Genomic DNA, 42,642 nt, shown 5'->3' with positions numbered 1-42,642 from the left:
GAGAAGAATTAAATGATAATAAGATTTTCCAGAGCATGTCCCGTAAGGGAAATTGTCTCGATAACAGTCCAATGGAAAACTTCTTTAGTATCTTGAAACAAGAAATGTATCACGGACGTATTTATAAAAGTTATGAGGAATTAGAAAAAGCAATAGGCAACTATATTTATTATTACAACAACTATCGAATGAAAGAAAAACTTAATTGGTTAAGTCCGATTGAATACCGTTTATCACCACCTTATTTAAAACAAAGCGCATAAAAAAACAGAGTAGGATTATCTACTCTGTTAAAAAGTCTAACTTTTTGGGGTCACTATAAATCCCAGCCTCCTTTTTTGAATTACTTTTTATGTGTTCCCAAAGTAAACGGGCTGTCCACTTCACAAATAACACGCGGCTCTTCACTGATTAACTAACATTTACGTGTTATCGCGTTACAAACCTAAATGTTTTTTGTCCCACATTTTTCATTTTATCGTTAAATTAACTTGTGAAATTATCAAAGTATCCCTGAATATGAATGATAGGAGTCCCTTTGTCACCACTACCGGAAGTTAAATCGGATAAGGACCCAATCAAATCAGTTAGGCGTCGTGGCGTCGTTCCTTGTGCTTCCATCTCACCTTTAAGGTCTGTCTGCTTGTTGCTAATATGATTGCTTATAGCATCGTGCAATTCAGAACCGCTTAAATCGGCAAAGTTATTATCTGCTAAATATTTTAATTTCACTTCATTTGGAGTTCCTTCAAGCCCTTTTGTATATGCAGGAGAAACAACGGGGTCAGCAAGTTCCCATATTTGTCCAGCAGGGTCTTTGAAAGCACCGTCACCGTATATCATAACTTCAACTGTTTTTCCTGTTTCTTTTTTCATACGTTCTTTTATAGCCTCAACTAAAGGCTGGCCGTTATCTGGAAAGAGCTTAACAGTATCTTCGGTTGCTTTATTTGAGCCAAGTAAGCCATAATCTGAATTAGATCCACTGCTGTTGATAGGTTCGCTTAGAACGTCATCTAAGCCATAAACTTTTTCAGCGCCAGCGGCTTTAACTAAGCGTTTTGTACGGAAGCGACTATGAATATCACAAGCTAAAACATTTTTTGTGTAGTCAACAATCGTTTTGGCATCGTTAGAAAAAACGACTTCAAAATTTGCGCCTTCTTCTTCAACAAGAGATTTATAATATTCAATATAATCAACACCGGTAAAGGGATGCTTTTTGAAGCCAAAATGCTTACGAAAATCATCTTCTGAAAGAACATCTGACCAAGGGTTGATTCCTGCTTCATCTAATTCATCTAGTGATACGAGATGATTCCCAACTTCATCAGAAGGGTAACTTAAAAGAAGAACAACTTTACCTGCACCACGAGCAATGCCTTTCAAAATGTTAGAGAATCGATTACGACTTAAAATAGGAAATACGACACCAACTGTTTCGCCGTGATATTTATGCCCGATATCAGTAGCTATATCATCTAAGGTTGCATAATTACCTTGTGCTCGCGCAACAATAGACTCAGTCATTGTAATAATATCCTGGTCCTTGATGGGATAACCCTCTTTTTGAGCTGCACTCAATACGGTGTCTACGACAATATCTTCCATATTGTCACCTTTTTTGATGATGGGACTACGTAAACCGCGCACAACTGTACCTAAAGATCTTTCCAAAACAATCTCTCCCGTAGTTAATATTTTTTTAAGGTTAGTCTTTCTAAAACCCTTATACAGTATACACCTTAGTACCTAAAAAGAAAATAAAAATTTAACATTTATAGACCATTTGAAGTACAATAGAAGGGATAGAAGGAACCGAAGTAAAGTTTATCGTGGGAGTGAGTCGAATGTATCGTGTCATTCATCAACTGAAAGAACGAAATTTTGACAGGGAAGTAACAAGGAGCGAAAAGTCAGTCTTGGATTATTTGGAAGAACATTTTCAAATGATACCAAATGAAACAGTGGTTAAAATAGCTCAACAAAGTTATACCTCACAAGCAACCATTAATAGAGCAAGTAAATTGCTGGGGGTTGATGGTTTTAGCGATTTGAAATATGCCATTAAAGAAGATATAGAAAACATGAAATCAACATCCACTAAACATATTCTTAATACAGATTATATTTTAAGTAAAATTAATTTCCAGAGTTCGGATGATTTAGTAAAATATATATATAGTAAAAGGCATCATCTTTTACTGTTTGGACTAGGTGCTTCGCATATATCTGCGCAGTATATGGCAAGGCAACTCCTATATTTAGGAATACCTGCAATCGTCATATCAGAATCACAAATGCTTAAAAAATTTAAAGACTATAGCCTGGTTCTTTTATCTAGTTCAGGAGAGACACAGCGTTGTTTACAGGTTGCGCACGATGCAAAAAAAACAAATATACCTGTACTTTCTATTACAAAAAAAGACTCATCAATTATGAAAGAAAGCTTAATCACCTTCCATCATGATGTAGCAGTAGATAAAATGGAAGGCATCTCAAGAGAACAACAAATTCATATGATACTGATGGTTAATGAAGTAATAAATCAGCTGAAAAAAATAATGTGAAAAATAAATAATCGTCTGTCTTCGTTATTCTTTACTAACGAAGACAGACGATTATTTATTGGATAATTATCCCTGTTCTTGGAGTACACACTTTGATGTAAGCGTTATACTTTATTTAAGCTAAATAATTATTGAGGAGAATTCCATGAATAGAGAAATTAGAATATTAATGCACACACATTGGGACAGAGAGTGGTATTTTACAAAAGATGAAACAAAAGTATTATTAAGAAATCATATGCAAGAAGTGATGGAGTTTCTAGAAGAAAATCCGGAAACAATCTATATATTAGATGGACAAAGTGTAATGATTGATGATTATCTCGAATTAGAACCCGAAGCCGAATCAAGAATGAGAAGCTTAATAGAAAAGGGGAACTTAAGAGTTGGACCTTGGTATACGCAAACAGACTTACTCCTTGTTCACGGCGAGTCTATTTTTAGGAATTTATATTATGGAATCAAGCGTGCTGAAGAATTTGGGGAACCGATGCTTGTTGGTTATGCACCTGATACATTCGGACATGCAAGCCAAATGCCGCAAATCTATAAACAATTTGGTATAGATTCTACATTCTTCTGGAGAGGATTCAGTGAGTTGAAAGCTGAAAAATCTGACTTCTTATGGAAGGGTGTCGATGGTTCAGAAGTTGTAGGTGTTAACTTAGCTACAGGTTACCAAGGAGCAAAGTATCTTGAGTTAGAACCTGATGAGTTAGAAAAACGTATGAATAAAATCATGCCTGTTTTAGATAATTACTCAGCATCTAATGCAAGACTTATCATGAACGGACATGATCAGATGCCTATTCAAAAGAATATCTATCAAGTAATGGAAAATATGAAACGGATTTATCCCAAAGATCAAGTTATGCTCAGTGATTTTGAGTCTTATGTTGCTGCATTGGACAAGGATAAATTAGAGGTCGTTACTGGTGAATTGATTGACAGTAAGCATGCACGTATCCACCGAACAATTGGTTCGACGCGTATGGATATTAAATTATTGAATACAGATATTGAAAACAATCTATATAACGTCTTGGAACCTTTAGCAGTGATTGGTGAACAAGCAGGTATTCCATACCCACATGGCGTTGTTGAAAAAGTATCAAAAATATTATTTGGAACACATGCACATGACAGTATCGGCGGGTGTAACTCAGATAAAGTAAACCAAGATATCAAACAACGTCTCTTGAATGCAAAAGAAATGGTGGATACACAAATCGAACTTCACCTGAGACTAATGTGTTTAGGAAATCAAGAAAGTTCCGAAACCATTGTTTTAGTCAATCCGCTTCCTGAGAAACGTGTCAATCAAATGGTTGATTTAGAAATACTAACGCGAACAAAAGGCTTCCGTATCTTTGATGAAAATAAGCAAGCGTTAGACTACTCAGTAGTATCTCAAGAGAAGGAAGACGCTGGACTAATCGATCGTCAAGTCGCTGCTCGATTACAAGATATAAAGGTTTATAGAACAACGATTGTTCTTCCAATTGGTGAAATTGAAGGTTTAACTGCCCGCTATCTAACCTTTGAAGAAGTGGATGAAGAGCAAAAAGAAGCAGCTGTACCGACTAAAAAGCGTATCTCCAATGACTATGGGGAATTGTTCGTGGAATCCAATGTATTATGCTATAAAGATAAAAAGACTCAGGATGTTTACACAAATATTCTTTCAATTGAAAATAGTGGAGATGCTGGAGACAGCTATGACTATTCACCTCCGTATAATGACTGGATTTTGAATAGTGAAGAGTGTGGAGACATGACAGTTAATGTTGTGGAAGAAAAACACTATAAAGAAATGACGATAGACTGGCAATTAACTGTACCTGAGAACCAGGCACAAAGAGAAGAGAAAAAAGCTGAACGTGATGTAAACTTTAACGTTACTCTAAAATTATACCCGGGTGATCCGAAAGTATATGTAACAATGCATCATGAAAATAGAACAGAACACAATAGATATAGAGCCGTTTTTAATACTGGCATTCAAGCAGAAGAAGTAAAAGTTGATGGCTATATGAGTACTCAAATGAAGCCGGTATACAATGAAGAACCGTTAAGTATCTGGGAAAAAGATGGTTGGGTTGAAAAACCAGTCAGCGTTGAAACAGCACAAAGCTTTGTTTCTCTTAAAAATACGGACGCTGCATTTACTGTGTATACAAAGGGCTTGAAAGAATATGAGGTTCTAGATGAGGCAATCCACTTAACCTTGTTCCGAACATTCTCTCATTTGGGACAAAGAGAACTTATAAACCGTCCAGGTAGACCTTCTGGTATAGAAATTGAAACCCCAGATAACCAGTTGATTAATGAGCCATTCACTTTCGAATTTGCATTTGAAGTCGCTCATTCTCATGAAGAAGAAAGTCATGTAGCTAAAGATTATCTGACACCACTTGTTGGCTATCAACTAAAAGAGTTTAACCGTTTCAATATTAATCCAAGAAATACAGTGGAAAAAACAGATACGCACTTGTCGCTTGATTTGAACGGATTAGTGGTTTCATCAACGAGACTTACGGATAAAAACGAGCGTTTCATTCGTTTATTTAATCCACACGCTGAAGAAATAACAGTATCACTTTCTGAAACAGCTTATACAGCAACAGCGATGGAAGAAAGACTAGAAGCAATTAAGACACTCACACTTGCACCTCAAGAAATTGGAAATATTATTATTACACACTAATGAGAAGAGGTTTTAAAATGACAAACTTTAAAAAGAACTTTCAGAGTTTCGGAAAATCACTACTTTTCCCAATCAGTTTACTCTCATTCATGGCTATATTCCTTGGACTAGCAGCAGCCTTGCAAAATCCGGCCATCATTGAAGTTGTCCCGTTTCTAGGCAATGAAACGCTTCAATTAATCTTTGGCTTTATACGTAAGTTATCTGCTTTACCATTTGGGTATTTACCACTATTGTTCGCGATGTCAATCCCACTGGGAATGGTCAAAAGAGACAAGGAAGTAGCGGTATACGCAGGAGCAGTAGGATATATTGCGATGTTACTAGGTATGACTTATGTACTACAGGCTCAAGGATTTACGGCTGAAACGACGGCAATTGCTCATTTAATGGATGTTGAAGGTTTGAGTCAAGTCGATGCAACCTTGCAGAACTCACTGTTCACTAGCACGCTTGGGATCTTTGTTTACAATACAAATGTTATCGGAGGAATTATTGCCGGTTTAATGGGCGTATTCCTTCATAATAAATTCAGAGAAACAGAACTACACCCAGCACTAACGTTTTACAGTGGCAAACGATTCGTACCGATTGTAGCAGCCATTGTTTTAGCTGTTATGGGTATGGCTCTTGCGTTTGTATGGCCACTAATTAATCAGGCTATTATTGCGGTTGGAGGACTTATTAGTGAAAGTGGTTCATTCGGTGTCTTCCTATACGGCTTCACTGAAAAAATAATTAATCCAACAGGGCTCCATCACATACTCAATCAAACATTTAGATTTACAGCCTTAGGTGGAATTGAAAATATTGATGGAGAATCATTAGTTGGTGCGTTACAAATTTATTTATACCAACTTGATAACAACCTACAATTCTCAACAAATGCCACAGCATTCTTGGCTCAAGGTAAAATTTTACACATGGTCTTTGGTATGCCGGCAGCAGTTCTTGCCATGTACAAAATGGCTAGACCTGAAAAAAGAGATCGTGTACTAAAATTCTTCTTGGCAGGTGTGACTGCTGTCATTCTTACAGGAATCACTGAACCAATTGAATTTACCTTTATCTTTATCTCACCTATTTTGTGGGTAATGAATGCGATTTTTGCTGGACTTTCATTCTTGATTCCGGCATTGCTAAATGTTGCCATTGGTAACGTACAGGGTGGAATTATTGACTGGATCGTCTTCGGTATGCTTCAAGGGTTAGAAACAAAATGGTACATCTATTTAGTAGCTGGACCGATATTCTTTGCCATGTATTATTTCTCATACACCTTCGTTATTTCAAAATTCAATGTCATGACAATTGGTAGAAATGAATCAGATTTTGAAGATGAAGTAGAAGTGGATGAAAATGTTAGCATGGAAGAATTAGACAGAGAAACAGCTGAAAATATTATTAATGGATCGGGCGGTATGGATAATATAACGGATGTTGACAATTGTATCAGCCGGTTAAGGGGGGAAGTCAAAGAGGGAAAGCTAGTCGATGAAAGCTTACTGAAGAAAACACAGCCTAACGGGATTGTAAGGCCTGACGACAATACGGTTCACGTTGTTTACGGTGGACGAGTCTCAAAAATGAGAAACATTGTTGATAATTACATGTACGAACAAAAAAACTCATAATGGCTAAAAAGGAGAGTATCATGAAAAAAAATAATATCGTTCTTGTAGGCGGGGGATCGACTTGGACGCCAGGTATTTTAAAAGCAATGACTACGCACTTGGATGCATTTGCACTTAATCGTATCGTTCTATATGATGTTGATGAAAAAAGGCAAGAAGTTATTGGTGAATTCGCAAAGATACTCTTCAAAGAAGAAGCGCCTGAAGTCGAACTCATTTATACAACTGACAAAGAAGTTGCTTATAAAGATGTTGATTTTGTTTTTTGTCAAATGCGTACAGGCGGCTTCGCCATGCGAGAAAAAGATGAGAAAATCCCTCTGAGTTTAGGTGTGATTGGCCAGGAAACGTGTGGTCCAGGTGGCTTTGCCTATGGGCTACGGTCAATTCGTGATATGGAAGAAATGGTCAAAGATGTTCGTCGGTTAAGTCCGGATGCCTGGATATTAAACTACACAAATCCAGCTGCAATTGTGGCCTTGGCTCTGGATAAACTTTTTCCAGAAGAAAACAGAATACTCAACATTTGTGATCAGCCCGTTAATCTATTACGTTCATTTGCTAGTCTTATTGATGAAGACGTTAATAATCTTGAATCCGTTTATTTTGGGCTTAACCACTTTGGCTGGTTTACTGAAATCTATGATGAAACTGGGAAAGATAGAGCACCTGAAATCAAAGAGATTGTGTTGAATGGTGGTTTCCGTCCGGTGGATGCGGAGCAAAGAGATCAGTCTTGGCTTGAAACCTATGCAATGGTTGAGGATATGCTTGTCGACTTCCCTGAATATTTGCCAAATACGTACTTACAGTATTATCTTTATCCGGAATACAAGTTATCTAAACTTGATCCAGAATGGACACGAACAGATGAAGTGCATATAGGAAGAGAGCAGAAGGTGTTCCAGGAATGTCGACGTATCGTTGAAAATGGGACAGCAAAAGATTCTAAAGTTGTTCATAACGATGCACATGGGGACATGATGGTGGAAGTGGCAGCATCAATCGCAAATAACCTGCGTAAAACATTCGTAGTCATGGTTAGGAATAACGGTATCGTAGCGAATTTGCCGGCTGATAGCATGGTAGAAGTTGCTGCTTCTTTAGGAAAGAATGGTCCTGCACCTTATGCAGTAGGTAATATCGGCACTTTTTACAAAGGACTGATTGAGAATCAATATGCCTTTGAACGATTAACTGTTGAAGCTTATATGGAAGGGTCGTACACTAAAGCATTGCAGGCTTTAACACTCAATCGTACGGTTGTTGATGCGAAAAAAGCACGAAAAGTTTTGGATGCATTAATTGAAGCCAACAAAGAATATTGGCCTGAATTAAAATAGTACACACAAAAGACGCGGCGCGTATCGCTGCGTCTTTTGTTTAGATTATTTATAAAAATCATACGGTTCTATAGATAACAACCTGTGATATACTGAGAAAAAGACTGAAAGGAGCTAAAAAAGAAATGAAAATACTTGCAGCTATTGATTCATTTAAAGGATCAATGACAAGTGAAAAAGCTAATCAAAGCGTTAAAGACGCCTTGCCGCAACATGACGTCATAACTTTCCCAATCGCTGATGGTGGTGAGGGAACTGTGGATGCTTTTGTAGGCGTTATGAACGGTGAAGTTAAAAAAGCAACTATAACAGGTGTCAATGGTGACGCTTATATTGGGCAATGGGGATGGGTGGAACAGGAAAAGACTGCTGTTATCGAGGTGGCTGAAGGAGCGGGGTTAATTCAAGCCAATAAAGAGACCTTGCACCCAAAAAACCATACCAGCTACGGTGTAGGCGAACAAATTACACAAGCTCTTAATCAGGGGGCAAGTACCATTATATTAGGACTAGGCGGTAGTGCAACGACCGATGGAGGACTAGGACTATTACAAGCATTGGGTGTTGTTTTCAAGGATGCTCAAAACAAGGAACTTAAAAAGCTACCTGTGAAACTAGGTCAGGTTCATTCCATCGACGCAAGTGGATTAGATGAGCGTGTGAAAAAGGTGAACTGGTTGCTTGCTTCAGACGTATCCAATCCTTTGCTTGGAGAAAAAGGCGCTGTTCATGTGTTTGGAGAACAGAAAGGATTAAGTAAAGATGAACTCTCTACTTATGATAAAAACATGTCCGAATTTTCTAACCTTGTTATCAAAGAGACTGGAAAAGATCAGAGATTTACAGAAGGAGCAGGTGCCGCAGGTGGAATCGGATATGCAGCCTTATCCTTTTTCCCATGTGAATTTCAAAGTGGACTCTCTCTTTTAGCAGAGAAGGGTAATCTTGAGCAGTTTATCCAGGATGTAGACCTCGTCATTACAGGTGAGGGGAAATTTGACGACCAATCCTTAGGCGGGAAAGTTCCTATTGGGATCAGTCGCTTAGCAAAAAAACACTCTGTCCCAGCACTTTTATTCGCAGGAAAAATTGATAGCGATAGAACCGCTATTGAAGAAGAAAATCTCCATGCGCTGATTCCTATCGTCGATGCACCAATGACTTTGAGTGAAGCCATGGAAAATGGACAGCCGCTGCTATTAAAAGCCGTTAAACGTAGCATGCACTTGATTGATTTGATTGGAAAAATTAAAGGAATGAAGGCTTAACAATCTACTTAAGTTCTTTGAACTGTTATGATTAAAGGAGACAATCCCAAGATTATAACTTAAGAAGGAGCCTAAAATATGAGAGAGTGGATCAAACATTTTATAGAAGCCAATCCGTTGATTACCAGTATTATTATTTTCGTTTTGATGGTTATTTTGATTTTAATTATTAGACGTTTTATAATGAATCGACTCTATAAAAAATTCAAAGCCTCAGAAAATTGGTATGTTACACAAAAAATCGCCAGATGGGGAAGTAATATATTATTTGGCTTTCTGTTCATTTATATTTTCGGTAGCGATTTAACAGGATTTACAACAGCCATAGGTTTAGCTGGTGCTGGGGTAACGTATGCTTTACGCGAAGTAATTGTTAGTTTTGCAGGCTGGTTTGCTATTATGTTTGGAGACTTTTTCAAAACAGGTGACCGTGTACTCTTAGGAGGATCTAAGGGGGATGTTGTAGATATAGGTGTTTTGCGAACAACACTTATGGAATTAGGTGAATGGGTCGAAGGAGACCAATATACTGGACGGATTGTCCGCGTTGCAAATAGTTATATTTTTACCTCCCCAGTATATAATTACAATGCAGATTTTAAATTTCTATGGGATGAGTTACATATTCCTCTTCACTTTGATAGTGATATTCCTTTAGCTAAAGAGATCGTCCTTCAAATAGCACAAGAAATCATTGGTGATTATAACGAGCCAGCAGAAGTCGAATGGCAAAGAATGAAGCGACGGTACCGTATTGAACATGCTTCGCTCAAATCACAAGTTTTTGTTGCTTTTGATGATAATTTTGTTACCCTCAGCTTAAGATATATCGTTGATACACATGAGCGACGTGGAGTGAAAGATCGTATATCTATTGCTATTTTAAAAAGATTCGATGAAGTAGGTGAGAGAATCGAACTGGCCTCAGAATCCTTTGAGATTGTACATGAAGAACGTCACAGAAAAAGAAAGAAGAATTAAAAAGGAAAAAGTAGTATCGTTACATTTCACTTCCTTATCTCTAATCTGTTTGTGATACAATATACAATGAGTGTTGAAGTTCAAGATAAGGAGAGGGAAAAATTGAAAGTAAATGATATTTTGAAAATCTTAAAGGACGATATCAAAGTCGGCATCTTCGCAAGTGTGGATGCAGAAAATAAACCACATGCACGTCATATTCACATAGGTGTCGCTAATGAAAAAGGCATATTTTTCATGACTGACCCGGGGACTGACTTTTATCAACAAATCAAGCAGAACCCACATGTTGCTATTACAGCTAAAACAGAAGAAACATATCTCATACAAGTCATTCGTATTGAAGGCAAAGTACGAGAAGTCGGACGCGAACGCTTGGAAGAGATGCTCGCAGGTAATCCTTATGTCCAACATGTGTACCCAGATAAAGAAGATCAACAGGGCGCACGTGTCTTTCAACTTTATGAGGGAGAAGGCTTTTATCACAGCATGACTCAAGGACATCGTTATACATTTAAAATAAACGCTGATGATGTTGTTTAGTAAATAATAAAATAAAAGATCAGTGTCCTGTATACATTGGTCTTTTTATATAGTAAAAAATAAAAAAATAGCAAGAATCGGTTGACTTATTTAGTTATTCGCGGTAAGATATTAGACGGTATTGTTTGCCGCCACTACGAGCCTCGGAAACTTGTTATTGGAACAAACAACGAAGACTTTCTGCTAGACTTTTTTTTAACGGTACTAAAAAAGATAGGGAAAGCAACTATTAATGAAATTCAAACTTGAAAATAAAATTTGGAGGTAAAGATCGTGCGTACAACATTTATGGCTAACGAAAGCAATATTGAACGTAAATGGTATGTCGTCGACGCTGCAGATGTTCCTTTAGGACGTCTATCAACAGTCGTTGCATCTATTTTACGCGGTAAAAACAAACCTACGTATACACCACACGTTGACACGGGTGACCATGTGATCGTAGTAAACGCATCTAAAGTTAAATTAACAGGTAAAAAAGCAAGTGACAAGATTTATTCTCGTCACTCAGGACACCCAGGTGGATTGAAACAAGTATCTGCTGGAACAATGCGCGCTCAAAAACCTGAACGTTTGATTGAAACATCAATTAAAGGAATGCTTCCTCATAACGTATTAGGACGCAAACAAGTTAAAAAATTACACGTATTTGCTGGAGCTGAGCACAACAACCAAGCTCAACAACCAGAAAAACTAGACATTACAAACTTAATTTAAGGAGGGACATTCATTGGCTCAAGTACAATATTTCGGAACTGGTCGTCGTAAGAACTCGACTGCTCGTGTTATCATGACTCCAGGTTCTGGTAAAATCACATTCAACGGTAAAGATATTACTGAATATTTAAACTTTGACAACTTGCATTTAATTGTAAGACAACCTCTTGCTGTAACAGATACAGTAGACAGCTATGACATTAGAGTTAACGTTCATGGTGGAGGATTTGCTGGACAAGCAGGTGCTGCTCGTCACGGAATCGCTCGTGCATTGCTACAAGTTGATCCAGATTTCCGCAGCGCACTTAAAGCTGCTGGTTTACTAACACGTGACCCTCGTATGAAGGAACGTATGAAACCAGGATTCAAAAAAGCGCGTAAATCTCCACAATTCTCAAAACGTTAAGCTTACATTTTGCGGATATCAAAAAGAGCTCCTTTTCGAAGGAGTTCTTTTTTTTCTGGTCATGAGTCAACATGATTTTTCTGATCATCGAATGTAAAGCATGTCGCGTCAGTAGTTAAAAGGTGGTGTGAAAAAATGAATGCAAAAGAAAAAATGTTAGAAGTCATCAAAAAGAAACGACAAAGTGGTGGCGGAAGAGATATCCAAAGTGATACACCAAAAAACGATCGAAAATTCATGCGAAAAGCTCCAATCATCTTCAACAAGTAAGCATTTATACAGTAATTCAAGACACTTTCCTATATTGGAAGGTGTTTTTTTTGTGCGTAGAGAAACTTCGGACAGTTTAAAATGAATTGATGAATGGAATGACCGAAGTTAACAATGTTCGACATGTTGAAATCAAATAAAAAGCGGGACTGTCCGAAGATGAGCAGAGTTCGGACAAAGGATAAAGATAAATGGCTTAAAAGCGTCGAAGATAGAGAAGTTCGACAGTTTCACAACTTGAATTACAAGGAAGTGTCCGAAGATAGCGATATTCGACATGTTGAGATCAAATAAAAAGTGGGAATGACCGAAGATAGCAGAATACGAACAAACTTAAACAAAAGTCCAATCCTTTTGTACTTTCAAATTGCTATTAAAGAAGGATCGTCGAAATAGCTAATTTTTGAAATGTTTCTCACAATGGGGTTAAAATGGATGTGTATTAATAGAATAAACTCGAATATTGACAGATGATAGGATTCGTTTACAAGTGTAAACGATAAAAATTATTTATATTCTTTATAGTAATTTATAACTTACCTACCCATACTAGTAGAGTTAAAGAGAACAGCGTAGCAACAAAAGGAAAGTGATTGGGACGTATATGAATGGTTGTTGATGGATTTGACATGTATAAATATCCGAAAGACGGCCAAAATTAGGCAGAGACTTGTAGAAAAATGAATAACATACTGAACATTTTAACTTACTACCATGTTAAGGATTAAGTAGATGAGGAAGAATATATAAAATAAAAGGAAACATTAAATCATCGAGGAGTGATTAAATGCACGGTGATTGGGGGAATGGATTCAATAATATGATGAATTTTGGTTACGAAAATAGTTGGTGGTTTATGCTATATGATGGATTAAAATTTTTGATTATCATTGGTGCAGTCATTTTTATCGCAAGAATGCTAATGAATCATTCAAATTATGATGCTGTTGATATTTTAAAAGAAAGATATGCTAGAGGAGAAATATTAGAGGAAGAGTACTATTATAAATTAGATAAATTAAATGAATAATCAGAATTAACTCAAGGAGGAGAAAATAATGAATATCGTATACGAAAAAAAGACAAACAAGAATTTGGATGAGGCCATTAATTCGTTAACTGAGAAATTAAAAGAAAATGATTTCGGCGTATTGTGGCAGGTTAACTTCAAAGATAAGCTCAATGAAAAAGGATTAGACTTTGAAGATAATTACGTTGTACTAGAAGTATGTAATCCTAAAAAAGCAAAACAAGTACTGGAGAAAAATATCCATGTAGGCTATGTCCTGCCATGTAAAATGGTGGTCAGAGAAGAAAATGACCAGACATATGTAGGTATGACTCGTCCAGAAGCCTTGATTAGTTTATTCGGCGAATCTGATTTAAATACTATGGCTAAAGAAGTTGAAGAGACACTAAAAAAATCAATAGAAGCGGTTCTTTAAATCGTATAAAAGACCATCTTAAAAATAAGATGGTCTTTTAATTAATAAAATGAAGAACTATTTAGTTAGTGGAAAGTGTGACAAAGGGAGTGAAATGTTGCCTAAACGTGAAAACAATAATAAAATAAAGAACAGATACAATAGAATATCCAAAGTGTATGATCTTATAGAAAAACCAATGGAAGCGATGATGATGGATAATTGGAGAAAAGAATTATTTAAAGAAATCGAGGGAAAAAAGATATTGGAAGTCGGTGTAGGAACAGGCAAGAACCTTCAATATTATTCATCTGATAAAGAAGTTACTGGAATTGACTTTAGTGAAAAGATGCTTTCAAAGGCTAAGTATAGAAGCGAACATAAAGAAAACATCACATTGATGGAGATGAATGCAGAAAATATGTCTTTTGAAGACAACGCATTCGACACCGTTGTTACTTCCTGTGTCTTCTGTTCAGTACCTGAACCTGTAAAAGGGTTGAAAGAAATACGCAGAGTGTGTAAAAATGGCGGGAAAGTAATTATGTTGGAACACATGCGAAGCGATAAGCCCGCAGTTGGTAAGTTTATGGATATGGTCAATTTCATTCCCGTGCATATATGGGGAGCGAATATTAATCGGAGAACCCTTGAGAACTTGGAAAAAGCAGGGTTCAATAAAGAGAGTATTCGCTATAAAAATATGTGGTATGATATCGTAAAAATAATAGAAATTGATAATGAAAAATAAGGATATCATCGATGTTTATTATTTGAATAATGAAAAAATGATACTAAGTTAACAAAGAAAGTTACTCTTGAAAGGAGTAGGGAAATGAAGAAAAATTATTTTAAATTTTTAGGTATGCTTATTGTGGCGGGCATATTCATGTACGGGGTTATGTACCTTAACACATACGCATGGGATCACATATTTTTCAGTGAAATGCGTCTTTACATGACGATATTGTCTACGAGTGTCATGGCTGTGATTATGTTAATGTTTATGCTTCATATGCTTAAGAATAAAAAAATCAACGCCGGCATTATTATCGTTAGTGTCCTAACGTTTGGCGTGTCATTCTTTTTAATGAGAAATCAGACGACGATTGACCAGGTCGATTATATGGAAGGAATGATCCCTCACCACTCCATCGCTATTCTAACAAGTAAAAGAGCAGAAATAGAAGATCCAAGAGTGAGAAAATTGGCTGATGATATTATAAAAGCACAGGAAAAAGAGATTGCTGAAATGAAGAAACTTATAGAAGAATTAGACTAGATTGAATAGATTATAAAAAAGAGAGAGGGTGGAAAAAATTCCCCCCTCTCTCTTTTGTTATCTATTCAACATTTCATTCTCTATTCCATAAATTGTAAGCCGAAATCAATCAGGGCACGATCAGTATTTTTTGCACTCATCAAAGTGACCCCTAGAGGAATCTCTTCTTGTTCGAGTAAGGGGAGTGTCAGCTGAGGAATCTCTGCTAATGGTGAAATACAGAGCAGGTTGGATGACTGGGTTCTTAAACGGTCGATTTCTTCCAGAGAAGCAGACTTTAGTGGTGCAATGGATGAAGCAGTAGGTGTGATCATTATCGCTCCATCTGAAAGAAGGCTCTCAACGCGTTTACGAAATTCTTCTTTCTTTTTCTTCGCTTTTAAATATCTTTCTCTGGAAATCGTCGCTGCTTTTTCTAAACGATCCTTTGGTCCGGGAGATAAGCGTGGACGATATTTATTGATAAAACCACCGTAACTTTCCCAGATCTCATAGCCTTGAACGATTTGGAAGACTTCTTTGACCCAGTAGTCCAAACCTTCATCAGCTAAGGTGATGTGTTCAACATTGCCTAATTTGTCACTCATTTCGTCGATGATACCATCAAAGGGCTCTTTGACCTCTTTATCGACAGCAGCAAAAGCATCATCCACAATATACAATTTTTTGAATTTAGTTTCTTCAGGATCTTTATCCAGTAAAACACTAGCAACATCTTGAAAGACCTTTTTTTCTGAAGCAACGAAACCAAGAACATCCATGCTTTCACAATAAGGTGCTTCACCATCATTTTTGATGCGCTCATAACTGGGTCTCAATCCGATAATACCGTTGTAAGACGCCGGAACCCGAACAGAACCCAGACAATCACTTCCTATGGCAAAATCTACCAGACCGCCTGCAGTCGCAGCACACGAGCCACTAGAAGACCCACCAGTCAAACGGCGTGTATCATTGGGATTCAGTGGACTACCATAATGCCAGTTTTCGCCACTGATGGAATAACACAGCTCATCACAAATCGTCTTTCCCACAAGGTCAGAGCCTTGATCCAGTAATTTAGTGATCGCGCTGGCTGTGAATTCATCCGGTTCACTAAAACGTAACCAATCAGGATGGCCATTTCCCCAAGTGCTTCCTTTCACTTTGAACACATCTTTCGCAGCAAAGACGTAATCCGAAAGCTGACCGCTCTTTAAGCCTTTCATCGCTATATGATTGTCTCTGACAAATGCCTGTAAAGGATCATATGGCGCTACAGTTGAAACAGATAGTTTTTCTAAATTTTTCATTGCGTATTTAGACATGCACTCGTCTCCTAATGGTTTTTATTTTGTTTTGCATCCTGATAGGACATGCCAGACTCCAAATTATTTATAAATGAATCATCTGTAGTTTTTAATCTTTTGGCTTCATTCAAAACTGACTCTATATGGTCATAAGGAATAACCATTACACCTGATTCATCTCCAAAGACGAGATCATCCGGATCAATGCGCACCCCATCTATTTGGATAGGGACGTTGGTCGCATCCACCGAAACTAAATTTTTGCCACTTCGGCTGCAAGCGCCCTTTGCAAATACAGGGAAACCCAGTTTGTCGATAGGCCCCACGTCACGGTACACACCATTCAGTACAGCACCAGCAACACCTTTTTTCTGAGCAAAAAGGGCCATGGTATCGCCCCAGACGCTACCGTCGACACGACCATCGTTATCGACTACAGCGACTCTGTCTTCTGGAATATCATCTAGGAACGTTCCGAAATTACTTTCGTTTTCCTGCTTTGGTAAATATCTTACAGTAAAGGCTTGTCCGCAGATTGTTGTATTTTTAACCCTTTGCTTCGGAAGGATATAGCCACCCTGATTTATCTCAAGTTTATCAAATGCATCTGATAGCGTACATGAATCCAATTTTTTATAGGCTTTAATAATATCCGTATTTATTGTATTGATTCTAATAACCTCCACGAATGTTTTTCATTTTTTAATTAAAAAATAGAAAAGAAAGAGCTTTCCAGCTTTTCAAAGTGGAAAGCTCATCTGTATCAATTTTAATTATTTGTTATCAAGATTTTTTGAGGCAACTAGCCCACTAGCTAAATTATCCATATCTGGTTTATCAGCTGTAAGGATTAGCTTGTCATTCACAAAAGCCATCAATCCGATACGACTCATTTCACGGCCATAACCTGAACGTTTAACTCCGCCAAAGGGTAATTCGGGTAGTGAGTAACGGAAATTATTAACGTAAACCATACCTGTTTCAATCTTAGTAGCTATTTCAGCACCACGCTGGCTATCCCCAGTAAAGACGATGGCGCCTAAACCATAGGGGTTGTCATTTGCAAGTGCAATAGCTTCTTCCTCTGATGATACCTTATAGACCACCGCAACGGGACCAAACATTTCAGTTTTATGAGCAGGGTTATCTTTGTCTACGTGTGTTAAAATCGTAGGCATAAAGAACTGTCCAGGTAGATCGATCGGTTCATTTCCATAAACAACCTGAGCACCTGCATTGATTGCTTCATCTAATTGGTCCTGTAATTCCTCTTTAGCTTTTTTAGTGTTCATTGGAGCAAGTGTTGTATCATCTTTTAGAGGATCGCCTGGTTTCAACTTACTGAAATTATTCTTCAAACGTTCGACGAAATCATCATAGACGTCTTCCATAACAATGAAGCGTTTAGACGACGTACATTCTTGTCCGGCGTTATAAATACGCGAACGCCAAGCAATTTCTGCAACGTCATCCATGTCTGCATCGTCCATAACGATAAATGGATCCATTCCGCCAAGTTCCAATGTACTCTGCTTCAAGTTCTCACCAGCTGTTTTCGCAACTGTGGCGCCCCCTCGTTCAGAACCAGTTAAGGCGACACCTTGCACACGTGAATCAGCTATCGTTTCTGATACTTGGTCGTAATTCATGAATAAATTTGTAATAGATCCTTTTGGTGCACCGGCTTCTTCAATCACATCGGCCATCAACTGAGCAGAAGAAGGGGTATTGGATGCGTGTTTTAAAATCATTGGGTTTCCTACCATAAAGTTTGGTGCGAATACACGGATCATTTGATAATAAGGGAAGTTCCACGGTTCTACCATCATAATAACGCCGGTAGACTGATGGTGTATTTCTGCCTTACCGTTTGCGCTTGTTTCAACTTTTTCCGGTTTTAACATCTCTTCTGCATGGTCTGCAAAGTAGTCTGCGATAACTGCGCATAGTTCAACTTCGCCTTTTGCTTCCACGAGTAATTTACCCATTTCAATCGTACATGTGCGGGCTAACTCATCTGAGCGCTCACGTATTTTATCAGCAACTCTGTGCAGCATTTTACTTCTTTCTTTGATATCTTGTGTTTTAAATGTTTTGTACAAGTCATGTGCTCTTTCTAAAGTATCTTGTAATTCTTGATCGGTGGTGTCGTCGTATTCTTTTACTAGTTCGTTGTTATAAGGATTAATTGTTTTATAAGCCATTTCTGTAAAACCTCCTATTGGTTTGTGCTTCAATTAATAGATAAAATAGAGAACAATGAGCCATTGATTACGGTTACAAATCTATATGAGAACGTGTCTCAGATTCGCTGCTTACACGACGACTTTTCTGACTGTTATTTTGCTTTGAAAATGATCAGTCACACACCACCTTTTCATATTTCCTATACACTCATTGTAGCATTAACGAATAAACTCTTGAAACTATACGTTTATATTATGCTAAAGTTGGAGAGAGTATTAGATATCTATCATTCAAAGCATTCTACTAACGGGATATATTCATTTGGGATTATCTATTTAAATGAGATAGCGCGTCGTCGTTTGCTGTCAATAACATAATCATATACTCTCTCTTTTTATCGGTTAAGAATACAAACTAACGTAGCTGAAAAATATCAGATACAGAACTCTAGAATAAGTTTGCTGTAAAAAATAAAGGTTCTATATTTTTTTATTCATCCATGTAGTAATTTAGCATAATAAAGAATAGCCTTTACAGCACTACGCCATCCGTTTAATTTTTGTTGTCTTTCTGTATCAGTCATATGTGGGTCGAATTGCTCGTTTTCAGTTACTAAAGCAATTAATTCATCTTGGTCTCTCCAATAATCAACGGCTAATCCAGCAAGATAGGCAGCGCCCAAACCAGTTGTTTCTAAACGTTCAATTCTTCTAACTGTTTTTCCTAGGATATCTGCCTGAAATTGAATTAATAAATTATTTTGAGCAGCTCCGCCATCAACGTGAAGAAGATCGACTATTATGCCAGTGTCTAGTTCCATTAATTCAATAATATCGCTAACTTGATAGGCAAGTGATTCTAGAGTAGCACGAACTAATTCTTTACGGCTGGTGGATTCATCGATTCCTAGGACAGCTCCACGTGCTGATGAATCCCAATAAGGTGCTCCAATGCCTCGAAAAGTTGGAACCACATAAACGCTAGAATTAATCTTTGCTTCGTGCGCCAATAATTCTGAATCATCCATCGAATCGAATAAATTTAATCCATCTTTTAACCATTCCATTGCACTACCTGAAATAAGGGCTGAACCCTCAAGTGCGTAAGTTACCTTAGAATCAATGGAGTACCCGATTGTCGTAAGTAATTTATGTTTGGAAAATTTTGGTTTGGATCCTGTATTCATAACAATAAAAGTTCCTTGGCCATAAGTACTTTTTACTTGGCCTGGTTGAAAGGCTAACTGACCAAATAAAGCAGCCTGTTGATTTCCAGCCACGCCAGAAATGGGGATATTTGCTTCGCTAAATAAATCTGTGTTCGTTAAGCCATATACATAAGAACTGGGATAAACTTTTGGCAACATACTTTTAGGGATACGAAACAGATTTAGTAAATGTTCGTCCCATTTTAAAGTATGGATATCAAATAGCATCGTTCTAGAAGCATTTGTATGATCAGTTGAATGGATTTTACCATTCGTTAGATTCCAAATAAGCCAACTATCAACTGTACCAAAAGCCAGCTCCCCATTTTCTGCTCGTTTCTGTGAGCCTGGATGATGATCAAGGATCCATCTTATCTTACTAGCAGAAAAATAAGGGCTTAGAACTAACCCTGTTTTTTCATGGATGTATTCTTCAGTTTTTTCTTCTTTGAGTTGATTCACAATTGCTAAAGACTGATTGGAACTCCAAACAATGGCATTGTGTATCGGCTGTCCCGTTTTACGATCCCATACAATAGTCGTTTCACGTTGGTTGGTTATGCCAAGTCCTTTAATCTGATTGAAGGATATTCCTGAATGATCCATAACTTCATGGATAACTTTATAAACAGATTGCCAAATTACGATGGGGTCTTGTTCTACCCAGCCAGGTTCTGGTCTGTGCTGTTCAAATTTTTGAGATGCAATATTGATGTAATTTCCTTGACGATCAATAATAATTGCACGTGTTGTCGTTGTTCCTTGATCAATAGATAGAATATATTCTGACATCTGCAACCAGCTCCTTAAATACATTACATAGAAAATTATCTTAAATTTAATCTTCTTTTAAATTAAAACTGAGTAGGAATCGCTTGAGTAAGTAATTTATGGAAATTATTTGTTTGAGGAACACAGTCCTTAAGCACCCAACGGTAGAGCAGCTCAGCCAAACCATACGCATAAAATTCAGTAGTAATCTCCATAGCACTTTGGTTATATTCTGAATGAATATGTTTTTTATAATAGTCTTTCATAATTGTTTGAACCTCTTTTTTGATGTAATAAATAAAGTAATCTTTAAAAGAATCTAACTTCATATTTAAAAAGATTTTTTTATAATAGGTTTTGTTTTCTTCAAGGTAAGTTAATAAATAGAATAGTATATCTTCTCGTTTTTCCCAAATAGAAATCAGTTCATTTAATTCAGAAACTTCATAGGAGAAAATCCAAGTAATTAAATCATATTTGTCATCAAAATGATCGTAAAAAGTTTGGCGACGGTAATCAGTTTGATCCATTATATTCGTGATCGATATCTTATCAATAGTCTTCTCGCAAGCTAATTTTTTGAAAGAATAAGAAATGATTTCCTTCGTTGTATTCTTTTGGGTCATAAATCTTGGCTCCTTTGGCTACGGATTAAAGCTACTATTCTCTTAGGATTAATTATACGCCATACTAAAAAATAAATGAAGCGGACAAAGAGAATCTTTTGTCTGTTGAGTTGGTAGCGTTTACTTAGTAAGCTAGATTCATAGATAAATAAAGCGCTTTAATTCTCTGTTAGCAGATTAATTAAGGGATTTTAAAGATACTTTATTTTAAAAATAGGAGGAATAGAAATGAGAAAAGCATTTATTAGCCCATCAAAATATGTTCAAGGTGAAAACGAGTTATTAAATTTAGGCTTCTATATTAAGTCATTAGGTGAGTCAGCACTAGTTATTGGAAATCCGGATGATATCAATCGTGTTCAAGATAAGTTAGACCAAACATCTAAACATTTCGGAATAACTTTACACTTAGCTGATTTTGGTGGAGAAGCAACACGAGAAGAAGTTAAGCGTCTTAAAAAGCTAGCAAAAGAAAAAGGGGCAGATGTCATCGTTGGTTTAGGCGGAGGAAAGGCAATTGATACATCTAAAACAGTTGCTAACGGTCACAACTTAATTGTATGTCCAACTATTGCAGCTACAGATGCACCCACTAGTCATTCAGCTGTGTTGTATACAGAAGATCACCATTTTGATGATTATGCTTATTTCATTCAAAATCCAAGTGTAGTACTAATGGATACTACTGTGATTGCGCAAGCTCCAACGCGATTCTTAATTTCTGGTATGGGAGATGCTTTAGCTACTTACTATGAAGCACGTGCAACCCGTCGTTCAAATTCAAATGTAAATGCTGGATTACCAAATGGTTTTCATTCAGGAGATACGGAGCCAGCGAAAGGAACAATAGCTTCTATTACGCTAGCTAGAGTTTGTTATGAAACGGTATTAGAGAGCGGGTACAATGCTAAAATGGCGTGTGATAATAATGTTGTTACACCAGCATTAGAAAATATTGTTGAAGCGAATACCCTATTGTCTGGACTTGGTTTCGAATCAGGAGGACTTGCTGCAGCGCATGCGATCTACAATGGTTTAACTGTTTTGAATGGCCCTCACAATTATTTCCATGGAGAGCAAGTGGCCTTTACAACATTTGTTCAACTTATTCTTGAAGATGCTACAACAGAAGAAATTGAAGAATTATTAGATTTTAGTTTATCGGTTGGGTTACCTGTATCACTAGCAGACTTAGATGTAGAAGAAGTAAATTATGAAGAAATTTTTGAAGTAGCACAAAAAGCTTGTATACCTGAGGAATCTATTCATGCTATGCCTTTCAAAGTAACGCCTGAAAGTGTTGCTCAGGCAATCATTGCGGCTGATGCCCTTGGACGAGATTACAAAAAACGTAAGACAATAAAATAATAAATAAATTAAAATAAAATATAAAGGACGGAAATAGATGAAAAAAATCATGAATGACCCGAATGAAATTGTTGATGAAATGATTGAAGGTATGATTGTCGCACACTCTCAATTAATACAAAGAGTACCTGAAACAGGTATTATTCAACGAAGGGCAGAAAAAACTGGTAAGGTGGGAATTGTTTCTGGTGGGGGAAGCGGTCATGAACCGGCTCACGCTGGATTTGTTGGAGAAGGTATGTTATCTGCAGCTGTTTGTGGCGCAGTCTTTACTTCGCCAACTCCGGATCAAATCCTCGAAGCTATCAAAGTGGCGGATGAGGGTGCTGGTGTCTTCTTAATTATAAAAAACTATTCTGGGGATATTATGAATTTCGAGATGGCTCAAGAACTTGCTGAAATGGAAGATATAGAAGTAGAAAGTATTGTTGTAGATGATGATGTAGCTGTTGAGGACAGCATATTTACCCAAGGAAAACGTGGAGTAGCGGGGACGATTTTTGTTCATAAAATACTCGGTTATGCTGCTCAACAGGGGAAATCTATCAAAGAAATAAAAAAATTAGCTGAAGAATTAGTACCTAATATTAAATCAATTGGACTCGCACTTACCGGAGTAACAACACCAGGAGCCAGTCAAGCAAGTTTTACTCTAGGTGAAAATGAGATAGAGTATGGAGTTGGTATTCATGGAGAACCTGGATATCGCAGGGAGAAATTACAGCCTTCTTACGATCTTGCAGAAGAATTACTAACAAAGTTAGCTGAAGAATTCGATGTAACAAGACGATTTGCTGTGATAATTAATGGTCTCGGTGGGACACCTTTAATGGAGCAATATGTTTTTACAAATGATGTTAAAAAACTAATGGATAAAGATGAATGGTCAATAGATTTTTATAAAGTAGGAAACTTTATGACTTCACTTGAAATGCAGGGGCTATCATTAACGCTACTTTGTCTTGAAGATGATTTCTATATGGAAGCATTAAGTGCACCAGTTGAAACAATTAGCTGGTAATAAAAAACTAAATGATAAGTGAGAGGACTTCAAATGAATATGGATTTACAAACAGGTATACGTTGGATGGAATTATTCAATGAAGATATTCAACAAAACAAAGACTATTTAACTCAGCTTGATACACCTATTGGGGACAGTGATCATGGCAACAATATGTCACGGGGTATGGATCAGGTTATTCAAGCAATTGAAGCAGAGTCTCCTGATTCGCTAGAGGCACTCTTGAAACTAGTTACATCAACTTTACTAAGCAAAGTTGGTGGGGCTTCAGGACCTTTATACGGCTCGGCATTTATGGGGATGTTGAAAATTCTTAAAGGAGATAATACGTCATCATGGGATAAAGTACTCCGCGGTGGGTTAGATAGCATTCAAAAACGAGGCAAAGCCGAAGTTGGCGATAAAACGATGGTTGATGTGTGGGCTCCAGTTGTTAAATCACTAGAAAATAAGCAATTAACTCATGTAGTCATCGAAGAGGCGGTAGAAGCAACAAAACCACTAAAAGCTAAAAAAGGTCGTGCTTCTTATGTAGGAGATCGTTCTATTGGGCATATTGATCCTGGAGCATATTCATCTGCATTATTATTTCAAGCGATGCTAAAATCGGAGGAGAAATAATGGATAAACCAGGAATAATTATTATCTCTCATGTATATGAAATTGCTAAAGGCATTGAACGATTGCTACAAGAGGTCGCTAGAGATGTTCCCATTCAAGTAATTGGCGGAGTAGATAAAACAAATATTGGAACTAGTTTTGACACGATTTTTGAAATGGTCAGTGAGTCTCCATCTACTAATATATTAGCTTTTTATGATTTAGGCAGTGCTAAGATGAACTTAGAGATGGTACAAGATTTAAGTGACAAAAATATTACTATTTATAATGTTCCAGTCGTTGAAGGTGCCTACACTGCAGCAGCCCTCTTACAAGCTGGCGTGACTAAAGAAGATGTTGAAGAGCAACTAAAAGAAATACAAATGGATAAGTGATCAATACATGTTATATTATTGTGATTTGATAGATTTATCGCATTTAATAAAAATTTTGGCAAAACTTAAAAACAATAGCAAAACGATTGATGTGGATAAGACTTTCTAAAACATTAAATTTTTAGTTCAGACTATCCATCAAGTGGTGTTGGTGTATAATTTTAGACAACTTTATTAATAGGTTACACAGTCAGTAATAACTGGTTGTGTAACCTATTTTTATTGTGGCGTTATTGACACTTTGCCTTGTTTATTAATAAACTATCCATGACATTAAACCAAAATATGTTCATATAGATTTTATTGAATGCTAACTTATGACTACGAATGGTTTTGTATTTCATATTTAAGCATCCTGATATTAGTATTAGATATCTATCATTCAAAGCATTCTACTAACGGGATATATTCATTTTAGAGTATAATTGTTAATGATATTCTGTATATGAAAAGTTAAGATTGAAAAAATTAAATTATTAGGAGAGATTTATTTTGGATAAAAGAAGAATCATTATATATCCGATACTACTTGTGGTAGCGTTGGCAATAGCAACGGAAGGATTTAATAGGATCAGTACCGATAGTTTACTTATTCCAATGGCTTTTACGTTTTTATATTTCACAATAATATTCCTTATAGCAACAGCAATAAAAGATAATTCTATTGTCGATATTGGCTGGGGAGCGGGTTTTGTCGTTGGGAGTTGGTTATCCCTCATTGTGACAGATGAACCGACATTTCTATCTTATAGCATCGTCGCCTTTGTCACTTTTTGGGGATTGCGACTTTCATTAAGATTATTGAAACGAAACTGGGGTAAGCCCGAAGATTTTCGTTATGCTCAGTGGCGTAAAGAATGGGGGGACCATGTTATAATTATGGCCTTTTTAAGAGTGTTTATGGTTCAAGGCATTTTGAACTTCGTTATCGGTTCTGCGGCTTATGCAGTTATTCGCTATAATACTTTTGACTTTCAAGGATGGTCACAGTTCATTTTTTATGCAGGACTCCTCGTTGCATTTGTAGGACTCTTCTTTGAAGTTGTGGGCGACGAACAACTAAGAAAGCATATAAGTAAAGGCTCAGGTAAACTATTACAGTCTGGACTCTGGTCACTAACGCGCCATCCGAATTACTTTGGAGAAATATTAATATGGTTTGGTATATATATTAGCGGAATGACGATGATCTATAATGGCACAATCAATCCAGTCTATTATGGCGTGCTGGTACTTTCACCTCTCACAATAAGTACAGTGCTAATTAAGATTTCTACACCACTGCTTGAGAAGAATATGGAAAAATATGACGCATGGGATGACTATACTCAACGCGTACCAATGATTTTCCCTTGGGGTAAAAAGTAAAAAAGATTATATATAAAGACTATTATAATAAGCTTGTAAAACTATAACTAAAGTTAGGGGAGAAATATGGAGACGATAACCCACGATGATTTATATAACGGTCTAATAAACGGTGCTAGGGAAGTAATGAACAATCGACAATTTTTAAATAATATTAATGTCTTCCCTGTAGCTGATGGTGATACAGGCAGCAATCTGTTTTCCACTATGCACAGTATCGTTTATCATTCGGAACGAAAAGAAAATACTAAAACAACACTTGAAGCAATTGCGGATTCTGCCATTATGGGTGCAAGAGGAAATTCTGGATTAATCTTTGCCCAGTATTTTCAAGGCCTCAGTGAGGGAATGACCTCAGAAACGGAGATTACAAGAGAGAACTTTGTAACAGCAATAAAAAAAGCAATGGATTATGCATATCAGGCTGTTGAGAAACCTGTTGAAGGAACAATGCTGACAACCATGTCAGTATTTTATGATGCGTTAATTAAAGAGGTAAATAGTCACGAAACATTTGAGAAAATACTTTCAAGTGCTTTTGCTAAGGTTGAAGATGCAGTTGAAAACACGACAGGACAGTTGAAAGTCTTACAGAAATCATCTGTTGTTGATTCAGGAGCAAAGGGGTTCGCATACTTTATTAAAGGCTTTCTAGCTGGCATACAAGGTCATTTACTGTCTAAAGACAGCTTGGATACAGAAGAAGAAGCAATCCCGGCTATTGACATACACGATCATGAAATCGGTGAATACCGCTACTGTACAGAGGCACTTATTGAGCGAAATGAAGCGGGAGAGAATTTAAAAACCGTTTTATCTGATATAGGTGATTCAATCGTTCAAGTCAAAGGAAAGACTAAAACGCGTGTACATGTCCATACCAATGATCCAGCAGAAATGTTTGATCGCTTATCTAAACAAGGTAAACTTATTGAACAAAAAGTCGATGATATGAATTTACAATATGAAAGAGTGCATAACAGGAAGTACAAGACCGTTATTGTGACAGATTCTATCGCAGATTTACCAAAAGAAATAATCGATGATGCCCAAGTGCACGTCATTCATATGTCTTTACTTGTTGGAGAAGAATCATATATTGATAAACTGACAGTAACCAATGAAAAACTGTTCGATCTAGCGAAGCAGAAGCAAACGCACCCCACTTCATCACAACCGACGATAAAAAATATTGAAAATACGTATCGGTATTTGCTAACTTATTACGATACTGTGATTGTATTGACTGTAGCAAAAGCGTTGAGTGGAACGTACAATGCCTTTAAAAAAGCAGCTGAAACGTTTGAAGAAAACAAACAATCGATTCATGTTTTAGAAACAAAACAAAACTCCGTAGCAGAAGGCTTAATTGTTTGGCAAGCTATAGAAAATTTAAAGGCAGGAAAGTCTGTTGAGGAGATTTTATCTGAAGCAGAACGTTCGATTAGTCAGTCCAAGATACTGGTGAAAATTAATACACTGGATAATATGATTGCTTCTGGAAGGCTGAGTGTGCGAGCAGGAGGCATTGCTAAAAAAGTAGGCTTAAAGCCAATCGTTTCCTTGGATGAAAAAGGCGACGGTGAGGTATTTAAAATTGCTTTCCAAGCAAAAACGGCACAGAAAAAAATATTAAAACATTTAAAAACATTGAATGAAAAAAAGGGAATTAAGTACTATGCCGTTACTTATGTTGATGATAAAAAGCTTGGTGAAGCCTTTGCAGAAGAGCTAAGTGGGGTATTGAATAAAGAACCTGAATTTATCACCAAAAGTTCCGGAGTCATTGCTATGGGCGCTGGAAAAGGTGCAGTAGCTGTGGCATATATAACAGAATAGGAGGAAGCAACATGAAATTTCTTATCACCTATTTAATTACTTTGGTCGTCTTTTTCGTTGTGGATATTGCATGGTTAGGATTCTTCGCTAAAGATTTTTACAAAGAGCAAATTGGATTTTTAATGAGAGAGACTACTAATTGGGTAGCAGCACTCGTCTTTTACTTTATCTTTATTTTAGGACTTGTTTTCTTTGTTATTAATCCTGCTTTAGATTCAGGAAGTATCATGGAAGCTCTGCTGAAAGGTTTATTCTTTGGGTTTATTGCCTACGCAACGTATGATTTAACGAATTTAGCAACACTTGAAAATTGGCCGATAAAAGTAACGCTAGTCGATCTTGTTTGGGGAACAACCCTTGGAGGATTAGTGTCGTTTATCAGTTATTACTTTTTAGCCATGGTTTAAAGAGATTATGCATAACAAAAGGGGGATCTGTCTATTTTAGACAGATCCCCCTTTTATTTGATATATGCTTAAAATCCTGTTTTTTGTCCTTCATAGGGAGGCTCTTCTTTGTTTTTGAATTCTGAAACGCTGGGACCTGATAACTTTCTCAAACTGCTTATGCCCAAAGCATAGGTAGCAATCAACAATACGATGTTCATAGGCCAGCCTAAAATAGAATTAACGACAAAGTACAATGAATAGTTACCCGTTAAAAATATGGGAAGCTGTATCATCAGTCGAGTCAAGAAATACAATGCCCATAGCAAGGTGACTTTTTTATAAGCAGGACGAATATCATCTCTAAAATACCAATCAATTGGCCAGCCTCTAGTTAGATGGCTAACCCAGGCAGCAAGAGGTTTTTTAACAATAAGCGAAGTAATGCATAAGATAACGATGAGCGACGTTGTAATTAAACCGGGCAGATAGTAATAGATTGCTTCTCCTGATAAAAAACTCAAACTAATCGAGAAAAGGACACCGCCCACACCAACTAAAACATAACGCTTTGTATGTTTTTTAATGATTCTATACAAGACTAATAAGGCAAGATAGAGCAGCGTTAACCCACTGGCGTAAGTTAAAGAAAGAAATTGATTTGCTATAAAAAATATAAGCGGAGGAAAAAGTGCATCAATTGTTTTTTTCTTGAATATTAGTGAAAGCTGACCTAACCATTCTTTGATTTTATCCATCGAAATGCTCCTTGTTTCTTCCGTGAAGAACGACCTTCCAGTCATCTTTTGATTCATAAAGTGCCTTCAAGAGATAGACACTCCCAGCGAAAAAACCCAGTGTTATCATTGCTATAATCCAGATTCCAATTTTCCACGCTGTTTGTTCCCGATAAGTGATCCATAAGGAAAAAAAGACGATGCCAATGTATAAGTCTATAACCGAGACGAGACCTAAGGGATTATCTAATAATTGTGTCCCATCTGCAGGGAAATTCCCATTTATAATAGCGTTTGATATACCGAATACCATAGCCGCCAGACCAATCCAGGCAAAGAGTTTAGCAGTTTTCATAAAAATGACTCCTTTAATTTCATTTACTTATATTAACAGCACGAGGTATGTACCGAATATCAAGGGTGTATTTATAGTACCATATCACAGATAGGAAAAAGGAATGATTCATCTTTTAAATTGAATGGGGGATTATGACGTTCTCCCTTATTTTATATTGTTTTATTAACTAAAAATCGCTTTTTTTTGACAGTTTTTTGTATAAGGAGTAGGATTGAATTGTAAAGATAATTCGAATGGGAGGCTATCAACATGCAACAAGTACCAGAAACAAAAATCAAGCTAACAAACGTCAAAGAGATGTTCGATAAGGGTTACAACCTCTTAGGCGAGCTCAGAAAAGAAGCGGATTCGCCAGTAGTAAAAGGTAAATTCTTAACAAAAGAATTTATAACGGTTTACGGTGAAGAAGCAGCAAGAAAGTTTTATGATCCAACCAAATTTAAACGCGAAGGGGCTATGCCTAAGCCCATTATAAAAACACTGTTTGGTGAAAAGGGTGTACAGACATTGGATGGAAAGGCGCACCAGCACCGTAAAAATTATTTCATGGATTTAATGACTCCAGAAAGAATGGATGATTACAGAAAAATTCTTGATAGAAACTTAACAGAAAAATTAGATACCATTCATGGGGAATTTGAATTGTTTGATATCGCCAATGATGTGTTGTTCAAGAGCATCACTGAATGGTCTGGAATTAATTTATCAGAATATAATGAAGAAAAAATTGAACAGTTAGCTAATGATCAAATATCTATGATCAGCGGCGCAGTCACCTCACCAAAGGATCATTTAAAAGGAATAGCCGATCGTAAAGAATCAGAAGAATGGGCACAAGAATTGATTAAAGAAGCACGTAAGAATCCAGTGCCTGGGAAAGAAAAACTCGCTCTCTACACGTTTGCCCAAGCAAAAGATTTAGATGGGGAACTGCTGCCAGTAGAAGTTGCTGCTGTTGAATTATTAAATATTATACGTCCAACGGTTGCTTTAACCGTCTGGATAGCGCTCATGGGGCACGCCTTGTTTGAAGAAAATCAATACTCAAAATTGAAAGCTGACTTTGATCGCTTACAAGATTCCTTTATAGAAGAAATGCGTCGTTACTATCCATTTTTCCCAATGCTTCCTGCGATTGCAATTGATGACGTCGAGATTGATGGGTATCATATACCAAAAGACAGTTGGGTCATTCTGGATCTATATGGAACAAACCACGATGTCAGAACGATTGATCATCCAGGATCATTTGATATTACTAGATATGAAGGTCGCACGAAAGAGATTTCCTATGAAGAAGAGTATGAAATGATTGCACAAGGTGGCGGGAAATTTAGAGAAATGCACCGTTGTGCGGGCGAGTGGATTACTCTTCACAGTCTGCGCGTCTTTTCTGAGCACTTAGTCAACAAGTATAACTTTACCGTTCCCGAGCAGGATTGGCGAATACCTATGAACCAATTCCCAACCTATCCAAATAGTAAAGGGTTATTATTTAAAGAAGACTGATCAAACAAAAGAAAAATAACACCTCCATCAAATGAAATACCCCCTATACATTTAGTTTAAATCTAAATGTGTAGGGGGCTTTGTTTAATGGTTAGTTGCTCAGTCTAGTAACAGACTGAATATATTTACCAATGAGAAGCGTTGGTCTCTTCTTTGAGGGCGTCGATCCATTTTAGGTCGTTAACTTTTAACAACGTTAATGATATGCCGTGCATATTATAGGACGTTAAATGAGAGCCAACTTTTACAAAAGACGTATCAATTTGCTCTAAATTCAACAAACGCCTTATGTCATTGGTAAAGATATATTGCTCCATCAATGTAGTGGAACCAAGACCGTTGATTAAGACGGCAAATGTATCTTCAGGAGTCCAGTCGATAAGTCTTTTAAGCTTGTTTACAAGTTCTATGGCCAACTGTTCAGAAGAATGATAAGGAACTTTCCGGTAGCCCTTTTCACCGTGTATGCCTATGCCATAATAAACTTCCCCCTCTAAAAGATCAAATGTTGCGTGTTCGTTTTCGGGGGTTCGGGCCGGACTAAGAGCAACGCCTAGTGTGTAAAGATTTGCGGAAACGTCATCTCCCAGCTTCTTTAAATCCTTCAGGGACATACCTTTTTCAGCAAAGGCACCTACAATTTTATGAACGAACAATGTGCCCGCTACTCCGCGGTGTCTCTTCTTGAAAGTGTGTGTGTCTTCGATGGAATGATCATCGGCAACACATACAATGTCAGTTTTATGACCCAGTTTAATGGCTTTTTCTTTTGCTTCTGTGAAGGAGGCCATATCGCGAGCGAAATTTTTCACAATGAGCAGGGCACCCTTACCATTGTCAGTTTTTTTGATAGCCTCCAAGATAGCTTTGGGTTCAGGAGGAATGAATAATTCACCATTAACACTTGCCGTCAACATGTTTTTCCCTACATAACCAAAATGAGCCGGCTCATGTCCGCTGCCGCCTCCACTGATAACAGAGACTTGATCTTGATTTTTTTGATATATAATTTTATTAGTTGAATCATAATCAATTCTTTCTTTATGTTCAAAGTGAAAGCCGGTCAACATAAAATCAATACTTTGATTAGGATTGTTCTGAATATGTTTCACTCTGTATCCCTCCTTGTACCACATACATCCAAAAAGTATGTGTAAACATTATGTGCCATTTTTTCAGGGGGTACCTTACACCCGGATTGAATCCAGTCTTTTATAATACCTACCATACCATGGCCTAGAAAACTGGAAATCGTAACTTTAATGTCATCAGTATATCGTTCGGAAGGAACATGTGGGTCATCTAGAATTTTCACAAAAAGTTCTCTTAAATTCACATACAGTGACGTTGAAAATCCGTTTTGTTCATAAACAGCCAAAGCATTTCGATAAAATTTCTGCTCACGATCAAAATAAACGAAAATTTGTTTTAGAATAGAATCCCAACGTTCAAAGTCAAGGAGATCACTAATATTTTCCTGACTTTCAGTGTGATAGATCCATTCTATTAATTCATATTTGTCCTGAAAATGATAATAAAAGGTTTGCCTTCTTAAATCGGCTTGCTTCATTATGTCACTGACAGATATTTTAGCAAAAGATTCCTTTTGCATCAATGTTTTAAATGAATAGGCAATGACTTTCTTTGTAATAATCGACTGTTCCATAGGCGCCTCCTTCTGTAGGTTTAGTATATAGTATGAACAAATAAATAACGAGTGGGCAGAAAATAGGTTTTGACACATTAAACGATTTGTCCGTTCAATACTAACCGCTTACATAGTAAGATGATAGTAGCGATAGATATTAGCAAGACTAATACACCTACAAAGAAAAAAATAAAAAAAAACATCTTGTTAAGTTAAAGCATAACACAAAGGGTAGGGGTATCTTCGCTGTTAAGGATAAGGTAGAACGTATGTAAAAAGAAATTAAAAAATAGATTAGGAGATGTTTTAAGTGAAGAAAATAATCAATACACCAGATACGCTAATGATGGAAATGATTAATGGCATAGTTTTGGCTCACCCGGAACTTGAACTCATAAATAAATACAAGGTAATCAAAAAGAAAAAAATGAATGATGAAAAAGTCACGCTAATCAGTGGAGGCGGCAGTGGCCATGAACCTGCGCATGCTGGTTTTATAGGTAAGGGAATGCTGGATGCAGCTGTATGTGGAGAAGTTTTTGCTTCCCCTTCACAGATACAGGTTTATCAAGCAATCAAAGAAACACAGAGCAACAAAGGAACACTACTGATCATCAAAAACTATTCCGGAGATATCATGAACTTCAAAAATGCGGCTCATCTCGCTAAAGAAGACGGAGCAGTTGTTGATTATGTAAAAGTTGAAGACGACATTGCCGTAGAGGACAGTTTATATACAGTTGGACGCCGAGGTGTTGCTGGGACGGTTTTGGTTCACAAAATAGCTGGGGCAGCCGCAGAAGAAGGACGTTCACTTTCAGATGTTAAAACAGTTGCACAAAAAGCCGCTGATAGCGTGCGTAGTATTGGTATTGCACTAACATCTGGCACAGTGCCTGCTAAAGGAACGCCAACATTCACGCTGGAAGATGACGAAATGGAATATGGAGTAGGTATTCACGGTGAACCCGGAATAAGAAGAGAAAAAATGATGTCTGCAAGCCAATTGGCTGAACGTATGGTCAAGGATCTGTTAAAAGATTTAAAAGTTTCTGACGATAATGAAGAAGAGCTTGTCGTATTGATTAATGGTTTCGGAGCAACGCCTCTTCAAGAACTGTATTTATTCAATAATGAAGTAGCCAGAGAGCTTTCTGAAAGAAATGTGAAAATTTGCCGTACCTTTGTAGGAAACTATATGACAAGTGTTGACATGGCGGGTGTTTCTGTTTCACTCATGAAGTTGGATGACGAATTGAAATCTCTCATAAATAAAGAGAGTGATACACCAGCTTTCAAAGTATCAGGACCAGTGGAACATGTAGAATTTACTAACGCTGTTGAAGAGCAGACAAATCAATCAGCATCTTTTGAAGTAGAGACAAATGAAGAATACGCCAAAATTTCTCATGATGCGCTGACGTTAAATAATATGATTTATTTAGTGGATAAAATGAGTGAAATCATTATCGAAAACGAAGGCCCATTCTGCGAATTGGATGCACATGCTGGGGATGGTGATTTCGGTATGAGTATTTCGAATGGCTTCAAGCAGTTGAAAAGAGAATGGGATTACGTGCTGGAACAGTCAAATGACATCGGAGAGTTTCTTGAAGAGTGCTCGCTAATCATTATGGAGAACTGTGGTGGGGCTTCAGGTCCGATTTGGGGTTCTGCATTTAGGGCAGCCGGTAAAAAGGCTCAAGGTAAAACAACGTTGTCTGTAAAAGAATTTTCTGAAATCATTGGCGCAGCTGTAAATGGTATTCAATCGACAGGTGAGCGATCATTTGGTAAAGGGGCACAAGTCGGTGATAAAACATTAATTGACGCTTTGGTCCCATGTCACGAAGCTTGGGATGAGAGTGCAGCAGCTGATGAGGACTTTAAGACAGCATTCAAAAACGGTGCCAGTGCAGCAGTTGAAGGAGCAAAAAACACTGAGGGTATCGTTGCACATATGGGCCGTGCTGGAACTGTTGGTGAACGTAGTATTGGCCATCCAGATGCTGGAGCCTATGCTTTAGGTGTTATTTTTACAGAAATATCCAATAGCATTAGTCAATAAAAACTGTAGGCGAAATAATAAGACCACCTTAAACAGTATAAAAGTATTAGTAAATTAGAGGGACACATTGACCATAAATTAGATCAGGCATATATGACATTAGTTTGATCTGATTTCTGATAGAATGGTCAATGTGTCTCTTTTATCGATACTACCTAGTGTATGCCCAACTATCTAAGATTCAAGTCAGCACAGCACAGGTAATATCGGAAACATTATTTTTCTTCAAGTCAATTGAAATAAGGTATAAGTACTCTATTTGACCATTTGAAAATACGTGTGAGACAATCATTTTAATTAGCAGAAAGAGGTATAAACAGTGAATAAAGAAAAGCAAGCGAATGACTTTTCAGATATCGTATTTGGACGAAAATCAATACGTTCATATGACGAAGATGTAAAAATAACTCATGAAGAAATGTTGGAAATGATCCAGAAAGCTACAACGGCGCCATCATCTGTAAACATGCAACCTTGGCGTTTTGTTATCGTAGAAAGTCCGGAAGAAAAGGAAAAATTGAGGCCTCTTATACGTTTTAACACAACTCAAAATGACACATCGTCTGCAATGATGTTAATTTTTGGAGATATGGAATGTTATGAATATGGTGAAGAAATTTATAACCAAGCCGTTTCAGAAAATAAAATGTCTGCTGAAGTAAGAGACCAACAATTAGAAGCGATTATTCCTTATTATAAGAACTTATCGCAACAAGAAATGAATGATGTAGTAAAAATAGATTCCAGTTTGTTCGCCATGCAGTTTATGCATGTCGCTCGCACGCATGGATATGATACGTGCCCAATTGGTGGTTTTGAGGCAGATCAATTAGCAGATGCCTTTGGACTAGATAAAGAACGTTATGTTCCAGTTTTAATACTATCCATTGGTAAATCAAAAGACGAAGGATATCAGTCCGTTCGTTTAAATGCAGAAAAATTAACAACGTTTAAATAAAAGGAGAAGAGAGATATGAAAATCATTAATGCTTCATTTTATATTAAGAAAGATGAAAAAGAATCTTTTCTAGCTGCTGTCAAGCCCCTAATTGAATCATCTAGAAAAGAAAAAGGTTGCTTAGCTTACAATTTGTTTGAGTCTTTTGAGGACCCGAATCACTTTGTTATGATAGAGCATTGGGAAAGCCAGGAAGCGATTAATGAGCATAACAAGAACCCACTACTAAAGGAGTTACTAGAAAACATCCCTACTTTCAGTACTAAACAACCGGTTCTGACTGTGTCCAATACAGAAATTTAATATACAGTAGCGAATTATTCGGTATAGAAGACTCATTTAAAGCACACGATGAAGGCCATTATTGAAGAGGGCCTCATCGTGTGCTTTTATTTGTAACCATTTTTATTGATACCTATTCAATGATCAGTATTTGCATTCTTAAACAGCCAAAAAATTTTGACAACGCTTTCTAAATGCATCATAATAATACTAATAATAAATAGAGTTTCAGACGAAAGGGTCCAATTGGATTAATTGTAGTGAGTATAACTTTAAAATAAAGGGGAGAATACTATGTCAAAGATTCATAAAGTGGAAGCAAACACAGAAACGGTTAAATGGGGTTATTTTGATAACAGCTGGGAGCCGATTTTGGAAGTCGAATCAGGTGATAGTGTAGATATTGAAGCTTTGAATCATCAATCAGGTGATGCCCCGGATTTATTGTTCGATGAAAAAATAAAAGAAATATATGATTACAATACAGATAGAAACATGGGAGACCACCTAATCACCGGCCCTATTTATGTGAAAGATGCGGAACCAGGTGATGTTATTGAGATAAAAATTGTTGATATGAAGCCACGAATGAATTATGGTTCACAAGTTTTAGCTAATTGGGGGAATTTATCCAATGAGTTTGATCGCGAAGAGACAATTTTCATCTATGAAGTGGATTTAGAGAAAAATATTACTTACCCACTCTTTACCTATGATTACCCTCGCCCAATCAACGCACCAGGTCTTGTAACCGAACCAGGGAGTGTTGAGAGAAAACCAATTAAAGAAAAATTAACGCTTCCTTTAAATCTACATTTTGGAACAGCTGGCGTTTTACCTTCAGAAGACGGGAAAATACATTCACTGCAACCTAAAAATTTTGGTGGAAACTTTGACAACAAGAATTTTGTTAAAGGAACATCACTCTACACAAGAGCTCAGATAAAAGGTGCAGGAATTTTTGTAGGTGATAGTCACTTTGCCCAGGGAGATGGAGAGCTTAGCGGAACGGGTGTAGAAGGAAGTGTCAATGGACGTATACAAATTAATCTTCATAAAAATAAGAAGATGTTCAAAAATATTATTTTAGACTCAGGTGAACATTGGGAGGTCCATGGATATGGTCATACGTTGGACTTGGCAATAAATGAAGCCGCTATAGAGGCAGTGGATTTTATATCCCATCGATTTAATCTATCGAAAGAACTGGTGTACTCAACACTAAGTGCCAAAGGAGATTTTCATGTTACTCAGGTAGCTAATGGAGTGAAGGGTGTACACTGCCGTATTTTGAAGAAGGCATATGAAAATCTAGAAGTTAATCCAGAGTCAATCTAATGAGAAATTCTTTTAAAAAAAGATGCAGGAGATCAACTCATTGAAAAGTGTTAAATGAAACGCATAAGAAAGCCCGATTCCACCTTTAATTAGAGGAGAAATCGGGCTTATTTAAATGTTCTATAAGTTGTGCGGTTTAATAATATAAGAGAGGACTAGGTGTTGAAATAAAATCGCTTTCATGTTAAACTATTCACAATAAGGAGGAGTGGAAAATGCCAAAAATGTTTATCAAGGCAAGTGCAGAATCAATGGGCGGACTGAAAGTGAAGGCAACAGCTAATAATCATGAAATTATTCTGGACGAACCAAGAGCAGATGGAGGAACCAATCAAGGAATGAACCCGATGGAAGCCTTATTGTCAGCTTTGGGGGGATGTAAAGTAATTGTAGCTCAGTCATACGCAAAAATGCATAAGATTAAACTTAAAAGTATTCGTATTGACTTTGAAGGTGAATTTGATCCTAATGGTTATTTAGGAAAAGATCCAAATGCTAAAATTGGCTATTCCAAAATTATTGAGCATTTCCACATTGAGGCGGATAATACTCCCGAAGAGATTCATACGTTTATCGATTTTGTATCAAATACGTGTCCGGTTAATGATACATTGACCCAGCCAGCTACGTTTGAACATGAAATACATTTGAATGAATAATTAAATAGAGTTCAAAAAAGCAGAAAAACCTTGATTATAATACAGGGTTATCTGCTTTTTTATTGTCTTTATATTAGAAAATGAAAGAAGGGTAAGACTTTAGAAAAATAATGTAATTTTCACAATTAATTTAGACGATGTGTATAAAAATGATGTTTTATGTATATAAAAAATGAAAAACGATAGTGAAAGTGCTTTAAGTCTGTTATACTAGCGAAAGCGCTCTATTAAACGTTGGAAGAATTCGATTACATTTCGTTTTTGGAAAATATATTCATCTTTTTTGTTTAGAAGTATTGGATAAATAGAGTAAAAAACTAAAGGGGACTTTTTAATATGAGTAATTATAATGCAGTATCAGCAAAAAATACAGACAAGGCACCAAAAAATATCGGCCCATATTCTCAAACGGTCGCTTTTTCACATTATAACAATCTTTCTGCGCAACTACCTATTAATCCAGAAACGGGTAAACTAGTAGAAGGTGGCATAAAAGAACAAGCTAACCAATGCTTCAAAAACATTGAAGCTGTCGTAAACAGTATCGATCATGTCATGAATGACATCGTTCGAATTACTGTTTACGTAAAAAATATCAAAGATGTGGATGCAGTAGATAGTGTTTACCGCACATTCTTCAAAACCTATCTTCCTACACGTACAACAGTAGAGGTTTCTGAGCTGCAGATGGACGCATTGGTACAAGTAGATGCTCTTGTTTCTCATGATGAAGGAACGATTCCTGATGCACCTCAGTCTGGAGATTTGATCAAGCTTACTAACAATACACAAAACGCACCAATGGATCCATTATCTACCCAAGCCGTTGCTTTTTCTCACTACAACAATCTTTCTGCTCAATTACCTATCGATCCAAAATCAGGTAGACTAGTAACTGGTGGGGTTAAAGAGCAGGCAGCACAATGTTTCAAAAATATCAAAGCAATCCTGGAAAGTCTTGATGTTCCTTTTGATGATATTGTGAAAATCAACATCCATCTCAAGAACTTTGCTGATGTTGAAGCAGTAAATGAAGTCTATTCAACAGTCTTCCCGGATTCTGCTATCGCCAGAGCTGTCGCTTACGTTCCAGCACGTACGATCATTGCGGTATCTGATTTACCTATGGGGGCACTGATTCAAGTTGAAGCAGCCGTTTCTCATGGTGACGGTACACCACCACAGGAAATCGAAGACCGTCACGGACTTATCCTGGAAGCTAATAATACAGATAAGGCTCCTAAAGATGCACTAGCAACACAAACAGTCGCTTTCTCACACTACAATCACCTGTCAGCGCAATTGCCGCTTGACCCTGAAACAGGAGAAGTGGTTGCTGGTGGAGTGAAAGAACAGACAGAACAATGTCTGAAGAATATCAAAGCGATTATCGAAAGTGTTGATCATGTAATGGAAGACGTTGTTAAAGTAAATGTCTTTGTTAAAAACATTTCTGACGTTGATTCAGTAGACGAAGGGTACAAGACTTACTTCAAGAATGGTACACCTGCACGCACTGTTGTCGGCGTTTCAGACTTACCAAACGGTGCGCTTGTTCAAATCGATGCCGTTGTCGGTAATGAAGAAGGCACACCACCACTCGTTTAATGACTATGTAGTGTGTAAAAGCTTTAAAAAATTAACTAATGGCTTATCAAATATCCAGATCTCAGCTAATATGCTGCGACTGGATATTTTTTTATATAGTAAGCAGATTATACATACGCTTTTCCTGTAATATGATATAATAACTCGCGGTTGTGATTTTATGTAAGTAAAAAAGAACTTTATTAAGGAGCCAAACGAATGTCGTATGCATTAGAGATAAAAGATTTAGAAAAAACATATAAAGGTGGAGTCAAAGCTCTACGAGGGATTGATTTAGAAGTTGAAGAAGGCGATTTTTATGCTCTCTTAGGTCCAAATGGTGCAGGTAAATCTACGACGATTGGAATTGTTACATCGCTTGTGAATAAAACCTCTGGGAGTGTTAAGGTATTTGGTTATGATATAGATAGCGATCTTACCCGAGCGAAGCAACAAATTGGTCTAGTCCCTCAAGAGTTCAACTTTAATTCCTTTGAAACCGTCCAACAGATTGTCGTCAATCAAGCAGGATATTACGGCGTTCCACGTAAAGAAGCGTTGATACGCAGTGAGAAATATCTGAAACAATCAGATCTTTGGGAAAAACGGCATGTGCGTGCACGCATGCTTTCTGGAGGGATGAAGCGACGTTTGATGATTGCCCGCGCATTGATGCATGAGCCGCGTTTACTCATATTGGATGAACCGACTGCAGGTGTAGATATTGAATTGCGACGCGAAATGTGGGAGTTTTTGAGAGAGTTGAATGCAAGTGGAACGACCATCATCCTCACCACACATTATTTGGAAGAAGCGGAAATGCTTTGCCGAAATATAGGAATCATTAGAGCGGGAGAACTCATTGAAGACACGAGCATGAAGAGTTTGTTATCTAAATTAATGTTTGAGACGTTCATTTTTGATTTAGATACTTATGAGAACAAACCGGAGATTACTGGTTACTCGAGTGAACTTGTCGATGAAACAACACTTCATGTCGAAGTGGAACGTAATCAAGGCGTCAACGATGTTTTCAAACAGCTATCTGAACAAGGGATTAAAGTGCTTTCTATGCGTAATAAATCGAATCGATTAGAAGAACTGTTCCTGAAAATTACTGAAGAGAATAAACAGGAGGAAGATAACAATGTTTAAACTTTATTATACGGCACTAAAAAGTCTGGCCGTCAAAGAAACGAATCGCTATTTACGCATATGGGTTCAGACACTGGTACCACCAGTTATCACAACCTCATTATACTTTGTTATCTTTGGTAACCTTATTGGTGGAAGAATTGGGGAAATGGAAGGCTTCTCCTATATGGAATTTATCGTACCGGGACTCATTATGATGTCAGTGATTACGAGCTCTTATTCCAACGTATCTTCATCCTTTTTCTCTCAGAAATTCCAGAAAAATATTGAAGAATTATTAATTGCGCCGGTACCGACACATGTTATCATGTGGGGCTTTGTTATTGGAGGATTAGGCAGGAGTATTTTAGTTGGGGCCTTGGTCACACTTATTTCGCTCTTCTTCGTCCCATTACAAGCTTTTTCTTGGGTCATGATTATTATGACACTTTTAATGACGTCAATTCTGTTTTCACTAGCAGGCTTATTGAATGGTATCTTTGCCCAGTCTTTTGATGATGTCTCTATCGTACCGACCTTTGTACTACAGCCGTTAACTTATTTAGGTGGTGTGTTTTATTCAATATCAATGTTACCTCCTTTCTGGCGCGCCGTTTCTCGGGTCAATCCAATTGTCTACATGATCTCAGGTTTCCGATATGGATTTCTTGGTGTTATAGATGTTCCAGTACTTTGGACACTCATTATTTTAACTTTCTTTATTGCTGTCCTTTATACAATCAATTGGTATTTGATTGAAACAGGCCGTGGACTTAGAAGTTAGGAAATCATTAAAGAATAACAGCATGTTAATAGACTAAATGATGAACCTCCTACTATAAACCTTAGTGTTTATAGTAGGAGGTTTTTTGTTTCACTAATCATTTCTTATATCTGACTAGCTGTCGTCATCCTTTCCATTGCTATGTTATTAGTGTAAGGTTTATTGTTATATCGGTTTTGCCTAGTTTCTTGTTGCTAGTATATATGCTATATTCATATGAGAAAACGCATTCTTTGAGATAGTCGAGATGAAAAAGATAAAAAATAGCATAAAAGGAATAAACGTTTAGAATATAACATTTGTTGATTTGATTAATTCAATTAAATTGAAAAGAGGAAATGAAATGTCTATAAATAACGATTTTTTAGATGTCACTTTAGGGCGTCGATCTGTTCGCGTTTATGATGATACTGTTAAAATTTCACACGAAGAAATGCTTGTAATGATTCAAAAAGCTACACGGGCACCTTCTTCGGTCAATCTTCAGCCTTGGCGTTTTGTGGTGGTTGATAGTGATGAGGGGAAAGAAAAATTAAGACCCTTAGTCCGAAGCAATACAACTCAAAATGATACATCGGCAGCAATGGTGTTGATTTTTGGGGATTTGCAGTGCTACACATATGCAGAAGAAATTTATAGCAAAGCCGTTTCAGAAGGGAAAATGTCAGAAACAGCGAAAAATAACTGGCTGGCTGATATTGTACCCCAATACAAAAGCTTTCCTAAAGAGAAAATGAAGAAAGCAGTACGGCTTGATGCTGACCTTGCAGCTATGCAGTTTATGCTGGTTGCGCGTAGTCATGGATACGATACGAATCCCATTGGTGGCTTTGAACATGGTCAACTAGCTGAGGCGTTTGGCTTAGATAAAGAGCGCTATGTTTCTGTGTTGATTTTATCTGTAGGAAAAGCATTGGAAACAGGTGAAGAGAGCGTTCGTCTGGATGCAGAAGAAATTACTTTTTTTAAATAATGTAAAAAAGTATTAAAAATATGATTGAAAGATAAAACATTTTAGAGGATGAGGGAGCCTTATGTTAAACAGGAATATTCTGATTATAAAAGTGAAAAAATAAGTTAAAATAAATCAATAAAAAAGTATATGTAAACCCTTACTATGGTATAATTTAGAAAAACACACCATAGCAAGGGGCGTCAGTGCGTGGGCTTGTTTAATAAATTAACTGGACCTGTATTTCTGAAAGAAAGCTATAATGCTGAGGTACAACTAAAGAAACTGAAGGCTTTGGAAGAGAAGTTGGATGAAAAGGGTAAAGATATAGTGAGACGAGATATAAAATACTTGGAATATGGCATCGCTGGTGAGAAGAATATTGCGTTCGAACTTAAGAATAGTCATTTGCCAATGTATGTC

General features: G+C 37.0%; 42 protein-coding genes and 1 pseudogene. 33 read left to right on the top strand and 10 right to left on the bottom strand.

What is annotated here, in order from left to right:
- A partial coding sequence (locus tag BMX83_RS05000; protein WP_143059485.1) for an IS3 family transposase occupies window positions 1–263 on the top strand: 263 nt, incomplete at its 5' end.
- A gap of 223 nt (window positions 264–486) precedes the next feature.
- Here BMX83_RS05000 and BMX83_RS04995 read toward each other — a convergent pair.
- Window positions 487–1,677, bottom strand: a complete 1,191-nt coding sequence (locus tag BMX83_RS04995; protein ID WP_091634209.1) for a coenzyme F420-0:L-glutamate ligase — start codon at window positions 1,675–1,677, stop codon at window positions 487–489.
- Between the two features lie 173 nt (window positions 1,678–1,850).
- Here BMX83_RS04995 and BMX83_RS04990 point away from each other — a divergent pair, with 173 nt between their 5' ends.
- The 14 genes from BMX83_RS04990 to BMX83_RS04930 all read left to right on the top strand — a co-directional run bounded on the left by BMX83_RS04990 (window position 1,851) and on the right by BMX83_RS04930 (window position 15,145).
- Complete coding sequence (locus BMX83_RS04990) at window positions 1,851–2,570, top strand: MurR/RpiR family transcriptional regulator (RefSeq protein ID WP_091634206.1); 720 nt, start codon at window positions 1,851–1,853, stop codon at window positions 2,568–2,570.
- A 145-nt stretch (window positions 2,571–2,715) separates the two neighbouring features.
- Entirely contained in the window at window positions 2,716–5,277 is a 2,562-nt protein-coding gene (locus BMX83_RS04985) for a glycoside hydrolase family 38 N-terminal domain-containing protein (protein WP_091634203.1), read from the top strand.
- Between the two features lie 17 nt (window positions 5,278–5,294).
- Window positions 5,295–6,911 carry a PTS transporter subunit EIIC gene (locus BMX83_RS04980; protein ID WP_091634200.1) on the top strand — a complete coding sequence of 539 codons (1,617 nt, stop codon included), beginning with the start codon at window positions 5,295–5,297 and terminating at the stop codon, window positions 6,909–6,911.
- Window positions 6,912–6,931: 20 nt separating this feature from the next.
- Window positions 6,932–8,254 (top strand): 6-phospho-alpha-glucosidase, encoded by a 1,323-nt coding sequence (locus BMX83_RS04975; protein WP_091634198.1) that lies wholly within the window; start codon window positions 6,932–6,934, stop codon window positions 8,252–8,254.
- A gap of 125 nt (window positions 8,255–8,379) precedes the next feature.
- On the top strand, window positions 8,380–9,522 hold the full coding sequence (locus tag BMX83_RS04970; protein WP_091634195.1) for a glycerate kinase family protein: 1,143 nt from the start codon (window positions 8,380–8,382) through the stop codon (window positions 9,520–9,522).
- Window positions 9,523–9,600: 78 nt separating this feature from the next.
- On the top strand, window positions 9,601–10,503 hold the full coding sequence (locus BMX83_RS04965) for a mechanosensitive ion channel family protein (RefSeq protein WP_091634193.1): 903 nt from the start codon (window positions 9,601–9,603) through the stop codon (window positions 10,501–10,503).
- Between the two features lie 102 nt (window positions 10,504–10,605).
- A complete protein-coding gene (locus BMX83_RS04960) occupies window positions 10,606–11,046 on the top strand; it encodes a pyridoxamine 5'-phosphate oxidase family protein (protein ID WP_091634190.1) in 441 nt (146 codons plus the stop codon).
- A 273-nt stretch (window positions 11,047–11,319) separates the two neighbouring features.
- On the top strand, window positions 11,320–11,763 hold the full coding sequence (rplM, locus tag BMX83_RS04955) for a 50S ribosomal protein L13 (RefSeq protein ID WP_091634189.1): 444 nt from the start codon (window positions 11,320–11,322) through the stop codon (window positions 11,761–11,763).
- Window positions 11,764–11,776: 13 nt separating this feature from the next.
- Window positions 11,777–12,169 carry a 30S ribosomal protein S9 gene (rpsI, locus tag BMX83_RS04950; protein WP_091634187.1) on the top strand — a complete coding sequence of 131 codons (393 nt, stop codon included), beginning with the start codon at window positions 11,777–11,779 and terminating at the stop codon, window positions 12,167–12,169.
- A 135-nt stretch (window positions 12,170–12,304) separates the two neighbouring features.
- A complete protein-coding gene (locus tag BMX83_RS11110) occupies window positions 12,305–12,439 on the top strand; it encodes a hypothetical protein (RefSeq protein WP_281242045.1) in 135 nt (44 codons plus the stop codon).
- 787 nt (window positions 12,440–13,226) lie between these two features.
- Window positions 13,227–13,469 carry an SHOCT domain-containing protein gene (locus BMX83_RS04945; RefSeq protein WP_091634185.1) on the top strand — a complete coding sequence of 81 codons (243 nt, stop codon included), beginning with the start codon at window positions 13,227–13,229 and terminating at the stop codon, window positions 13,467–13,469.
- A gap of 28 nt (window positions 13,470–13,497) precedes the next feature.
- On the top strand, window positions 13,498–13,884 hold the full coding sequence (locus BMX83_RS04940; protein ID WP_091634183.1) for a DUF302 domain-containing protein: 387 nt from the start codon (window positions 13,498–13,500) through the stop codon (window positions 13,882–13,884).
- A gap of 97 nt (window positions 13,885–13,981) precedes the next feature.
- The gene (locus BMX83_RS04935; protein ID WP_218141921.1) at window positions 13,982–14,614 is read left to right on the top strand and encodes a class I SAM-dependent methyltransferase; all 633 of its coding nucleotides are present in this window, start codon (window positions 13,982–13,984) and stop codon (window positions 14,612–14,614) included.
- Between the two features lie 84 nt (window positions 14,615–14,698).
- Window positions 14,699–15,145: a DUF305 domain-containing protein gene (locus tag BMX83_RS04930; RefSeq protein ID WP_091634179.1), complete on the top strand. Its 447-nt coding sequence runs from the start codon at window positions 14,699–14,701 to the stop codon at window positions 15,143–15,145.
- 80 nt (window positions 15,146–15,225) lie between these two features.
- On the opposite strand, the gene BMX83_RS04925 is transcribed toward BMX83_RS04930, so the two are convergent.
- The 5 genes from BMX83_RS04925 to BMX83_RS04905 all read right to left on the bottom strand — a co-directional run bounded on the left by BMX83_RS04925 (window position 15,226) and on the right by BMX83_RS04905 (window position 21,225).
- The gene (locus BMX83_RS04925; protein WP_091634176.1) at window positions 15,226–16,452 is read right to left on the bottom strand and encodes an amidase; all 1,227 of its coding nucleotides are present in this window, start codon (window positions 16,450–16,452) and stop codon (window positions 15,226–15,228) included.
- Window positions 16,453–16,463: 11 nt separating this feature from the next.
- The gene (locus BMX83_RS04920; RefSeq protein WP_091634173.1) at window positions 16,464–17,120 is read right to left on the bottom strand and encodes an RraA family protein; all 657 of its coding nucleotides are present in this window, start codon (window positions 17,118–17,120) and stop codon (window positions 16,464–16,466) included.
- An 87-nt stretch (window positions 17,121–17,207) separates the two neighbouring features.
- Window positions 17,208–18,638 (bottom strand): NAD-dependent succinate-semialdehyde dehydrogenase, encoded by a 1,431-nt coding sequence (locus tag BMX83_RS04915; RefSeq protein ID WP_091634170.1) that lies wholly within the window; start codon window positions 18,636–18,638, stop codon window positions 17,208–17,210.
- A gap of 476 nt (window positions 18,639–19,114) precedes the next feature.
- Window positions 19,115–20,620 carry a glycerol kinase GlpK gene (gene glpK, locus BMX83_RS04910; RefSeq protein ID WP_245746631.1) on the bottom strand — a complete coding sequence of 502 codons (1,506 nt, stop codon included), beginning with the start codon at window positions 20,618–20,620 and terminating at the stop codon, window positions 19,115–19,117.
- 62 nt (window positions 20,621–20,682) lie between these two features.
- The gene (locus BMX83_RS04905) at window positions 20,683–21,225 is read right to left on the bottom strand and encodes a TetR/AcrR family transcriptional regulator C-terminal domain-containing protein (protein WP_091634165.1); all 543 of its coding nucleotides are present in this window, start codon (window positions 21,223–21,225) and stop codon (window positions 20,683–20,685) included.
- A 228-nt stretch (window positions 21,226–21,453) separates the two neighbouring features.
- On the opposite strand from BMX83_RS04905, the gene BMX83_RS04900 reads away from it, so the two are divergent.
- The 7 genes from BMX83_RS04900 to BMX83_RS04870 all read left to right on the top strand — a co-directional run bounded on the left by BMX83_RS04900 (window position 21,454) and on the right by BMX83_RS04870 (window position 28,226).
- Window positions 21,454–22,593, top strand: a complete 1,140-nt coding sequence (locus BMX83_RS04900; protein ID WP_091634163.1) for a glycerol dehydrogenase — start codon at window positions 21,454–21,456, stop codon at window positions 22,591–22,593.
- A gap of 37 nt (window positions 22,594–22,630) precedes the next feature.
- Entirely contained in the window at window positions 22,631–23,614 is a 984-nt protein-coding gene (dhaK, locus tag BMX83_RS04895) for a dihydroxyacetone kinase subunit DhaK (protein WP_091634160.1), read from the top strand.
- Window positions 23,615–23,653: 39 nt separating this feature from the next.
- Window positions 23,654–24,238 carry a dihydroxyacetone kinase subunit DhaL gene (dhaL, locus tag BMX83_RS04890; protein ID WP_091634212.1) on the top strand — a complete coding sequence of 195 codons (585 nt, stop codon included), beginning with the start codon at window positions 23,654–23,656 and terminating at the stop codon, window positions 24,236–24,238.
- Window positions 24,238–24,612 (top strand): dihydroxyacetone kinase phosphoryl donor subunit DhaM, encoded by a 375-nt coding sequence (gene dhaM, locus BMX83_RS04885; RefSeq protein WP_091634157.1) that lies wholly within the window; start codon window positions 24,238–24,240, stop codon window positions 24,610–24,612. The genes dhaL and dhaM overlap by 1 nt, the downstream gene beginning before the upstream one ends.
- A 492-nt stretch (window positions 24,613–25,104) precedes the next feature.
- Entirely contained in the window at window positions 25,105–25,980 is an 876-nt protein-coding gene (locus BMX83_RS04880) for a DUF1295 domain-containing protein (protein ID WP_091634155.1), read from the top strand.
- 66 nt (window positions 25,981–26,046) lie between these two features.
- Window positions 26,047–27,819 carry a DegV family protein gene (locus BMX83_RS04875; protein WP_091634152.1) on the top strand — a complete coding sequence of 591 codons (1,773 nt, stop codon included), beginning with the start codon at window positions 26,047–26,049 and terminating at the stop codon, window positions 27,817–27,819.
- An 11-nt stretch (window positions 27,820–27,830) separates the two neighbouring features.
- Window positions 27,831–28,226, top strand: a complete 396-nt coding sequence (locus BMX83_RS04870; RefSeq protein WP_091634149.1) for a DUF2177 family protein — start codon at window positions 27,831–27,833, stop codon at window positions 28,224–28,226.
- Window positions 28,227–28,294: 68 nt separating this feature from the next.
- Here the strand turns inward: BMX83_RS04870 and BMX83_RS04865 are convergent, their stop codons facing one another.
- Together BMX83_RS04865 and BMX83_RS04860 are read right to left on the bottom strand one after the other, a co-directional pair.
- A complete protein-coding gene (locus tag BMX83_RS04865; RefSeq protein ID WP_177170504.1) occupies window positions 28,295–28,963 on the bottom strand; it encodes a DUF3159 domain-containing protein in 669 nt (222 codons plus the stop codon).
- Complete coding sequence (locus tag BMX83_RS04860) at window positions 28,956–29,297, bottom strand: DUF1475 family protein (RefSeq protein ID WP_091634143.1); 342 nt, start codon at window positions 29,295–29,297, stop codon at window positions 28,956–28,958. Before BMX83_RS04860 ends, BMX83_RS04865 begins: the two co-directional genes overlap by 8 nt.
- 252 nt (window positions 29,298–29,549) lie before the next feature.
- Here BMX83_RS04860 and BMX83_RS04855 point away from each other — a divergent pair, with 252 nt between their 5' ends.
- On the top strand, window positions 29,550–30,809 hold the full coding sequence (locus BMX83_RS04855) for a cytochrome P450 (RefSeq protein ID WP_091634141.1): 1,260 nt from the start codon (window positions 29,550–29,552) through the stop codon (window positions 30,807–30,809).
- Window positions 30,810–30,934: 125 nt separating this feature from the next.
- Here the strand turns inward: BMX83_RS04855 and BMX83_RS04850 are convergent, their stop codons facing one another.
- Window positions 30,935–31,921, bottom strand: a complete 987-nt coding sequence (locus BMX83_RS04850) for a dihydroxyacetone kinase subunit DhaK (RefSeq protein ID WP_218141920.1) — start codon at window positions 31,919–31,921, stop codon at window positions 30,935–30,937.
- A complete protein-coding gene (dhaS, locus tag BMX83_RS04845) occupies window positions 31,918–32,475 on the bottom strand; it encodes a dihydroxyacetone kinase transcriptional activator DhaS (protein ID WP_177170503.1) in 558 nt (185 codons plus the stop codon). The genes BMX83_RS04850 and dhaS overlap by 4 nt, the downstream gene beginning before the upstream one ends.
- Window positions 32,476–32,767: 292 nt before the next feature.
- On the opposite strand from dhaS, the gene dhaK (BMX83_RS04840) reads away from it, so the two are divergent.
- From dhaK (BMX83_RS04840) to BMX83_RS04795, 10 genes and pseudogenes are all read left to right on the top strand, one after another.
- Complete coding sequence (gene dhaK, locus BMX83_RS04840) at window positions 32,768–34,525, top strand: dihydroxyacetone kinase subunit DhaK (protein WP_091634133.1); 1,758 nt, start codon at window positions 32,768–32,770, stop codon at window positions 34,523–34,525.
- A 319-nt stretch (window positions 34,526–34,844) separates the two neighbouring features.
- On the top strand, window positions 34,845–35,483 hold the full coding sequence (locus BMX83_RS04835; protein WP_091634131.1) for a nitroreductase family protein: 639 nt from the start codon (window positions 34,845–34,847) through the stop codon (window positions 35,481–35,483).
- Window positions 35,484–35,498: 15 nt separating this feature from the next.
- Window positions 35,499–35,786 (top strand): putative quinol monooxygenase, encoded by a 288-nt coding sequence (locus tag BMX83_RS04830; protein WP_091634128.1) that lies wholly within the window; start codon window positions 35,499–35,501, stop codon window positions 35,784–35,786.
- A gap of 273 nt (window positions 35,787–36,059) precedes the next feature.
- Window positions 36,060–37,103 carry an acetamidase/formamidase family protein gene (locus BMX83_RS04825; RefSeq protein ID WP_091634125.1) on the top strand — a complete coding sequence of 348 codons (1,044 nt, stop codon included), beginning with the start codon at window positions 36,060–36,062 and terminating at the stop codon, window positions 37,101–37,103.
- 215 nt (window positions 37,104–37,318) lie between these two features.
- Window positions 37,319–37,762, top strand: coding sequence for an OsmC family protein (locus BMX83_RS04820; RefSeq protein WP_091634122.1), 444 nt, complete (start codon window positions 37,319–37,321; stop codon window positions 37,760–37,762).
- 336 nt (window positions 37,763–38,098) lie between these two features.
- The gene (locus tag BMX83_RS04815) at window positions 38,099–39,370 is read left to right on the top strand and encodes a RidA family protein (RefSeq protein WP_091634120.1); all 1,272 of its coding nucleotides are present in this window, start codon (window positions 38,099–38,101) and stop codon (window positions 39,368–39,370) included.
- Window positions 39,371–39,568: 198 nt separating this feature from the next.
- Entirely contained in the window at window positions 39,569–40,504 is a 936-nt protein-coding gene (locus BMX83_RS04810) for an ABC transporter ATP-binding protein (RefSeq protein ID WP_091634117.1), read from the top strand.
- Entirely contained in the window at window positions 40,497–41,267 is a 771-nt protein-coding gene (locus BMX83_RS04805) for an ABC transporter permease (RefSeq protein ID WP_091634114.1), read from the top strand. The genes BMX83_RS04810 and BMX83_RS04805 overlap by 8 nt, the downstream gene beginning before the upstream one ends.
- Window positions 41,268–41,610: 343 nt before the next feature.
- Entirely contained in the window at window positions 41,611–42,240 is a 630-nt protein-coding gene (locus BMX83_RS04800) for a nitroreductase family protein (protein WP_091634112.1), read from the top strand.
- Window positions 42,241–42,429: 189 nt separating this feature from the next.
- Window positions 42,430–42,642, top strand: a pseudogene (locus tag BMX83_RS04795) (helicase); the annotation flags it as partial.

The sequence above is a fragment of the Alkalibacterium gilvum genome, assembly GCF_900109085.1.
Taxonomy (GTDB): Bacteria; Bacillota; Bacilli; order Lactobacillales; family Carnobacteriaceae_A; genus Alkalibacterium; species Alkalibacterium gilvum.
This window is presented reverse-complemented; position numbering and strand designations above follow the sequence as displayed.

Bases quoted from the DNA above. Each gene is read 5' to 3' on its own strand.
- BMX83_RS04990 (WP_091634206.1), top strand. From the start codon at position 1,851: ATGTATCGTGTCATTCATCAACTGAAAGAACGAAATTTTGACAGGGAA.
- BMX83_RS04985 (WP_091634203.1), top strand. From the start codon at position 2,716: ATGAATAGAGAAATTAGAATATTAATGCACACACATTGGGACAGAGAG.
- BMX83_RS04980 (WP_091634200.1), top strand. From the start codon at position 5,295: ATGACAAACTTTAAAAAGAACTTTCAGAGTTTCGGAAAATCACTACTT.
- BMX83_RS04975 (WP_091634198.1), top strand. From the start codon at position 6,932: ATGAAAAAAAATAATATCGTTCTTGTAGGCGGGGGATCGACTTGGACG.
- BMX83_RS04970 (WP_091634195.1), top strand. From the start codon at position 8,380: ATGAAAATACTTGCAGCTATTGATTCATTTAAAGGATCAATGACAAGT.
- BMX83_RS04965 (WP_091634193.1), top strand. From the start codon at position 9,601: ATGAGAGAGTGGATCAAACATTTTATAGAAGCCAATCCGTTGATTACC.
- BMX83_RS11110 (WP_281242045.1), top strand. From the start codon at position 12,305: ATGAATGCAAAAGAAAAAATGTTAGAAGTCATCAAAAAGAAACGACAA.
- BMX83_RS04945 (WP_091634185.1), top strand. From the start codon at position 13,227: ATGCACGGTGATTGGGGGAATGGATTCAATAATATGATGAATTTTGGT.
- BMX83_RS04940 (WP_091634183.1), top strand. From the start codon at position 13,498: ATGAATATCGTATACGAAAAAAAGACAAACAAGAATTTGGATGAGGCC.
- BMX83_RS04930 (WP_091634179.1), top strand. From the start codon at position 14,699: ATGAAGAAAAATTATTTTAAATTTTTAGGTATGCTTATTGTGGCGGGC.
- BMX83_RS04925 (WP_091634176.1), bottom strand. From the start codon at position 16,452: ATGTCTAAATACGCAATGAAAAATTTAGAAAAACTATCTGTTTCAACT.
- BMX83_RS04915 (WP_091634170.1), bottom strand. From the start codon at position 18,638: ATGGCTTATAAAACAATTAATCCTTATAACAACGAACTAGTAAAAGAA.
- glpK (WP_245746631.1), bottom strand. From the start codon at position 20,620: ATGTCAGAATATATTCTATCTATTGATCAAGGAACAACGACAACACGT.
- BMX83_RS04905 (WP_091634165.1), bottom strand. From the start codon at position 21,225: ATGACCCAAAAGAATACAACGAAGGAAATCATTTCTTATTCTTTCAAA.
- BMX83_RS04900 (WP_091634163.1), top strand. From the start codon at position 21,454: ATGAGAAAAGCATTTATTAGCCCATCAAAATATGTTCAAGGTGAAAAC.
- dhaK (WP_091634160.1), top strand. From the start codon at position 22,631: ATGAAAAAAATCATGAATGACCCGAATGAAATTGTTGATGAAATGATT.
- dhaL (WP_091634212.1), top strand. From the start codon at position 23,654: ATGGATTTACAAACAGGTATACGTTGGATGGAATTATTCAATGAAGAT.
- dhaM (WP_091634157.1), top strand. From the start codon at position 24,238: ATGGATAAACCAGGAATAATTATTATCTCTCATGTATATGAAATTGCT.
- BMX83_RS04875 (WP_091634152.1), top strand. From the start codon at position 26,047: ATGGAGACGATAACCCACGATGATTTATATAACGGTCTAATAAACGGT.
- BMX83_RS04870 (WP_091634149.1), top strand. From the start codon at position 27,831: ATGAAATTTCTTATCACCTATTTAATTACTTTGGTCGTCTTTTTCGTT.
- BMX83_RS04865 (WP_177170504.1), bottom strand. From the start codon at position 28,963: ATGGATAAAATCAAAGAATGGTTAGGTCAGCTTTCACTAATATTCAAG.
- BMX83_RS04860 (WP_091634143.1), bottom strand. From the start codon at position 29,297: ATGAAAACTGCTAAACTCTTTGCCTGGATTGGTCTGGCGGCTATGGTA.
- BMX83_RS04855 (WP_091634141.1), top strand. From the start codon at position 29,550: ATGCAACAAGTACCAGAAACAAAAATCAAGCTAACAAACGTCAAAGAG.
- dhaS (WP_177170503.1), bottom strand. From the start codon at position 32,475: ATGGAACAGTCGATTATTACAAAGAAAGTCATTGCCTATTCATTTAAA.
- BMX83_RS04830 (WP_091634128.1), top strand. From the start codon at position 35,499: ATGAAAATCATTAATGCTTCATTTTATATTAAGAAAGATGAAAAAGAA.
- BMX83_RS04825 (WP_091634125.1), top strand. From the start codon at position 36,060: ATGTCAAAGATTCATAAAGTGGAAGCAAACACAGAAACGGTTAAATGG.
- BMX83_RS04820 (WP_091634122.1), top strand. From the start codon at position 37,319: ATGCCAAAAATGTTTATCAAGGCAAGTGCAGAATCAATGGGCGGACTG.
- BMX83_RS04815 (WP_091634120.1), top strand. From the start codon at position 38,099: ATGAGTAATTATAATGCAGTATCAGCAAAAAATACAGACAAGGCACCA.
- BMX83_RS04810 (WP_091634117.1), top strand. From the start codon at position 39,569: ATGTCGTATGCATTAGAGATAAAAGATTTAGAAAAAACATATAAAGGT.
- BMX83_RS04805 (WP_091634114.1), top strand. From the start codon at position 40,497: ATGTTTAAACTTTATTATACGGCACTAAAAAGTCTGGCCGTCAAAGAA.
- BMX83_RS04800 (WP_091634112.1), top strand. From the start codon at position 41,611: ATGTCTATAAATAACGATTTTTTAGATGTCACTTTAGGGCGTCGATCT.